The organism is Pseudonocardia thermophila (genome assembly GCF_900142365.1).
GTDB classification, from domain to species: Bacteria; Actinomycetota; Actinomycetes; order Mycobacteriales; family Pseudonocardiaceae; genus Pseudonocardia; species Pseudonocardia thermophila.
In genome coordinates this window covers 279,669-336,214 of the sequence record NZ_FRAP01000002.1, presented here as the reverse complement: position 1 = coordinate 336,214, position 56,546 = coordinate 279,669, and the positions used below count along the sequence as shown (strand labels likewise).

Annotated in this window: 50 protein-coding genes, 2 pseudogenes and 2 riboswitches (2 of these 54 cut by a window edge); of the genes and pseudogenes, 21 read left to right on the top strand and 31 right to left on the bottom strand. The window is 73.4% G+C overall.

The annotated features are described in order from the left end of the window. Positions 1-2,682, top strand: the 3' portion of a protein-coding gene (locus BUE41_RS03930) for an ATP-binding protein (RefSeq protein WP_073455444.1). 393 nt of this gene lie to the left of the window's left edge; the window shows 2,682 of its 3,075 coding nt (coding positions 394-3,075); the start codon falls outside the window, past its left edge; its stop codon occupies positions 2,680-2,682. Between the two features lie 6 nt (positions 2,683-2,688). Here BUE41_RS03930 and BUE41_RS03925 read toward each other — a convergent pair whose 3' ends face one another. Then, positions 2,689-3,696: a hypothetical protein gene (locus BUE41_RS03925; protein ID WP_073455443.1), complete on the bottom strand. Its 1,008-nt coding sequence runs from the start codon at positions 3,694-3,696 to the stop codon at positions 2,689-2,691. Between the two features lie 110 nt (positions 3,697-3,806). Between BUE41_RS03925 and BUE41_RS03920 the strand changes: the two genes are divergently transcribed. Continuing rightward, positions 3,807-4,898 (top strand): class I SAM-dependent methyltransferase, encoded by a 1,092-nt coding sequence (locus tag BUE41_RS03920; RefSeq protein WP_073455442.1) that lies wholly within the window; start codon positions 3,807-3,809, stop codon positions 4,896-4,898. Positions 4,899-4,904: 6 nt separating this feature from the next. Here BUE41_RS03920 and BUE41_RS03915 read toward each other — a convergent pair whose 3' ends face one another. Then, positions 4,905-5,672, bottom strand: a complete 768-nt coding sequence (locus BUE41_RS03915; RefSeq protein WP_073455557.1) for an SDR family NAD(P)-dependent oxidoreductase — start codon at positions 5,670-5,672, stop codon at positions 4,905-4,907. A 127-nt stretch (positions 5,673-5,799) separates the two neighbouring features. On the opposite strand from BUE41_RS03915, the gene BUE41_RS03910 reads away from it, so the two are divergent. Continuing rightward, the gene (locus BUE41_RS03910) at positions 5,800-6,537 is read left to right on the top strand and encodes an IclR family transcriptional regulator (RefSeq protein WP_073455441.1); all 738 of its coding nucleotides are present in this window, start codon (positions 5,800-5,802) and stop codon (positions 6,535-6,537) included. Positions 6,538-6,542: 5 nt separating this feature from the next. On the opposite strand, the gene BUE41_RS03905 is transcribed toward BUE41_RS03910, so the two are convergent. The 7 genes and pseudogenes from BUE41_RS03905 to BUE41_RS03875 all read right to left on the bottom strand — a co-directional run bounded on the left by BUE41_RS03905 (position 6,543) and on the right by BUE41_RS03875 (position 14,618). Then, positions 6,543-7,655 (bottom strand): ABC transporter ATP-binding protein, encoded by a 1,113-nt coding sequence (locus BUE41_RS03905; RefSeq protein WP_073455440.1) that lies wholly within the window; start codon positions 7,653-7,655, stop codon positions 6,543-6,545. Continuing rightward, positions 7,652-9,412, bottom strand: a complete 1,761-nt coding sequence (locus tag BUE41_RS31665; protein ID WP_073455439.1) for an ABC transporter permease subunit — start codon at positions 9,410-9,412, stop codon at positions 7,652-7,654. Before BUE41_RS31665 ends, BUE41_RS03905 begins: the two co-directional genes overlap by 4 nt. A gap of 2 nt (positions 9,413-9,414) precedes the next feature. Continuing rightward, positions 9,415-10,473: an extracellular solute-binding protein gene (locus BUE41_RS03895; RefSeq protein ID WP_084754332.1), complete on the bottom strand. Its 1,059-nt coding sequence runs from the start codon at positions 10,471-10,473 to the stop codon at positions 9,415-9,417. A 673-nt stretch (positions 10,474-11,146) separates the two neighbouring features. After that, positions 11,147-11,428 (bottom strand): hypothetical protein, encoded by a 282-nt coding sequence (locus BUE41_RS30005; protein ID WP_143171958.1) that lies wholly within the window; start codon positions 11,426-11,428, stop codon positions 11,147-11,149. Between the two features lie 442 nt (positions 11,429-11,870). Further along, positions 11,871-12,428: pseudogene (locus BUE41_RS03885) on the bottom strand (MerR family transcriptional regulator); the annotation flags it as partial. Positions 12,429-12,571: 143 nt separating this feature from the next. Beyond that, positions 12,572-13,816, bottom strand: a complete 1,245-nt coding sequence (gene cobA, locus BUE41_RS03880; RefSeq protein ID WP_073455435.1) for a uroporphyrinogen-III C-methyltransferase — start codon at positions 13,814-13,816, stop codon at positions 12,572-12,574. Between the two features lie 33 nt (positions 13,817-13,849). Continuing rightward, positions 13,850-13,983, bottom strand: a riboswitch (cobalamin riboswitch). 62 nt (positions 13,984-14,045) lie between these two features. Next, on the bottom strand, positions 14,046-14,618 hold the full coding sequence (locus tag BUE41_RS03875) for a histidine phosphatase family protein (RefSeq protein ID WP_073455434.1): 573 nt from the start codon (positions 14,616-14,618) through the stop codon (positions 14,046-14,048). A 353-nt stretch (positions 14,619-14,971) separates the two neighbouring features. On the opposite strand from BUE41_RS03875, the gene BUE41_RS03870 reads away from it, so the two are divergent. Next, the gene (locus tag BUE41_RS03870) at positions 14,972-16,045 is read left to right on the top strand and encodes a cobalt-precorrin-5B (C(1))-methyltransferase (RefSeq protein WP_073455433.1); all 1,074 of its coding nucleotides are present in this window, start codon (positions 14,972-14,974) and stop codon (positions 16,043-16,045) included. Here BUE41_RS03870 and BUE41_RS03865 read toward each other — a convergent pair whose 3' ends face one another. The 7 genes and pseudogenes from BUE41_RS03865 to cobO form a co-directional block, all read right to left on the bottom strand. After that, entirely contained in the window at positions 16,046-16,780 is a 735-nt protein-coding gene (locus BUE41_RS03865; protein ID WP_073455556.1) for a cobalt-precorrin-6A reductase, read from the bottom strand. It abuts the gene before it with no gap. Continuing rightward, positions 16,780-17,339 (bottom strand): annotated as a pseudogene (locus BUE41_RS03860) (SAM-dependent methyltransferase). The gene BUE41_RS03865 and the pseudogene BUE41_RS03860 overlap by 1 nt, the downstream one beginning before the upstream one ends. 29 nt (positions 17,340-17,368) lie before the next feature. Beyond that, entirely contained in the window at positions 17,369-19,129 is a 1,761-nt protein-coding gene (cobT, locus tag BUE41_RS03855; RefSeq protein ID WP_234996940.1) for a nicotinate-nucleotide--dimethylbenzimidazole phosphoribosyltransferase, read from the bottom strand. Then, on the bottom strand, positions 19,126-19,884 hold the full coding sequence (locus BUE41_RS31140; RefSeq protein WP_200803748.1) for a precorrin-2 C(20)-methyltransferase: 759 nt from the start codon (positions 19,882-19,884) through the stop codon (positions 19,126-19,128). The genes cobT and BUE41_RS31140 overlap by 4 nt, the downstream gene beginning before the upstream one ends. Positions 19,885-19,936: 52 nt before the next feature. Continuing rightward, positions 19,937-20,007: riboswitch (cobalamin riboswitch) on the bottom strand. Positions 20,008-20,031: 24 nt separating this feature from the next. Then, the gene (locus BUE41_RS03845; protein ID WP_143171956.1) at positions 20,032-20,271 is read right to left on the bottom strand and encodes a hypothetical protein; all 240 of its coding nucleotides are present in this window, start codon (positions 20,269-20,271) and stop codon (positions 20,032-20,034) included. Positions 20,272-20,359: 88 nt separating this feature from the next. Continuing rightward, positions 20,360-21,706: a cobyrinic acid a,c-diamide synthase CobB gene (locus BUE41_RS03840; RefSeq protein ID WP_073455431.1), complete on the bottom strand. Its 1,347-nt coding sequence runs from the start codon at positions 21,704-21,706 to the stop codon at positions 20,360-20,362. Beyond that, positions 21,700-22,314 carry a cob(I)yrinic acid a,c-diamide adenosyltransferase gene (gene cobO / locus BUE41_RS03835; protein WP_073455430.1) on the bottom strand — a complete coding sequence of 205 codons (615 nt, stop codon included), beginning with the start codon at positions 22,312-22,314 and terminating at the stop codon, positions 21,700-21,702. Before cobO ends, BUE41_RS03840 begins: the two co-directional genes overlap by 7 nt. A gap of 399 nt (positions 22,315-22,713) precedes the next feature. Here cobO and BUE41_RS03830 point away from each other — a divergent pair, with 399 nt between their 5' ends. Together BUE41_RS03830 and BUE41_RS03825 are read left to right on the top strand one after the other, a co-directional pair. Beyond that, on the top strand, positions 22,714-23,097 hold the full coding sequence (locus BUE41_RS03830) for an HPP family protein (RefSeq protein WP_084754326.1): 384 nt from the start codon (positions 22,714-22,716) through the stop codon (positions 23,095-23,097). Between the two features lie 62 nt (positions 23,098-23,159). Further along, positions 23,160-23,957, top strand: coding sequence for a DUF1707 domain-containing protein (locus BUE41_RS03825; RefSeq protein ID WP_073455428.1), 798 nt, complete (start codon positions 23,160-23,162; stop codon positions 23,955-23,957). Positions 23,958-24,284: 327 nt separating this feature from the next. Here the strand turns inward: BUE41_RS03825 and BUE41_RS03820 are convergent, their stop codons facing one another. Beyond that, the gene (locus BUE41_RS03820; protein WP_143171955.1) at positions 24,285-24,638 is read right to left on the bottom strand and encodes a hypothetical protein; all 354 of its coding nucleotides are present in this window, start codon (positions 24,636-24,638) and stop codon (positions 24,285-24,287) included. Between the two features lie 115 nt (positions 24,639-24,753). On the opposite strand from BUE41_RS03820, the gene BUE41_RS03815 reads away from it, so the two are divergent. Genes BUE41_RS03815 through BUE41_RS03805 form a run of 3 tightly spaced genes read left to right on the top strand, consistent with a single transcriptional unit; the run spans position 24,754 to position 27,612 of the window. Next, positions 24,754-25,806 (top strand): alpha/beta fold hydrolase, encoded by a 1,053-nt coding sequence (locus tag BUE41_RS03815; RefSeq protein ID WP_200803747.1) that lies wholly within the window; start codon positions 24,754-24,756, stop codon positions 25,804-25,806. A 40-nt stretch (positions 25,807-25,846) separates the two neighbouring features. Next, the gene (locus tag BUE41_RS03810; protein ID WP_073455426.1) at positions 25,847-26,374 is read left to right on the top strand and encodes an RNA polymerase sigma factor; all 528 of its coding nucleotides are present in this window, start codon (positions 25,847-25,849) and stop codon (positions 26,372-26,374) included. Further along, positions 26,371-27,612: a VOC family protein gene (locus tag BUE41_RS03805; protein ID WP_073455425.1), complete on the top strand. Its 1,242-nt coding sequence runs from the start codon at positions 26,371-26,373 to the stop codon at positions 27,610-27,612. Before BUE41_RS03810 ends, BUE41_RS03805 begins: the two co-directional genes overlap by 4 nt. A 256-nt stretch (positions 27,613-27,868) precedes the next feature. On the opposite strand, the gene BUE41_RS03800 is transcribed toward BUE41_RS03805, so the two are convergent. The 5 genes from BUE41_RS03800 to BUE41_RS03780 form a co-directional block, all read right to left on the bottom strand. Further along, entirely contained in the window at positions 27,869-28,627 is a 759-nt protein-coding gene (locus BUE41_RS03800; protein WP_073455424.1) for an SDR family NAD(P)-dependent oxidoreductase, read from the bottom strand. Beyond that, complete coding sequence (locus BUE41_RS03795) at positions 28,627-29,628, bottom strand: acetamidase/formamidase family protein (RefSeq protein WP_073455423.1); 1,002 nt, start codon at positions 29,626-29,628, stop codon at positions 28,627-28,629. Before BUE41_RS03795 ends, BUE41_RS03800 begins: the two co-directional genes overlap by 1 nt. A gap of 43 nt (positions 29,629-29,671) precedes the next feature. Then, positions 29,672-29,878, bottom strand: a complete 207-nt coding sequence (locus BUE41_RS03790; RefSeq protein WP_143171954.1) for a hypothetical protein — start codon at positions 29,876-29,878, stop codon at positions 29,672-29,674. A 160-nt stretch (positions 29,879-30,038) separates the two neighbouring features. Beyond that, positions 30,039-31,682: a flavin-containing monooxygenase gene (locus tag BUE41_RS03785; RefSeq protein ID WP_073455421.1), complete on the bottom strand. Its 1,644-nt coding sequence runs from the start codon at positions 31,680-31,682 to the stop codon at positions 30,039-30,041. Positions 31,683-31,812: 130 nt separating this feature from the next. Beyond that, a complete protein-coding gene (locus tag BUE41_RS03780) occupies positions 31,813-33,576 on the bottom strand; it encodes a sigma-54-dependent Fis family transcriptional regulator (protein WP_073455420.1) in 1,764 nt (587 codons plus the stop codon). Positions 33,577-33,744: 168 nt separating this feature from the next. Between BUE41_RS03780 and BUE41_RS03775 the strand changes: the two genes are divergently transcribed. Further along, positions 33,745-34,806: an alpha/beta fold hydrolase gene (locus BUE41_RS03775; RefSeq protein ID WP_073455419.1), complete on the top strand. Its 1,062-nt coding sequence runs from the start codon at positions 33,745-33,747 to the stop codon at positions 34,804-34,806. A 63-nt stretch (positions 34,807-34,869) separates the two neighbouring features. Here the strand turns inward: BUE41_RS03775 and BUE41_RS03770 are convergent, their stop codons facing one another. From BUE41_RS03770 to glnT, 5 genes are all read right to left on the bottom strand, one after another. Further along, positions 34,870-36,045: an NAD(P)/FAD-dependent oxidoreductase gene (locus BUE41_RS03770; RefSeq protein WP_073455418.1), complete on the bottom strand. Its 1,176-nt coding sequence runs from the start codon at positions 36,043-36,045 to the stop codon at positions 34,870-34,872. After that, positions 36,038-37,354 carry an FMN-binding glutamate synthase family protein gene (locus tag BUE41_RS03765; protein WP_073455417.1) on the bottom strand — a complete coding sequence of 439 codons (1,317 nt, stop codon included), beginning with the start codon at positions 37,352-37,354 and terminating at the stop codon, positions 36,038-36,040. The genes BUE41_RS03770 and BUE41_RS03765 overlap by 8 nt, the downstream gene beginning before the upstream one ends. After that, positions 37,354-38,058, bottom strand: coding sequence for a GltB/FmdC/FwdC-like GXGXG domain-containing protein (locus BUE41_RS03760; protein WP_073455416.1), 705 nt, complete (start codon positions 38,056-38,058; stop codon positions 37,354-37,356). The genes BUE41_RS03765 and BUE41_RS03760 overlap by 1 nt, the downstream gene beginning before the upstream one ends. Continuing rightward, the gene (locus BUE41_RS03755; RefSeq protein WP_073455415.1) at positions 38,055-38,972 is read right to left on the bottom strand and encodes a glutamine amidotransferase; all 918 of its coding nucleotides are present in this window, start codon (positions 38,970-38,972) and stop codon (positions 38,055-38,057) included. Before BUE41_RS03755 ends, BUE41_RS03760 begins: the two co-directional genes overlap by 4 nt. Positions 38,973-39,038: 66 nt before the next feature. Next, complete coding sequence (glnT, locus tag BUE41_RS03750) at positions 39,039-40,403, bottom strand: type III glutamate--ammonia ligase (RefSeq protein ID WP_084754321.1); 1,365 nt, start codon at positions 40,401-40,403, stop codon at positions 39,039-39,041. Positions 40,404-40,594: 191 nt separating this feature from the next. Between glnT and BUE41_RS03745 the strand changes: the two genes are divergently transcribed. Next, complete coding sequence (locus BUE41_RS03745) at positions 40,595-41,242, top strand: helix-turn-helix domain-containing protein (protein ID WP_073455413.1); 648 nt, start codon at positions 40,595-40,597, stop codon at positions 41,240-41,242. On the opposite strand, the gene BUE41_RS03740 is transcribed toward BUE41_RS03745, so the two are convergent. Then, positions 41,221-42,375 (bottom strand): ROK family transcriptional regulator, encoded by a 1,155-nt coding sequence (locus tag BUE41_RS03740; protein ID WP_159444850.1) that lies wholly within the window; start codon positions 42,373-42,375, stop codon positions 41,221-41,223. The two genes, BUE41_RS03745 and BUE41_RS03740, sit on opposite strands and share 22 nt — an antisense overlap. A 70-nt stretch (positions 42,376-42,445) precedes the next feature. On the opposite strand from BUE41_RS03740, the gene BUE41_RS03735 reads away from it, so the two are divergent. The 6 genes from BUE41_RS03735 to BUE41_RS03710 all read left to right on the top strand — a co-directional run bounded on the left by BUE41_RS03735 (position 42,446) and on the right by BUE41_RS03710 (position 48,969). Next, positions 42,446-43,750, top strand: coding sequence for an extracellular solute-binding protein (locus BUE41_RS03735; protein WP_073455411.1), 1,305 nt, complete (start codon positions 42,446-42,448; stop codon positions 43,748-43,750). Next, entirely contained in the window at positions 43,750-44,619 is an 870-nt protein-coding gene (locus tag BUE41_RS03730) for a carbohydrate ABC transporter permease (protein ID WP_073455410.1), read from the top strand. The genes BUE41_RS03735 and BUE41_RS03730 overlap by 1 nt, the downstream gene beginning before the upstream one ends. Further along, positions 44,616-45,509, top strand: a complete 894-nt coding sequence (locus BUE41_RS03725) for a carbohydrate ABC transporter permease (protein ID WP_073455409.1) — start codon at positions 44,616-44,618, stop codon at positions 45,507-45,509. Before BUE41_RS03730 ends, BUE41_RS03725 begins: the two co-directional genes overlap by 4 nt. Before the next feature lie 6 nt (positions 45,510-45,515). After that, positions 45,516-46,607 carry an ABC transporter ATP-binding protein gene (locus tag BUE41_RS03720; RefSeq protein ID WP_073455408.1) on the top strand — a complete coding sequence of 364 codons (1,092 nt, stop codon included), beginning with the start codon at positions 45,516-45,518 and terminating at the stop codon, positions 46,605-46,607. Next, positions 46,604-47,947, top strand: coding sequence for a glucosylglycerate hydrolase (gene ggh, locus BUE41_RS03715; RefSeq protein WP_073455407.1), 1,344 nt, complete (start codon positions 46,604-46,606; stop codon positions 47,945-47,947). Before BUE41_RS03720 ends, ggh begins: the two co-directional genes overlap by 4 nt. Before the next feature lie 317 nt (positions 47,948-48,264). Beyond that, entirely contained in the window at positions 48,265-48,969 is a 705-nt protein-coding gene (locus BUE41_RS03710) for a spermine/spermidine synthase domain-containing protein (RefSeq protein WP_073455406.1), read from the top strand. Here BUE41_RS03710 and BUE41_RS03705 read toward each other — a convergent pair. Next, complete coding sequence (locus BUE41_RS03705; protein WP_143171953.1) at positions 48,966-49,247, bottom strand: hypothetical protein; 282 nt, start codon at positions 49,245-49,247, stop codon at positions 48,966-48,968. The two genes, BUE41_RS03710 and BUE41_RS03705, sit on opposite strands and share 4 nt — an antisense overlap. Positions 49,248-49,519: 272 nt before the next feature. Between BUE41_RS03705 and ppdK the strand changes: the two genes are divergently transcribed. The 4 genes from ppdK to BUE41_RS03685 all read left to right on the top strand — a co-directional run bounded on the left by ppdK (position 49,520) and on the right by BUE41_RS03685 (position 55,193). Next, positions 49,520-52,228 carry a pyruvate, phosphate dikinase gene (gene ppdK / locus BUE41_RS03700; RefSeq protein ID WP_073455404.1) on the top strand — a complete coding sequence of 903 codons (2,709 nt, stop codon included), beginning with the start codon at positions 49,520-49,522 and terminating at the stop codon, positions 52,226-52,228. Between the two features lie 132 nt (positions 52,229-52,360). Continuing rightward, positions 52,361-52,678 (top strand): DUF3040 domain-containing protein, encoded by a 318-nt coding sequence (locus BUE41_RS03695; protein ID WP_073455403.1) that lies wholly within the window; start codon positions 52,361-52,363, stop codon positions 52,676-52,678. A gap of 53 nt (positions 52,679-52,731) precedes the next feature. After that, on the top strand, positions 52,732-54,072 hold the full coding sequence (locus BUE41_RS03690; protein WP_073455402.1) for an NAD(P)/FAD-dependent oxidoreductase: 1,341 nt from the start codon (positions 52,732-52,734) through the stop codon (positions 54,070-54,072). A gap of 50 nt (positions 54,073-54,122) precedes the next feature. Beyond that, entirely contained in the window at positions 54,123-55,193 is a 1,071-nt protein-coding gene (locus tag BUE41_RS03685; RefSeq protein WP_073455401.1) for a ricin-type beta-trefoil lectin domain protein, read from the top strand. Positions 55,194-55,195: 2 nt separating this feature from the next. On the opposite strand, the gene BUE41_RS03680 is transcribed toward BUE41_RS03685, so the two are convergent. Both BUE41_RS03680 and BUE41_RS03675 read right to left on the bottom strand, forming a co-directional pair. Beyond that, positions 55,196-55,690, bottom strand: a complete 495-nt coding sequence (locus BUE41_RS03680) for a pyridoxamine 5'-phosphate oxidase family protein (RefSeq protein WP_073455400.1) — start codon at positions 55,688-55,690, stop codon at positions 55,196-55,198. A 49-nt stretch (positions 55,691-55,739) separates the two neighbouring features. Further along, positions 55,740-56,546, bottom strand: the 3' portion of a protein-coding gene (locus BUE41_RS03675; RefSeq protein WP_073455399.1) for an alpha/beta fold hydrolase. The gene runs 369 nt beyond the window's last position; only the last 807 of its 1,176 coding nucleotides appear in the window; its start codon lies off the right edge, out of view — the gene reads right to left on this strand; its stop codon occupies positions 55,740-55,742.

Here is a 56,546-nt window from a genome sequence, read left to right as displayed (position 1 = left end):
CTGGAGCTGGTGCGCGGCCCGCTGCTCGCCGACGAGCCGGACGCCGAGTGGGCGAGTGAGGCACGCGCGGCCGTCGCCGCCGCGATCTCCGGGATCCGGCGGGTCGCCGCCACCACCGCCCTGGCGATGGGGCAGCCGGGCGCAGCAGCTGCGCACGCCGCCGAGGTGCTGCGCGCTGACCCCTACGCCGAGGACGCGCTGCGCACCCTCATGCGCGCGCACGCCGCGGCGGGGCGGCCGGGTTCGGCGCTGGCCGAGTTCGCCCGCCTGCGGGAGCGTCTCGCCGACGAGCTGGGCGTCGATCCCGCGCCGGCGACGCTCGCGGTGCACGCGCAGATCCTCACCGGGCGAGTCGCCGCGATCCCGGCGCGGACCCTGGCACCGGACCCGTCGGCCCTGGTCGGGCGAGCCGCCGAACTGCGGACGCTCGACGCCGAGCTGCAGGCCGCGGCGACGGGGACCCGGCTGGTGCTCGTGACCGGCGAGCCCGGGATCGGCAAGACGACGCTGCTCGACCGGTGGGCTGCGGCCGCGGTCGGGCGCGGCGTGGTGGTGCTGCGCGGTCGGACCGCAGAGGACGAGCTGGCCCTGCAGCCCGTGCTCGACGCGCTCGCCTCCCGGCTGGCCGGTCCGGCCCTCGACGACGATGCGGCGGCCGGGCTGCCCGGTCCCCGCGCCACGGCGGACGCGCTGAACCTGCGCGTCTTCGCCCAGCTCGACGCCGCGGTCGCAGCGGTGTGCGGGTCCGCCGGCACGGCGCTGGTGATCGACGACGGTGACCTGGCCGATCCTGTCACCTGGGCCTGGCTGGCGCACGCCCGCCGGCGGCACCGGTTGCCGCTGCTCATCGTGGTCGCGGTGCGCGACCCGCGGACCGCCACCGCGGACCCGGACGCGCTGCTGCGGCTCGCCCCGCTCACGGTCGCGGAGGCCGGCCTGCTGGTCGGCGCCCGCCGGGCCGCCGAGCTGGTGGCGCGCAGCGGCGGCAACCCGCTGCTGCTCGTCGAGCTGGCCCGCGCCGACGGGCCGCCCGACGAGGTTCCCGGCTCGCTGCGGGACGCCGTGCTGGCGCGGTTGCGGCGCACCGGGGCCGCGGAGGCGACGCTGCAGGCGGCTGCGGTGCTCGGCGCCCGGGTCGATCTGGATCTGCTCGCGTCGGTGCTGCGTTCGTCGCCGGTGCGGGTGCTGGAGCACCTCGATCTCGGGGTGCGGCAGTCGTTCCTCACCGAGCACGAGGGTGGGATCGCGTTCCGGCACGACCTGGTCCGACGGGCCGTCGCGGCCGGGGTGGGGCCCGTGCGGCGGGCGTGGCTGCACCGCAGCGCGGCGCAGGTGCTGCGGACCCGGCCGGACGCGAACCCGCTGGACCTGGCCCGGCACGCCCGCGAGGGCGGGAACGGAGCGCTGGCCGCCGACGCGTTCGCGGCCGCCGCCGACCGGGCCCGGGCCCGCCTCGACCTGCCCGGTGCAGAACGGTTGCTCGACGCCGCGATCGACCAGCGGGACTGCGCGGCGCTGCGGCTGCGCCGCAGCCACGTGCGCATGTCCCGGGCGGACCTGACCGGGGCCGAGGCCGACGCCGAGGCGGCGCTCGCGGCGGGCGACGCCACGGGCGAGGCGCTGGAGCTGCGCGCGTGGGTGGCCCGCAACCGGCACGACCTCGCCGGCGCGGTCCGGCTCGGCCGGGCCGCCGTCGCCGCCGCGACCGACCCGGTGGTGCGCGGCAGTGCCCTCATCGCGGTCGCGTTCGGCCATCGCGGCATGGGGGACCTGCGCACGGCGGACGCGGTGCTCGCTGAGGCCGCCGGCGCGCCCGCAGAGCTGGGGCTGTCGGCGTGGATCGGGGTGCTGCGCGTCCACCAGGGCCGCCCGAGCGACGCGCTCGCCGCACTCGAACCGATGCTCGGCGCCGACGCCCGCCGGGGTGTCCAGGGCTTCTGGGTGGAGCACACCCTGCAGATGACGGCGCACGCCTACGGGCTGCTCGGCCGCAGCGCCGACGCCCTGCGCGTGCTGGACCGGCTGGAGGCGGAGCTGGACCGCCGCGGCACGGCCGTCCGCTACGCCGGGGTTCAGCACACCTACCGCAGCTGGATCCTGCGCAACCTCGGTGCCCCGGACGCCGCCGAGTCCGCGCTGGCCGGGCTGGCCGGGGCGGGCAACCAGGAGATCCGCGCCCAGTGCCACCTCGACGTGGCCGACTGCCTGCTGCGGTCCGGCGATCTCGACGGCAGCGCCGCGCGGCTCGCCGTGGCCGAGGTCGAGTCGGGGACCCGGTGGTTCCACAACAAGTGGCGGTTCGACCAGCGCCGGTCGCTGCTGCAGGCCCGGCTGCACCTGGCCGGCGGGGACGCCACGGGCGCGCGGGAGGCCGTCGAACCGCTGGTGGCTGCGGCGGAGGGCCGCGGCGACGCCCGCTACGCGGTGCTGGCCCGGCTCGTGCGAGCGGCGGCCGACGCCCGGCTCGGCCGGCCCGCCGACGCGGCCCGGCTCGCCGCCGATCTGGACCGGCTCGGCGAGGTCGGCGCGCTGGAGGGCTGGTGGCTGGCCGCGGACGTGGCGGACGCGACCGGGTCCGGGCACGCCCGCGCGGTCGCCGAGCGCCTCGCCGGACACGTGGCTGCGGAGGCCGCCGAGCGTGCCGACCGGTTCTGCGCGGTCGCGGCCGCGCGGCTGCGCTGAGCGCGTTCACCACCGGCGGGCACCGGCGAGCGCGGCCTCCTCCCACCACTCCAGCTCGGCTGCGTCCCCGACCGCCTTCTCCCAGCCGAAGGTGGCCATCGCGGCGACGAGGCACAAGCCGAGCTGGCGCTCCCACCAGCCCGCGGTGTCCACGCCGTGCGCCTCCAGCCGCCTGCGGTGCCGAGTGATCGTCGCCTCCTTGCTCTCCGGTAGCCGCGCTCGGTTGAGCGCCACGTACCAGACGAGGTCCCAGGCCGGCGGTGCTTCGCCCGGCAGCCAGTCCAGCAGCACGGTCCGCCCGTCGGGGCGGCGCCCGATGTTGCCCAGCTTCCAGTCGCCCGCGACGAACGTGCCTGGGGTGGTGCGCAGCGCTTCGGCGAGCGCATCGGCGTCCCGGTGGACCGCGCTGACCAGGCCGTGCAGCCGCGGCGCCCGCTCCGCGAGCACCCCCCAGCCGCGGTGGGCGACGGCGACCGGGCCGGGCACGTCGGGCGCCGCCAGCTCGGGTGCGATCGTGGCCGGGGCGAAGAACCGGAACCGGCGGGCCAGCGGCAGCAGGCCGAGGGTGTCGCGCCAGCCGAGGAAGTGGGCGTGCCCGGCGGCCATGTGGTCGATCCAGTCCGCGTGGTGGTCGGCCGGGACGACGTCGTCGCCGGGCGGCACCAGGTCGGCGGTGCGATCGGTCATGAGGATCGCCAGCTGCGGCCCGTCGGCGGTGTCCTCCAGCGCCATCCCGACGACGGCGTGGTCGACGACGCCGGGCATCGCGGCGTAGAGCCCGCCCTGCCAGGCCCGGACCTCGAACGAGCCGTCGTCGCCGCACACCCGCATGATCCAGTCCGCGGCCGGCGAGACGATCTTGAGGAAGTGCGGGTCGCCCCCGATCCGCAGCCGCTCGAACCGCGCTCCCGAACGGGCGTCCGGGGTCCGCACCTCGACCCGGTCGGTGGCGCCGGCCAGCAGCTCGGCGAGGGATGCGACGACCGGCGGCGTGGCGGAACGGCACGAGGACATGCCGGCACCGTGCCCGACGTCGCCTGCAGTCCGCCTGCAACCGCCGCGCAGGCCCGTTGCAACCGCTCCCCGCGAACCTCCCGGCATCCACCACCGAGCAGGAGGTACCCATGACCGTCGCGCCCAGCCGGCCCGTCGACCCCGACGCGCTGCAGACCCTCGTCGAGCGGGCCCTCGGCGACTTCGGCGCCGTCCTCGCCGCCGCGCTCGTCACCATCGGCGACCGGCTCGGCCTCTACCGCGCGCTCGCCGAACGCGGGCCCAGCACCGCGGCCGAGCTCGCCGGCGCCACCGGCACGACCGAGCGGAACATCCGCGAGTGGCTGGCCGCGCAGGCCGCGGCGGGCTACGTCACCTACGACGGCCCCGACGCATCCGGCGCCGACCGGTTCTCGCTCACCCCCGAACAGGCGGCGGCGCTCGCCGACGAGACGAGCCCGGCGTTCGTCGTCGGTGGGTTCCAGGTGGTGACCGCGGCGGTCAAGGCCGACGAGCTCGTCACCGCGGCGTTCCGCAGCGGCACCGGCGTCGGCTGGCACGAGCACCACCACGACCTGTTCGCCGGCACCGAGCGGTTCTTCCGGCCGGGCTACGCCGTCAACCTCGTCGGCGCCTGGCTGCCCGCGCTCGACGGGGTGGCCGACCGGATGCGCGCCGGTGCCCGCGTCGCCGACGTCGGCTGCGGCCACGGTGCGTCGACGATCCTGATGGCGCAGGCGTTCCCGGCGTCGACGTTCGCCGGGTTCGACTACCACGCCCCGTCGATCGCGGCAGCCGACCGCGCGGCGAGCGACGCGGGCGTGCCCAACGCCGAGTTCGGGGTGGCCGCGGCCGACGGGTACGCCGGCGGCCCGTACGACCTGATCTGCTTCTTCGACAGCCTGCACGACATGGGCGACCCGGTCGGGGCGCTGCGGCACGCCCGGGCCGCGCTGTCCGCGGACGGGACGGTCATGCTCGTCGAACCGCAGGCCGGCGACACCCTGACCGAGAACCTGAACCCGGTCGGCCGGGTCTTCTACGCCGCGTCGACACTGGTCTGCACGCCGGTGGCGCAGTCGCAGAACCACGGCCGCGGCACAGCGCTCGGCGCACAGGCCGGGGAGGCCCGGCTCGCCGCCACCGCGCGCGAGGCGGGCTTCACCCGGGTGCGGCGCGCGGCCGAGACACCGTTCAACCTGGTGCTGGAGCTGCGCCCCTGAGCCGGGCTACTTGGTCCCGAAGTTGACCAGCTCGGTGATTCCGCCGTCGTAGCGCAGCCCGGTCCCGGTGAGCGAGCGGTTCGCAGGATCGGCGAGGTAGAGGATCGCGCGGGCGATCTCGTCGGCCTCGATGAGGTACCCGAGCGGGGCCCGTTCGGTCAGTCGCCGCACGGCCGCGCCCGGGTCCTCCTCGTGCTCGCCCCGGATCGGGGTGTGGACGGCGCCGGGGAAGATCGCGTTGACCCGGATCGGCACGTCGACCAGATCGGCCGCGAGCGCCCTGGTCAGCGCGGCGACCGCGCCCTTGGACGCGCTGTAGACCGCGCGCAGCGGCGTCCCCACCAGTGCGGCGCCGGACGAGACGTTCACGATCACCGCGGACTCGCCCAGGCGCAGCAGCGGCAGCGCGTGCCGGGTGACCCGGGCGACGCCGAAGACGTTGACGTCGAACACCGCCTGCCAGTCGGCGTCCGTCGCCTCCTCGATGGTGCCCTTCGCGGGGATGCCGGCGTTGTTGACCAGGACGTCGAGCTTGCCGTGGGTCTCGCGGATGCGGGCGAACGCGGCGGCGACGGCGGCGTCGTCGGTGACGTCGCAGCGGATCCAGTCCATGCCCGGCTCCGGCGACTCGTCGCGCACGTCGAGGCCGATCACGGTGGTCCCGGCCGCGAGGAAGGCGCGCGCCGTCGCGAGCCCGATGCCCGAGCCGGCGCCGGTCACGACGGCCACCCGGCCGCTCGACGCGCCGCCGGACTCTGCGAGGTCTGTAGTCATGATCCACATCATGTACGCCGATCCGGTGGGTGGGAAGCAGCCGGACCGGTGCCGGATGTGCGCCAGGCAGGGGTATCGTGCACCATCCGGGACGGATGTCCCGGGATACGCGACACAGGGAGGTCCGATGCCCCGCTCCGCAGCGCGTGAGCGGCCCACGACCGAGCCGCCCGGCGGCGACATCCAGGTCATCGCGCGGGTGGTCGCGCTGCTGGACTGCCTCGACCCGGACCACACGACGCTGGACACCGCGACCACGGCCCGCGTCCTCGGAGTCGGCCGCTCGACCGCGCACCGTTACCTCGCCTCGCTGGAGAAGGGCGGGCTGCTGCGGCGCACCGACCCCACGACGTACGAACTGGGTCCGGTGCTGGCCCGGCTCGGCACGCTCGCGCTGTCGCGGCTGGGGGTGCTGGAGGCGGCCCGGCCGATCATGCGGGAGCTGGTCGCCGAGATCCGCAACACCGTGGTGCTGTCGGTGTGGGGCGGGCGGGCCCCGGTGATCGCCGCGGTCGTACCGGACACCAGCCGGATCACCACGATCTCGGTGGAGATCGGCCGCAGCCTGCCCCCGGACGCCGCGCAGAGCCGCGTGTTCGCCGCCTACCTGCCCACGGGCCGGCGCGTCACCCGCCGCCGCACCGCCGATCCGGCGGTGCAGGAGGTCGACGGGCTGCTCACCGCCCGGCACACCTACGAGGGCGGCGGGTTCAAGACCGTCGCCGTGCCGGTGCTGACCGCCGACGGGGAGATCGTCGCCGCACTCGCCGCCGTGGGGCTGAGCTTCTACATGCCCGACGAGCAGGACGACGCACTCGCCGCCCGGCTGGTGGCAGCGTCGCGGCGGATCACCGTCGAGCACTGACCGGGCTACCCGGCGACCACCACCTGGTCCTCGACGCGCCAGTGGGCCACGACCGGGGCACCCGGGGCGATCGCCGGCGGCACCCCGTCCACCGGCAGCACCGCGCACCCCGTCGAGTCGTCGGCGAAGGCCAGCTCGACGCGGTGGTAGGTGCCGTAGAACGACACGTCGGTGACGATCGCGGGGGCGGCGTTGCTGCCGGGCGGCACGGCCGACTCGTCCGGCGCGACCCGCATCCGCTCCGGGCGCACGACCACGGCGTGATCGTCCCCGGCCGGCACCGCGTCGCCGGTCGCCCAGCGGTGCCCCGCCCACGCGAAGACCCCGTCGGCCAGGCGGCCCTCGAACACGGTCGACTCGCCGAGGAAGCGGGCGACGAACCGGTTCGGCGGCCGCCGGTACAGCTCGCCGGGCGTGCCCACGGCGACGATCCGACCCCGGTCGAAGATCGCTATCCGGTCGGAGAGCGTCATCGCCTCGTCCTGGTCGTGGGTGACGAAGACGAACGTGAGGCCCAGCTCCCGGTGCAGCCGCTTGATCTCCCGCTGCAGGGTCTGGCGCAGCTTGCGGTCCAGCGCGCTGAGCGGCTCGTCGAGCAGCAGCACCGTCGGGGAGAACACCACGGCGCGGGCCAGCGCGACCCGCTGCTGCTGCCCGCCGGACAGCTCGTGCGGCCGCCGCTCCCCCATGCCGGCCAGGTCGACCAGCTCCAGCGCCCCCCGCACCAGCCGCTCGGTCTCGGCGGCGGGCACCTTGCGCTCGCGCAGCGGGAACGCGACGTTCTGCGCCACCGTGAGGTGCGGGAACAGCGCGTAGTTCTGGAAGACCATGCCGAAGTTGCGCTTGTGGGGCGGGGTGCGGGAGATGTCGCGCCCGCCCAGCCGCAGGCTGCCCGAGGTCGGGCGGGTGAAGCCGACGATCATGTTGAGCGTCGTCGTCTTCCCGGAGCCGCTCGGCCCGAGCAGGGTGAGGAACTCCCCCGGCTCGATGTCCAGGTCGACGGCGTCCACCGCGGGCGCCTCGCCGCCGTACCGCTTGGTGAGCCCGCGCAGCTCCAACCGGCCGGCAGCCGCCTTCTTCGCGGACGGGCGCGGGGCCAGGGTCGTCGGAACGCTCATCGGGTGCCCTTCCTCCCACGGCGCGCGCCGACGATCTGGGCGACCAGGATCGGCACGCTGACCAGCACGACCATCAGGCTCGACGCGGCGGAGATCGTCGGGTCGATCTGGACGGTGACGCTGTTGAACATCTGCACCGGCAGCGTGATCGCCCCGGGCGCCTGCAGGAACAGGGCGATCACGACTTCGTCGAGCGAGGAGACGAACGCCAGCACGGCCCCGGACAGCACCCCGGGCAGCACCAGCGGCAGCGTCACGCGCCGGAACGCCGAGACGGGATCGGCGCCGAGGCTGACCGCCACCAGCGGCAGCCGCGCGTCCATGCCCTGCAGCCGCGCGCTCACCGCGATCACGACGAACGGCAGCGCGAGCGCGGTGTGCGCCAGGATGATCCCGAACAGCGTGCCGTTGAGCCCGATCCGCAGGAACGCGGCGAAGACGACGAGCGCGACCAGGATGTGCGGGACGATCATCGGCGAGAGCAGGAACCCGTTGATCGGCCCGCGCCAGCGCCTGCCCAACCGGGTCAGGCCGAACGCCGCCGCGGTGCCGAGCACGGTGGCGAAGAGCGCCGTGAAGATCCCCGCCTGCAGCGAGTTGATCAGTGCCGCGACCCACTCGGGCGAGCTGAACAGCTTCGCGTACCAGCGCAGGGACCACTCGTCCGGTGGGAACCGGAACGTCTGCGCCGCGGAGAAGCTCATCGGGAGCACGACGAGGGTGGGTGCGACGAGCAGGATCGCGGTGATCGCGGTGTGCACCCGCAGCCACGGCCGCATCCGAGAACCCTGAGCGCCGGTGGGCCGGGCGCCACCAGCGGCGGCGCCGACCGGGACCGCCGCAGCACCCGCACCGGCCAGCCGCCGCGACAGCCCCAGCACGACGAGCGCGACGACGAGCAGGAAGATGCCCATCGCCCCGGCGCCGCCGAAGTCGAGCAGCTCCTTCGCCCGGATGTTGATGACCTGGGCGATCATCGCGGTGCGCGCCGACCCGAGCAGCGCGGGCGTGACGTAGAAGCCCAGGGCCAGCACGAACACCAGCGACATCCCGGCCACCACACCCGGCGCGGACAGCGGCAGGTAGATCCGCCGGAACGCGCGGGCCCGGGGCGCGCCGAGGCTCTGCCCGGCCACGACGAGCCGGCCGTCGATCTGCTGCATCGCGCTGTACAGCGGCAGCACGAGGAACGGCAGCATCACCTGCGTCATCGAGATCCCCACCGCGAGCGTCGTGCCGAGGAGGGTGACCTCGCCGAACCCGAGCCACGCCAGCGCGGAGGTGATCACGCCCCCGTCCTGCATCAGCACCAGCCACGCGAAGTTCCGCGCCAGCATGCTGGTCCAGAACGGCACCAGCACGACCGTGACCAGCACCGCCCGCATCGTCGGCCCGGCCAGCGTCATCGCGTACGCGTACGGGTAGGCGAACAGCACCCCGACCACGGCGACCGCGGCCGAGACGAGCAGCGTGCGGCCGAGCACCAGCAGGGTGTAGCCGTCGGTGAACAGCGCGGCGTAGTTGCCCAGCCCCGGCGCGGGCTCGGTGACGCTGTCGACGATCACCGTCACCAGCGGGACCACGAACAGCACGACCAGCGCCGCCAGCGCCGGGATCAGCAGGAGCCATCCGGCGGCGTGGGCGCGGGTGAGCCACGCCGGGACCGCGCGCCCGGAAGCGGGCGCGCGGTCGAGGGCCGCCGGGGAGGGGTCGGGAACCGCTGGTTCGACGGTCGTCGCAGGGGCCGGACCGGCCACGCTCAGCCGACCTTCCAGCTCGTGTAGCGGGCCGTCAGGGCGTCGGTGTTCTCGATCCACCACTGCTTGTCCTGCTCGAGGGTGACGCCCCGGTTCGGCAGGAACGCGTTGAACCTCTTCTGCTCCTCGGTGTAGCCGACCGTCTCGAGATCGACGTCGGGCCGAGACGGCGCGGTGCCGGTCAGGCGCGCGTAGGCGATGGCCTGCTCGGGCTCGGTGACGAACGCGAGCATCTCCTGGGCGAGGTCCTTGTTCGGCGTCCCCTTCGGGATCACGAGCGCGCCGATGTCGGTGGTGGTGAAGTCCCACACCGGCACGAGGTTCGCGCCGCTCTGCGCCGAGACGATCGTGCGCGCGGTGACCGTGAGGACCATGCTCGCCTGCTTGTCCACGAGCATCTGCTGGATCGCGCCGTAGCTCGGGGCGAACACCAGCGAGCCCTTGATCGTGTCGATCTTGCGGAAGGCCCGGTCGACGTCGAGCGGGTAGACCTGCTCCGGCGGCACCCCGTCGGCGACCAGCGCCGCCTCCAGCAGCCCGTTCTTCGGGTAGTCGAAGACGACCCGCTTGCCGGGGAAGCGCTCGACGTCGAAGAAGTCCTTGATCGACGACGGCTTCTCGCCGGGGTACATATCGGCGTTGTAGCTGAAGATGTTCGCGTAGCGGTACGTCGGGACGAAGCAGTCGCTGGTGGTGCCGGGCGGGAACTTGCTGCGGTCCAGCGCCGGGTGGTCGAGCTCCTCGAACAACTCGCCGCAGTACGCGCCGGCGTAGATCCAGCTCATGTTGGCCAGGTCCCAGATCGTCTTGCCGGACGTCACCATCGCCCGGACCTGGGCCTGCTCGGCAGGGCTGACGTTGATGAACTGGACGCCGGTCTTCTGCGTGAACGGGATCTGCAGGGCGTTCTTCTCGTCCTCCTGGAACTGGCCGCCGGTGCTGGCCCAGGTCAGGGTCCGTTGCCCGGACTCGGCGCCGGGGGCGGGACCACCGCCCACGCCGCACGCCGCGACGAGCAGGGAACCGATGGTGATCACGAGCAACCGCGTTGTCCGCTTCATGTCGCCTCATCTCCTCGGGCGCCGATGCCCTCCGCGAGCACGGGACGACGGCTCCCCGCAGCTCGTCCCGTATGGCGGTGCGTCCATCCGTCGTGCGGCGGAATTCTTGCACGAGGCTCGCATCTTGAACAGGCTGTTCGCCATACGAGTCGTTGGCATAGCTCGAACGGAGTAATCGCTGCGAATGCGCCACCCGTCTGGCGGCTTGTTCACCGTTGGGCCCAGATGCTGCGAGGTCGCCAGCCCTTGGGGGCCGAGCCAACCTCGTGGGCGACCGACCAAGCAGGCGCAGCCGCGGACGAGCGTGCCGCGAGCCCCGCGTTTTCTCTCCCGGCGAGTTGCGCGAACCGGCCGGCGAGTCTCGCGTTTCGCCCGGCGAGTCCCGCATCGCGTTCGGCGAGTCAGGCATCTCATCTCGCGTTCCGCACGCGAGCTGAGACCGCGGTTGCTCTCCGCAGCGCGCACCCGTTGGGCGGGTGGATCGGACGAAGAGTGCGGCCACCTCGACAACCCTCGACGGGGGACTCCAGCTGACACCTCCACCGGCGGTCGACTCCCGGGTCATCGGCCTGCGGTCTGTCCGCTTGCCTCGAAAATCGAATAGAACACTCGTTCGAAACGTAGTGGATCGGTAGACTCGAGACATTCCCTCCGCGCGCTCGCCGCGCTCGCCTCACACGCGCGGCAGCGCATGCGCGAGTAGAACAGCGCGGCCGAGCGGGAGGCTGCCGCGATCCTCGAACTCGCGCGGGAACTCGCCACCGTCACCGTCACCGCCGGGATCACCGAACCGCGTCAGATCGAGGAGCTCATCGCCCACGACGTCGGAGTGGTCTTCGCCTACCAGGGCGGGATACGGATGCGGATCGCCCGCGATGCACAACGGACACGACCGCGTCCGAGACATGTTCGCGGCGGGCTCGCTGAACGAGCAGAAGATCGGCGCCATCACCACCGCCGGGGCGTACCTCAACTCCGACGAACGCTCCGAGCTGGATCGGCGGATCGTCGCGCACCCGCTTCCCGAGATGGGCGTGAAGCGGATCGAAGGCAACAGCCCGAACCAGGACCGGTCCACACGACCCGCCGGTTCAGCCCCAGAACCTGGTTGATCTTCACAGGAAAGCCGCTTTCCGCTGTACGCCGGGATGAAGGAAGCTCCTGTGGATGCGATCCCCCCTCAACAGCCCCCGGCCTCGAACCCACCGTGCCGGACGAGCACCTCCGTAATGCGACCCCCGCGCTCGCGCGCGTCGTCGACCCAGGCGCGCGCGAGCCGCGATCCGGTGACCGAGGAGCCGGGTGCGATCAACGCCGTGACTTCCCTGCCGCCCCATGCTCGGGCAGGCCGAATCAGTCTGCCCAACTCTGCGAGTCCGCCCTGGGCCAGAGGATCTTCACCGCCATGAGCGGAACCGTTTCGGCACTGGGTCCGGGTTGAGCGCGGCGGAGAGCTCAGTCGTCGAACGTGCGGACGGCAGGGTCGAGGACCGGCCGGGCGCCCCGCGCAGGGCCGATCCTCCGCTCTCCAGCTCGTCATCGGGACGGTCGGGGTCCCACGTGAGGCTGAGGATGAACGCCGAGTTGAGCTCGCGCTCGCCCGGGCAGTCGCGAGGGTTCGGTTTGTTCGGGCAGGTCCAGCAGCCGCGGACGAGCCGCTCGATCTTCTCCAGGTCGCCGAGCACGTAGCGCAGCCGGGCCAGGCGCTCACGGAAGGTGCTGCTCATTCCGGCGAACACCTCGACCAACGCACGGCTGGTCGCCTCACCGGTGGCCGCTTCCTTGCGGATCTGGGCCAGGCGGGCGATCGTCCGGATGGGCACGCCCAGCTCGGCGAGCCGTACGCACACCTCGAGCCGGCGCACGTCGAAGTCCGAGCAGAACCGGGTTCCCTCGTCGGTGCGCTCGGGCGTGACCAGGCCCTGCTCCTCGTAGTAGTGGACGGTCCGAGGGTCACCCCCAGCAGCTCGGCCACCTCACCCGAGGACTGCCACCCGCCGCCGCGCCTCACGCACGTCCACGTCGAGCTCAGCACTCTCTCCCGGCGGCCGCGCGACCGCTGCGGCTGAGCGTATTCGGCGAACGGGTGCCGGCGCGGTCACCGGACTGCCGCGGCGGCGGCCGCCCAGCTCGCGGAGTCCGCGGTGAGACCGGCGACCGGCCCGATCACCACGACCGCCGGCGGACGGACCTCTTCCTCACGCGCACGTTCACCGATGTCGGCCAGCGTGCCGCGGACAGTGCGCTGGATGCGGGTGGTCGCGTCCTGCACGATCGCCACCGGGGTCTCGGGCGGGCGGCCGTGGCGCATCAGCTCCGCTGCGAACACCGCGATCCGTTCGACGGCCATGAGCAGCACGATCGTGCCGCGCATCCGCCCCAGAGCGACCCAGTCGACGAGGCTGCGCGGATCGCCGGGCGCGGCGTGCCCGCTCACCACGACGATCTCGTGGGCGACCGACCGGTGCGACACCGGGATCCCGGCCGCAGCCGGCGCGGCGAACGCGCTGGTCACCCCGGGTACGACCGTGACCGGCACCCCGGCCTCCGTGCACGCGATGACCTCCTCGTACCCGCGACCGTAGACGAACGGGTCGCCGCCCTTCAGCCGCACGACGAACCGCCCGGCCTGCGCGTGCTCGATCAGCAGTTCGTTGATCCGCTGCTGCGCCATCGCCCGCCCGTACGGGATCTTGGAGGCGTCGATGACCTCGACGTCGGGACCCAGCTCGTCCAAGAGGTCGCGCGGCGCGAGGCGGTCGGTGACCACGACGTCGGCGAGGGCGAGCAGCCGCCGCCCCCGCACGGTGATCAGGTCGCGATCGCCCGGCCCGCCGCCGACCAGGGCGACTCCTGCCGGCGGCCGGTCCGGTGCCTGCTCCGCCACCGCCCCCGACCGCAGCGCGTCGACCAGCGCGCCGCACAACTGCGTCGCCCGCCGCTGCTCGTCCGCGACCACGCCGACGACGGCCCCGTCGTGCGCCCCGGTGGCCGGAGCCTGCGCCGATCCGCCGGTCGTCGCCGCGCAGAACACCCGCCGCGCCTCCGCGTCGGCCACCACCTGCGCGTCCACCCCGGGATCGCCGGTGCACGCGAAGGCCAGCCACGCATCGTCGAGATCGGCCGCGCGGTACTCCCGGGGTGCCCACACCACCTCCCCCGCGCTCACCATCCCCTCGACGGCCGGCGTCAGATCGGGTGCCACAACCAGGACGTCCGCACCGGCGGCGATCAGCCCGGGCAGCCGCCGCTGGGCTCGCGTCCCTCCCCCGACGACCACGACCCGGCGCCCGGCGAGATCGAGGCTCAGCAGGAAGGGATCGGTGAGGCGGTCGGCGGCCATGTCGTGCGTCCTTCCCCGGGTTGTCCACGCCCGGTTGCCGGTGGGAACACGGCCGCGGGGTCTGACTCGCCGGACCTGGCGTCCGGTCACAGTGGCGGGACCGTCCCGGATTCGCACCGGGTTCCCGCGGTCCGCCGGTGGATCGTATCCCGTAGCAACCTTCTGTACGGGTGAGGTCTTCCGCTCCCGTGGCCGTCATGCCGTCGCCGCGGACCCGCGAGACTCGCCGTCACACCCCGAGCTGTGCCTCCTCCACAGCCGACCGCGCCACGACCGGCACGACCTCACCCCCGCGCACGATGGTTCGCGCCATCCCCTCGGCGGGCACCCCCGTCGCCGCAGCCATGAGCGCCCGGATGGTCTCCCCGTGACTGACGACGACGACGACCGCGTCCTCGTCGATCGGCGGCAACTCCGCCAAGAACCGGGCAGCCCGCGCGTACACCTCCCGCGCCGACTCCCCACCCGGCGGCGCCCAATCCGGCCCGGCAGCCAGGATCTCCGGCTCGTAGCGGGAGAACGGCCCGCCTTCCCACGAGCCGTGGCACTGCTCCCGCAGCAAGGCCGACGTCCTCACCGGCAACCGATGTCGAGCCGCGATCGGCTCCGCCGTCTGCAGACACCGCAACAGATCACTCGACCAGACGGCGGCGACCCGCTCCCCGGCCAGCCGGCCCGCAGCTGCCCGGGCCTGGCGGTGCCCGCGCCGGGTGAGCGGAACGTCGGCAGTCGCCCCCTGCAACCGCCCCGCCGCGTTCCACGTGCTCTCCCCGTGCCGGACGAGCAGCAGGTTGGTCGCCACCCGGTTCTCCTCCCGAGACCTTCTGCGTGGACGTGAGACGTGCGATCGAGTCGATCGACCCGCCCAGTATCGAGGGCCGCCCGGCCCGGCTCCCACCGCCCGCAGCAGGCGGCGTTGATCTGCGGCCCCGGCCCGAGCAGGTCGGCGGCGACCCCGGCACCTTCGTCATCCCCGACGTGCGTCGTCCTCGGCCACGACGTGGGCACCCCCGAGCAGCGCACCACGGTCACTAGGCTGGCCGGGATGAACCCGGAGCAGGTGGACATGCGCACGCTGGTGATCATCGGCTCGTCGACCACGCGCGTCGTGCGCCGCGGCGACGGGACGGCGGTGCTCACCCTGCGCCACCACGGATGAGCGAGCGGAAGCTGCGGCACGGCTGGACGACCGGTGCCTGCGCCACGGCCGCGACGAAGGCTGCCTACACCGCACTGCTGACCGGTGCGTTCCCCGACCCGGTCGGCATCACCCTGCCTCGCGGGCAGACCCCGACCTTCGCGCTCACCGACTCCCGCCTGGGCGAGCAGGAGGCCATGGCGGCGATCACCAAGGACGCCGGAGACGATCCCGACGTCACCCACGGCGCGGTCGTGCGCGCCACCGTCCGACCCGCAGCACCCGGCAGCGGCGTCTCGTTCCGGGCCGGCCCCGGCGTCGGCACCATCACCAAGCCCGGGCTGCCGCTGCCCGTCGGCGAGCCCGCGATCAACCCGGTGCCGCGGCAGATGATGCGCGAGGTCGTCGCGGAGGTCGCTGCCGCGCACGACGGCACCGGCGACGTGGAGGTCGAGGTCTCCGTCGACGGCGGTGCGGAGATCGCGGAGAAGACGTGGAACCCGCGGCTGGGCATCGTCGGTGGGCTGTCGATCCTCGGCACCACGGGCATCGTGATCCCGTACTCGTGCTCGGCGTGGATCGACAGCATCCGCCGCGGCGTCGACGTCGCCCGCGCGCTCGGTTACCGGCACGTCGGCGCGGCCACGGGCAGCACCTCCGAGCAGACCGTGATGCGGCTGCACGGCCTGCCCGAGGACGCCATGCTCGACATGGGCGACTTCGCCGGCGCCGTGCTCACCTACCTGCGCCGCCACCCCATCCCCCGACTCACCCTCGGCGGCGGCATCGCCAAGTTCGTCAAGCTCGGCTTCGGCCACCTCGACCTGCACTCCAAGCGCTCCCAGGTCGACCTCCCCGCGCTCGCCGACGTCGCCGCGCAGGAGGGCGCCCCGGCCTCGCTCGTCGAGGAGATCCGCACCGCGAACACCGCCCTCGACGCCCTGCAGCGCAGCCAGGCGGCCGGCTTCGACCTGGGCGGTCTCGTCGCCCACCGCGCCCGCGCCGCCGCGCTGGACGTGCTGCGCGGCGCCCCGGTCGAGGTGGACGTCGTGGTGATCGACCGGGCAGGCACGATCGTGGGCCGCGCCTGATCAGCGCTGCTGGAGCACCCACTCCACCGCGTCGGCGACGGTCCCGACCGTGGTCACCCCCTCCGGCAGCGGCGGGCGCCGCTGGATCACCACCGGGATGCCCAGCGTGCGAGTCGCGGTCAGCTTCGCGACCGCGAGCGCTCCCCCGCTGTCCTTCGTGACGAGCACGTCGATGCGGTGGCGGCGCATCAGCGAGAGCTCGTCGTCGACGAGGAAGGGGCCGCGGTCGAGCACGATCTCCCGCTGCCGCGGCATCGGCTCCTCCGGCGGCTCGACGGACCGCACCAGGAACCACAGGTCGTCCAGGTCCGCGAACGGAGCCGGCTCGGTGCGGCCGGTCGTGAGGAACACCCGCTTGCCCAGCTCGGGCAGCAGCGCCGCGGCCTCGGTGAGCGAGTCGACCCAGCGCCACTGCGGAGTGGCCAGCGGCGCCCAGCTGGGCCGGTGCAGCACGAGCAGCGGCAGCGCGGTCGCAGCGGTGGCCTCGGCCGCGGACGCGGTGATCCGCGCCGCGAACGGGTGGGTCGCGTCGACGACGGCGGTGATCCCGTGCGCGCGCAGCCAGGCCTCCAGGCCGTCCACTCCGCCGAAGCCGCCGATCCGCACCTGCCCCGCGATCGCGGCCGGGCAGCGCACCCGACCGGCGAGCGAGGTGATCACGTGGACGCCGGCGTCGGTGAGGGCGGTGGCCAGCCCGCGCGCCTCGGCGGTCCCGCCCAGCAGGAGCACGCGCATCACGCCCGGCACCTCGTCGCCGAGTACAGGTGGCTGTCCGGGAACTGCTCGGCGGCCGGCGCCGGACCGGCGATCACACCGGCAGTGCGCACGATCCCGGCCTGCCGCACCGCCGCCGCGATGCCGTCGAGACGCCCCCGCAGCACGATCTCGTGCTCCCGGCTCGCGTACGCCACGACGGCGGCCGGGAAGTCCGGCCCGTAGCTGCCGACCAGCTCCCGCCGCAGCGCCGCGGCGAACGCGGGCACCCCGGGGCACACGTCGTGGGGCACGCCGGCGGCGTCGAGCCGGCGCGTCTGCTCGACCATCGCGGAGAACACCGACGGGTCGCCGGACGCCGGCCGCGCCACGTCCAGACCACCAGCTCGTCGACGATCTCGTCGAGCGTCATCAGCGCGGCGTCGACCAGCCGGGTGCCCGGCCCGCAGAGCGCCGGCGTCTCCGGTGGCACCAGACTGCCCGCGCACAGGCACACCGGACTCACCGCCACCAGGTCGCGGGCGCGCAGCGTGAGCAGGTCGGGGGCACCGGATCCGGCCCCGATGACGTGGACGGTCACCGTGCCCCCCGCCGGCGCCCCGCGGCAGCTCACCCATCGCCGTCGGGTGACTTCTCGGTGACGCCCGCCGAGTCGAACGTCGCCACGTCCTGCAGCGCCCGCGCGGCGCCCTGCACGATCGGCAGGGCCAGCACCGCGCCGGTGCCCTCCCCGAGCCGCATGTCCAGCTCCAGCAGCGGATCCATGCCGAGGTGGGCGAGCGCGAGCCGGTGCCCGGGCTCGGCCGAGCGGTGGCCGGGCACGCAGAAGTCGCGCACGGCCGGGCAGAACGCGATCGCCGCGAGCGCCGCTGCCCCGGCGTTGACCCCGTCGAGGACGACCGGCACCCGCTGCGCCGCCGCGCCGAGCAGGAACCCGGTGATCCCGGCGTGCTCCAGCCCACCGACGGCCGCGAGCACCCCGAGCGGATCGGCCGGATCGGGCTCGTGCAGCTCGATCGCCGAGCGCACGACCTCGGTCTTCACCGCGAGCGTGACGTCGTCGACGCCGGTGCCCCGCCCAGTCGCCAGCACCGGGTCCACGCCGGTGAACGCGCAGATCAGCGCGGCGGCCGCGGTCGTGTTGGCGATGCCCATGTCCCCGGTGATCAGGCACCGGTTCCCGGCGGTGACGAGGTCGCGGGCGGTCTCGATGCCCGCCTCCACCGCGGCCTTCGCCTGCTCGCGGGTCATCGCCGGGCCGGACAGCATGTCCGCGGTGCCGTTCGCGACCCGACGCGGGACGAGCCCGGGCACCGGGTCCAGCGGGGCCGCCACCCCGACGTCGACGACGCACACCTCGGCCCCGGCCTGCGCGGCGAACGCGTTCACCACCGCCCCACCGGCCAGGAAGTTCGCCACCATCTGCGCAGTGACCTCCTGCGGCCAGGGCGTCACCCCGCGGGCGTGCACGCCGTGGTCACCGGCGAACACGGCCACCGCCGCGGGCTCCGGGATCGGCGCCGGGCAGGCGCCGGCGATCGCGGCCAGCTGCACGGCGAGCTCCTCGACCCGCCCCAGCGACCCGCGCGGCTTGGTCATGCGGTCCAGCCGCTCACGCGCGGCGGCCGCCGCCTCCTGCGATCCGGGCGTGATCGCGTCCAGGGTCTCGGCCAGCAGATCCATCGGTTCCTCCCCGGGCAGGGCGCGACGCCCGTACCGCTCCTGGTGGACCGCCCACGCCAGTGGACGGCGGCGGGCCCAGCCCGCGGTGGCGAGCTCCGGCTCGTCCGCGAACTCCCGGACGTGCCCGATGCACAGGTAGGCGACGACCTCGAGGTGCGCCGGGAGCCCGAGCAGCTCACCCAGCTCGGCGAGCCCGGCGTCGTCGAGGAAGCTGACCCAGCCGACGCCGAGGCCCTCGGCACGCGCGGCCAGCCACAGGTTCTGCACCGCCAGCGCCGCGGAGTACGGCGCCATCTGCGGCAGTGTGTAGCGGCCCAGCACGTGCCGCCCGCCGCGGGTGCGGTCGCACGTCACGACGATGTTCAGCGGGGTGTCGAGGATCGCGGCGACCTTCAGCGACGCGAACGCCTCCGCCCGGCCCCGCGGCAGCGACGCGGCGTACGCGGCGCGCTGGCGCTCGACGATGCGGTGCACCGCCTCCCGGGTCGCCCGGTCGCGCACCAGCACGAAGTCCCACGGCTGGGAGAACCCGACGCTGGGTGCCGCGTGCGCGGCCGCCAGCACCCTGTTCAAGACCTCGTCGTCGATCGGCTCGTCGGGTAGGAAACCCGTGCGCACGTCGCGGCGGGCCCGCACGATGCGGTGGAACGCGGCGCGGTCCGCGGCGCTCACCTCCGGCCCGCTCACCGGGTCGCTTCCGTGCGGCGGCGCGCAGGGACGACCAGCGTGGACAGGTAGGGCAGGCGAGCGTCGGCGGGCAGCGACGCGGCGTCGTGCAGCTGCGGGCCCCGCGGACCCCCGACCGCGCCGACGACGGCCCCGTCGAGCCGGTCGGCGGTCGCCAGCTCGGCGAGCGCAGCGGGCAGCTTCGGGCCGACCCGCTCGGCGACCACCCGGTCGAACGTGGCCAGCGACTCGCGCAGCCGCTCCTCGTCCGGCGGTCCGGCGAGCACGGCCAGCGACTCGCCGGGCTCGACGATCGGCTCGCCGCGGCGGGCGGCGATGGCCTGCATCGGCGTGATCCCGGGGACGAACGTGATCTCCAGGCCGGGCACCGATTCCGCCACCGCGCGGGCGAACGCGGGGAACGCCGAGTGCATGCCGGGATCGCCGGTGGTCGCGTAGGCAGCGACCGCGCCGGGGTGGGCGAGCAGCCAGTCGGCGACGTGCGCGACCGCCGCGTCCCACGCCGCCGGGCCGTCGCCGGCGTCGTGCGGGAACACCACCTGGTCGACGCGCCAGGCCTCCACGAAGCCGAGGACGACCTGTTCGGCCCGCCCGGTCTCCTCCGGGGAGACGACCGGCACGAACACCACGTCGGCCTTCGTCAGGGTGTCGACGGCCTGGAAGGTCACCAGGTCGGGATCGCCGGGCCCGACGCCCACGCCGATGAGCGTGGCGAACGGGACCGGATCAGGCAGGTCTGCCTCGTTGCCGTACATGTCTCGCCTCCGCGAAGGTCCGCGCCTTCCAACTCGACCGTCGGCGGCGGGCGCTCTGGCTCCCGGGCCCCGTCCGGGCGCCCGGTCACAGTGGCGGGACCGCGCCGGATTCGCACCGGCTTCCCCCGTCCGTCGACGTACTGCCCGTCAGATCCTCCCCGCACCTCCCGGCCGATCGAGGGCTGTCGTGATCGAACGCACCACCCCGAAGGATCCGGCCACCCCGATCGGTCCCGGCCCGAAGGCGGCGGCGCGGGCCAGCGCCCGCATCCGGTCCAGGGCCCGCGCGCCGCGGTGGCCGGTGGGCGGGGTGGCGCCGAGCCCTCCGAGGCGCTCGACGTCGGCCGTGCCGGTGAACCGGTGCCGCACGGGCTGGGACGTGGTCATCATCGGCCACCGCCTCGGGGATCGAACGTGGACGTCAGATCCTCTGGTGCAAGAGCGGGTGGAGCGCCAGAGGCCGTTGCCGCGGTCGTCACGCGGCGACCGACGCGGCGCTCGCGACGAACCGGGCGATCGCCTCCGGCACACCCGCCGGGTGCAGGTGCAGGAACGAGGCGTGCACCCCGCCCTGGACGAACCCCTCCGGCTCCGCGCCGGGCCACGACCACGCCGGCGCGTCGCCCGCGCGGCGGTCCAGCCCGCAGCGGTGGAACTCGTGCCCGCTGACGAGCTGGCCCCGGCGGAACGCGGCGGAGTCGGTGGCCGCGGTCGCCTCCCGGTAGCCGAGGGTGAGCCGCGGGGCCATCGCCGCCGATGCGGGCAGCACCCCGCACATCGGGGCGCCGCCGAGGTCGCGGCAGAGGTAGAGCAGGCCGGCGCACTCGGCGTGCACCGGCGCCCCGGACGCAGCCAGCTCCCGCACCGCAGCCCGCAGCGGCGCGTTCTCGGCGAGCCGGTCCGCGTGCTCCTCGGGGAACCCACCGGGCAGGACCAGTGCCGTCGTGCCCACGGGCAGGGCCTCGTCGTGCAGCGGGTCGACGGTCGCCACGGCCGCGCCCGCTGCGGTCAGCAGCTCGACGTGCTCGGCGTAGCCGAACGTGAACGCGGGCCCGCCCGCGACCGCGATCACCGGCTCGCCCGCCACGGGTGCGCCGACCTCGGCCGCGGGGTCCCACACCGGCCCGGCCGGCAGCGGCTCGGCCAGGCGCACCACCGCGTCGAGATCGACGTGCCGCGCCACCAGCTCGGTCATCGCACGCACCGCCGCGACGGCGGCGCTGCCGTGCTCGACGGCGGTGACCAGGCCGAGGTGGCGGGACGGGACGGCGAGCTCGGCCGCGCGCGGCAGCACTCCGAGGACCGGCACGCCGACCGCGGCGGCCGCCTCGCGCAGCACGGCCTCGTGCCGCGGGCTGCCGACCCTGTTGAGCACCACCCCGCCGATGCGCACGCGGGGATCGTGGTCGCGGAAACCGCGCAGCAGCGCGGCGAGGCTCTGCGACTGCCCCCGGCAGTCGACGACGAGCAGCACCGGCGCACCGAGAACGGCGGCGATCTGGGCGGACGAGCCGAATCCGTCGGACAGCCGGCCGTCGAACAGCCCCATGACGCCCTCGACGACGGCGATCTCCGCGCCCCGCGCGCCGTACCGGACCAGCGGGCCGATGCGCTCCTCGCCGACGAGCACCGGGTCGAGGTTGCGGCCGGGCCGGCCGGCGGCGAGCGCGTGGTAGCCGGGATCGATGTAGTCGGGGCCGACCTTGAACGGAGCCACCGCGGTGCCGCGGGCGTGCAGCGCGCCGATCAGGCCGGTGGCGACGGTCGTCTTCCCGCTCCCCGACGCCGGGGCGGCCACGACCAGCGCGCGCGGCTTCACCACTCGATCCCTCGCTGCCCCTTCTGCCCGGCGTCCATCGGGTGCTTGATCTTGCGCGTCTCCATCACCAGGTCCGCCGCCTCGATCAGCTCCGGTGCCGCCTCCCGCCCGGTGATGATCACATGCTGGCGGCCGGGACGGCTGGTGAGGACCGACACCACCTCGGCCACGTCCACCCAGCCCCACTTCATCGGGTAGGTGAACTCGTCGAGGACGTACAGGTCGTGCGCCTCGGCGGCGAGCCGGCGGCGGATCTCCGCCCACCCCTCGGCCGCGGCGGCCGCGTGGTCCTCCTCGGTGCCCTTCTTACGGGCCCACGACCAGCCCTCGCCCATCTTGTGCCACTCCACCGGGCCGCCGGCGCCGGTCTCCACGTGCACCCGGTGCAGCGCCTTGAACGCCTCCTCCTCGCCGACCTTCCACTTCGCGGACTTGACGAACTGGAAGACCCCGATCGACCAGCCCTGGTTCCACGCGCGCAGCGCGGTGCCGAACGCCGCGGTCGACTTGCCCTTCATCTCCCCCGTGTGCACGACGAGCAGCGGGCGGTTGCGCCGCTGGCGCGTCGACAACCCGTCGTCCGGCACCGTGAGGACCCGTCCTTGGGGCATGGCGTCTTCCTCTCCCTCGTCCGTCCGGCAATCATGCGCTACCCGGCCGGGCCACGGACACCGCGATCGACACATGGACAAGATCTCTGCTCGACGTGAGATCTGCACGACTCCGTCGTCGCCAGTGAGGGACCCCGATGCCCGGGATCCCCGATCGCCGCGGTGGCGCTCCCGGGTTCCTCGAGCGGATGCGCAGCGGTGGCCCGTGCCCGCCGCGGCGCGGGCTGCGTGACCTCGTCGACCCGTGCCCGGCGAGCCTCGTCGGCGTGTCGCTCGCAGCGCTGCCCGCGGCGGTGCCGCTACGGATGGACGCCACCCCGGTGATCGGGCTGATCGGCGCGTTCGGCGGCTCGGCGGTGCTGCTCCACGGGCTGCCGCGGGCCGAGGCGGCGCAGCGTCCTGCTCGGACACACGTCGGGGGTGACCGCGGGCGTCGTCGCGGCCGCGGTCGCGGCGGGCGAGCTCGCCGCGGCCGGGGTGTGCGCGGTGGCCCTCGCGGTGGCCGCCACCTACCTGGCGCGAGCCCTGCATCCGCCCGCGGTGGGGACGGCGCTGGTGGCGGTGACCGGTGGGCCGACCGTGCACCCGCTCGGCCTGGTCGTCGTAGCCGCGCCGGCGTTCACCGGCGCCGTGGTGATGCTCGGCGTCGCGCTCGTCGCGAACGACCTGACCCACGACGAGCAGCGCAATTGCCCCGTCACTGGTGTGAGCCACCGCGCGCCGGCCGACGAGAACCAGGTGAGCGGGGTGGTGCCGCCGATCGACGGCGGGATGTCCCCCTGATCGGGTGACCGGTACGGTAGCGCCGCCCGACTCGTCCACTCCAGACATGAGGTGCCACGGCGATGATGGCCGGGTTCCCCGGGCGCCCGGTGCGCGCCCGCGACGCCGACCGCGCGGCGACGTGCGCCCGGCTCGACACCGCGTTCGTCGACGGCCAGCTCGACGCCGTCGAGCACCGCGAACGGGTCGCGGCCGCGATGACCGCGCGGACCCTCGCCGAGCTGGCCCAGCTCACGGCGGACCTGCAGCCCGACCCGGACGCCGCACCGCCGCCCGCCCCGGTGCCGATGGCCAAGCCGCACCGGATCTGGCGGGCCTACGCCGTGGGCCTGGTCGTCCTGTGCCTCCTCGGGATCGTCGGGTACTCGTGCGCCGAGAGCGGCCCGCGCAGCGCCGTCGGCGGCCCTGCGGCTGCCGCGAACGGCTCGCTGTTCACCGAGGAGGGCTGGCAGGACTTCCTCACGTGGCTGCGGGAGGAGCACGGCGGCACCGCGGTCGTCGACGCCTCCGTCTACCCCGACTACGCCCGCGTCGAGGTGCTCGAACCCGACGATCCGCGGCACACCCGCGCCACCCTCTACCCGGAGCGGAACTTCGGCGATCTCACCGGCAACCGCAAGCTCGACGATCCGCTCGTCGATCTCGCAGCAGTCGATCACGCGGCTCTGCGCGCCCTGCTCGACGAGGCGCCGCGGCGGCTGAAGGTCCGCGACGCGACCTCGCGGTACGTCGTGTTCGGGTTCCCGACGGTCGGGCCGGACGTGATGATCGTGTACGCGAGCAACGACTACAAGCAGTCGGGGCACCTGTTCGCGGACCTGAGCGGGCGGGTCCTGCAGGAGTGGCCGGTCCAGGGCTGAGCCGCGTCGGGGCACGACCCAGGGCGTGGCGATCGCGGCCGAGCGGAACCGGACCGGAGCGGCGGGCAGGCCCGCCACCGCGAACCAGCCCTCCACGTCCACGGGCACCGTGATCGGGTCAGCGCTCCCGCGTTCGACCGTGATCGCGGACGGCCGCGGGGCCGCCTCGATCAGGCCGCGCAGCTCGGGCACCCGACGCGGCTGGCGCCGATGCTGCCCACCGGCATGTCCAGCGCCGCCGACACAGTTGCGTAGCGCGGCGGGGGCGTCGACATCAGCACCCGCAGCTGCTGCCGGCAGCGCTCCCCCGAGGGAACCCAGGGCCCATCACAGCGCGGCGTCGCGTTGTCGCGCCATCAGCGCCGACGGGAGGTCGGCGGCGCGGTCGTACGCCCAGTCCTCCTCCACCGGGGTCTCGCGGCCCGCGCGGCGCAGGGCGCGCAGGCACTCGCGGCGCGGCGCACGGTGGTGGCGCGCCAGCCGGGCAGCCGCCGCCGATCCTCGATGCGGGCGAGTTCGCCACCAGGAGCAGCCAGGTCGTCCGGACCGCGTCGGACGCGTCGAGCCGGAAGCTGCGCGCGATCCCCAGCGCATGCCCGTGAACGTCTCCACGAGGGCGTTCCAGGACGCCTCCCCCGCTGCGGCCCGCACGAGCCGTGCCGCCGCACCGTCGTCACCCATGCGCGCCCTTCGCATCGATACCCGGGCACCGCACTGCGGAAGAGCGCCGGTGGTCCAGCCTCGATCCACTGATTCACCCGGACGGACGCGCCCTCGCGGCCATAGGGTGCGGCGCATGGAGCTGTTGCCGGGGATCCGCGCCCAGATGGTCGACACGGACCGCATCCGGATGCACGTGCTCGAGTCGGGCCCGGACGACGGCGCGCCGATCGTGCTCGTGCACGGCAACCTGTCGACGGCGCGGTTCTTCGAGCGCGTGATGGCCGGGCTGCCCAGGACGTACCGGGTGATCGCGCCGGACATGCGCGGATTCGGCGACAGCGAGCACGCGCCGCTGGACGCTACCCGGGGCCTGGCCGACTGGGCCGACGACGTGCACGCACTGCTGACCGCCCTCGGCGTGACCGCGCCGCCGCACCTGGTCGGCTGGTCGACCGGCGGGGCCGCGATCGTCGACTACGCGGCGGAGCACCCGGTGGCGTCGCTGACGCTGCTCGACCCGGTGTCCCCGTACGGCTACGGCGGGGTGCACGCCGACGGCACGCCGGTGTACGACGACTGCGCAGGGTCCGGCGGCGGCACCGCCAACCCGGAGGTGGTGTCCCGGCTGGCCGCGGGCGACGACTCGGCCGACAGCCCGTTCTCGATCCGCAACGTGATCAACGCCTTCTACTTCGCACCCGGCCACCGCGAACCGCAGGAGCGGGAGGACCTGCTGGTCCGCGAGGTGCTCAAGACGATGATCGGGCCGGGCGGCTACCCCGGCGACAGCGTTCCGTCGCCGAACTGGCCGGGCAGCGCACCCGGCAAGACGGGTGTGCTCAACGCGCTCTCGCCCAAGTACTGCTCGTGGACGCGCATCGTCGATCTGGACCCGAAGCCGCCCGTGCTGTGGACGCACGGCAGCGCGGACATCGTCGTCGCTGACGGATCGCCGCTGGAGATCGGGGCCATCGGGGCGTCCGGGGCGATCGACGGGTGGCCCGGACCCGAGGTGTTCCCGCCGCAGCCGATGGTCACGCAGATCCGCGAGGTGCTCGACCGCTACGCCGCGGCCGGCGGCACCGTCCGGACCGCGATCATCGAGGGCGCCGGGCACAGCCCGCACATCGAGAAGCGCGACGAGTGGCTCTCGGTCTTCACCGACTTCCTCGCGACGATCGGGTGAACCCGCGACGGAGCCGGTCCGGCCCGCGCGATGAAGGGCTGTGAGCGGCGGGGAGAACGTCCGACCCGTACGGGCCGAGCTGGCACTGCTCGACCTGTACGACGAGGCGCTGCCGCAGGTCTACGGCTACCTGCTGGCCCGGTGCGGGCGGGTGTCCCTCGCGGAGGAGTTGACGGCGGAGACGCTCCTCGCCGCCGTCACCGCCTGCCGCCGGGTCCCCCCGCCCGTGCCGAGCACGGCGTGGCTGGTCGGGATCGCCCGGCACAAGCTCGTCGACCACTGGCGGGCCGCGGAGCGCGAGCACCGGGGGCTGGCGGCGGTCGCGCAGGAGCCGGGCGCCGACGACGACCCGTGGGAGAACCGCATCGACGCGCTCGTCGCCCGCGACGTGCTCGCCCAGCTCGACAGCCTGCACCGGGCCGCGCTGACCCTGCGCTACCTCGACGGTCTCGGCGTCGGGGAGGTGGCGCGGCTGCTGCGTCGGACGGTGCCGGCGACCGAGTCGCTGCTCGCCCGCTCCCGCGCGGCGTTCCGCCGGGAGTACCGCCGGATCGGAGGGCTCGCATGACCAGCCCGTTCGACGAGCTGCGCGCACCGATCGTGCCCGTCGACCCCGATCCGGCGTTCGCCGCCGCGCTGCGCGCCCGGCTGGAGCGCGCGGTGCTCGAACCCGGATCGGAGACCGCCATGACCACAGCCGTGCCGACGAGGGCCGTCCCGGACGTCCTGCCCAGCTCGACCGTGCGGCCGCGCACGCTGACGCCGTACCTGCGGGTCCGCGACTCGCGGGCCGCCGTCGCGTTCTACGTCGCGGCGTTCAGGGCGGTGCCGCAGGGGCCGGAGCACCTGCGCGAGGACGGGCGGATCGCCCACGTCGAGGTGGTGATCGGCGACAGTGTGCTGATGATCGCCGATTCGAACCCCGAGATCGACCTCCTGTCGCCTGCCGAACGCGGCGGGCCGACCGGCTCGGTGCGGATCGAGGTGCCCGACGCCGACGCCGCGTTCTCCCGTGCGCTCGCCGCCGGTGCGACGGTCGAGCGGCCCGTCGGTCCCGAGCCGTACGGGCGCGGCGGGGTCGTGCTGGACGACTCCGGCAACCGCATCATGATCGTGCAGGCGGAACCGGTGCTCGAGGCGGGCGATCTCACCCACGCGTCGCTGCGGGTGCCCGACGCCGAGCGCGCCGCCCGGTTCTTCGGGGCCGTGCTGGGCTGGGCGACGCAGCGCGATCACGACGGGGCCGGTATCCGGGTCGCCAACCTGCCGTCGCACCTGGGGATCTGGTCGGCCGCGGGCAGGCCGACGCTGTTCTGCTGCTACGCCGTGCCCGACGTGGCGACCGCGGTCGCGGCGGTGCGGGCCGCGGGCGGGACGGCGCAGGAGCCGGCCCGGACCCCGTACGGGCTGCTCGCGGACTGCGTGGACGACCAGGGCGTCCCGTTCGCGGTGAACGAGGCGGTGGGCGACCCGGCCGCGGGGCCGGCACCGGGCGCGATCACGTCCGTCGAGCTGCGGGCGCCCGATCCGATCAGGGCGCGCGCGTTCTACTCCGCGGCGCTGGGCGTGCACCACCGCCCGGGGTCCGGTGGGTGGCGGGCCCACCGCGGCGACGCCCCGCTGCGGCCCGCGAGCGCGATCACCGAGGGCCCGGTGGCGACGGTGGTGCCGCGGTTCCTCGTCGTCGACCTGGAGGCGGCCACGGCCGCGGTCGTGGCAGCGGGTGGCCAGGTGGAGGCGCTGCGGGAGACCGGCGCGGAGTGCGTCGACGACCAGGGCCTCGCCTTCGGCCTCACCACGGCCTGAGCCATGAGCGAGTCCCGCGCCTCGCCCACGAGTCTCGCGTTCGGCCCAGCGAGTCCAGCGGTTCGTCCCGGCGAATCGCGCGTTCGAGACCGGGTTCAGCCATGGCGCCCTGGCCTCGAACGCAGGCTCACCGTCCCGTTCAGCCGGCTCCGATCGGGGTTGAGCGCCCGGCCCGAACAGACGACTCGCCGTCAGGATCTCCCCGGCTCGCCGTCACGACGACCACGACTCGCCGCCAACCCCGCGCCGGCCCGGGCTACAGCTGCACGCCCTTGGTCAGCGCCCCGTCGACGACGAGGTTGGTCCCGCTGATCCGGGACGCCCGTGGGCTGGCGAGCATGACCACGGCGTAGGCCGTCTCCTCCGGAGTGCCCATGCGGCCGGTGGGGTTGAGGCCCATCGCGGTGGCGAACAGCTCGGGGTTGTTCTGCTCGATGTTCTGCCACACCCCGCCGTCGAAGTACGTGTTCCCCGGCGAGACGACGTTGGCCCGGATCCCCTTCGGGGCGAGGTCGTAGGCGAGGCCGGAGATGTAGTGGATGATCGCCGCCTTCATCACCCCGTACGAGCCGTCGGCGAAGTCGATCTCCCGCCCGGAGACGCTCGACACGGCGATGATCGACGGGGACGAGCTGCGCTCCAGGTGCGGCATCGCCGCCTCGACCAGCCGCACCGTGTGCATGAGGTCGACTTCGAAGCTGGCCTTCCAGTTCTGTTCGCCGGGGCCGATGGCGAGCGCGCTGACGTTGGCGACGACGACGTCGATCCCGCCGAACCGCTCGGCCGACGCCGCCACCCAGTTCGCCAGCGCGGCGCCGTCGCCCACGTCGAGCGCGGTGCCGGCCACCTCACCGCTCGCGGACAGCTCCTGCTCGGCCTTCTCCACGTCGGCCGCGGTCCGCGCGCAGAACGCCACCCGGGCGCCCTCCGCGAGCAGCCCCTCGACGATCGCCCGCCCGATGCCCTTCGTGCCGCCGGTGACGAGCGCGACCTTGCCGGTGAGTCCCAGGTCCATCAGGAAAGTCCCTTCGCGATCGAGCGCAGGTGCGCGTGCATCCCGTCGTAGGCCGACGCCGCCGGCAGCAGTGACTTCTCCAGCAGGGTCAGCGCGCTGTAGTTGACGTCGACGACGTTGGCGAGCGGCGCCTTGCTCGCCTGCGTGAGCAGCTGGTAGGCGTCGAGCTCGGCCAGCCCGTACAGCTCCCCCAGCCAGCCGATCATGCCGACCTGGCTGGCCCGCCACGCGTCCTCCAGCGGACGCGCCGAGCCGACGACGGCGTAGTGGTCGTCGTGCTCCAGCCGTGGCCACGGCGGCGCTCCGCCCTTGATCAGCTCGACGATCAGGGTGACGTCCATGGCGCCCTCGACGGCGGTCCCGCAGCTCTCCCCCTCACCCTGCCGGTAGTGCCCGTCGCCGACGGAGAACAGCGCACCCTCGACGTTGACGCCCAGGTAGCAGGTCGTCCCGGGCTTCATCTCGGGGGTGTCCATGTTGCCGCCGAACGTGTCCGGCACGAGGCTCGTGCGCACCTCCCGCCCGGGCGGGGCGACCCCGACGGTGCCGAGCATCGGTGCGAGCGGCAGATCGATCACCAGCGAGCCGCGCTGCGCCTCGAACCGGACGGTGCCGGCCGCCCGGTCGACCTGGTAGATCCAGGTCTGCTCGGGCAGCGGCTCGTTGAGCAGCGCGGTGCGGTCGGTGCCGGTGAGCCCGCCGAAGAACGGGATCGTGGTGGACGCACCCCAGTCCCGCGCTGGGGTGAGGTCCACGATGTGCAGCGCGAGGGTGTCGCCGGGTTCGGCGCCCTCGACGTAGAACGGCCCGGTCTGCGGGTTGACCTCGGCCATGTTGAGAACGGCGCTGGGCCGGTCCGTGGTGCTGGTGATGCGGCCGGAGAACGCGTCCTCCGTCCACAGCTTCAGGACCGTGCCGGGCTTGATCCGGTGGGTCGGGGCGACCCCACCGAACGTCCACGCGTACTGCTCGGGGGTTGGGCGGAACTCGACGACGTCCACCGGCGTGATCGTCGCGTGCTCACCCCCGTGTGGCAAGCCTCACTCAGGAGGAACCTGCAGGTGCGCGCCGTCTGCGGCGCTTGCGGTGCGCCCGCACGTGCTCCAGGGTGAGCTGCCGCGGGATCCGCTCGTCGAGCGGCGGCAGCAGCGCCGGCAGCAGCGCCAGTTGCCCGTCCACCGCGCGGTTGGGTGCACGGATGTGCGCCTTGACCCATCCCGTGGCCCGGGCGTGTCCGCGGACGAACGCCATGTCGACCACCTCCTGCCGACGAGGGAAGCACGGGACACCGACGATTCTGCCCACTCGCTCGAGTGACCGTTCGGCGACCCGGCGTACACGAGGGCCCCGCCGGGACGGCGTTCAGCCACCCCGACGGGGCCAATGGTGTCTACTCCAGGCGATCAGTCGATCAGCTCATCGCGAACTTCGGGTATCCTGCCGCGGCCTCCTCGTCGCACTTCTGCCGGTACTGCCCGACCCCGCCGATGTACGACAGGAGCCGCCGCGGCTTGCCCGGCACGTTCGAGCCCATGTACCAGGAGTGCGTCTTGGGCACGAGGGTCGCCGAGGCGATCTCCTCGTGGTGGTCCACCCACTCCTGTTCGCCCTCGGCCGTGGGCTCGACGACCGTCTTGCCGTTGGCCCGCATGTACCGGATCAGGTCGGTGATCCACTCGGTCTGCTGCTGCAGGCAGGTCGTCATGTTGCACAGCGCCGCGGACGGGGCCAGCGGAACGGCCGTGGTGAGCATGTTCGGGTAACCGTGCACCGCGAGGCCCATGGTCGTGCGGATGTCGCGACCCCAGTCCTCGGCGAGCGAGCGCCCACCGCGACCCCGGATGTCGATGCGGGTGAGCGCGCCGGTGCCGGCGTCGAAACCGGTGGCCAGGATGATCACGTCCAGCTCGTGGACGGTGCCGTCGGCCAGCTCGATGCCCTCCGGCCGGATCCGCGCGATCGGGTTGTTCCGCACGCTGACCAGCTCGACGTTCTCGCGGTGGTAGACCTCCAGGTAGCCGCGCTCCAGCGGGACCCGGTGGGTGCCGAACCCGTAGTCGGTCGGGACGAGCACGTCGATCAGGTACGGGTCCTTGAGCCGCTTGCGCATCTTGTCGCGGACGAACTCCGAAACCGCCTCGCTGACCTCCTCGTCGAAGAACATCTCCCCGAACCCGGCCAGCCACAGCTTCAGCGAGCCGTCCTCGTAGATCTCCTCGAGGATCTCCTGCCGCTGCGCGGGCGTGCACTCCGCCCAGGCGTGCTCGAAGTCGTACTCGAAGCCGGTGAACGTGTGCGGCAGGGTCTGCCGCAGCTCCTCGAAGCGGCTCTTGTACCAGGCCTGCTCGGCCGGGCCGTACTTCGGGTTCTTCATCGGCAGCACGTACTGCGGGGTGCGGGCGAACACGGTCAGGTGCCCGACCTCCTCGGCGATCGTCTGGATCACCTGGATGCCGGTCGCCCCGATGCCGACGACGCCGACGCGGCGGCCGGCCAGCTCGACGCCCTCCTTCGGCCAGCGCGAGGTGTGCACGAGCGTGCCGCGGAACGTCTCCTGCCCCTCGAACGTGCGCTCCAGCGGCGCGGACAGCATGCCGCCGCAGGTGATGAAGAACTGCGTGTCGATCGTCTGGCCGGTGTTCGTGCGGATCGTCCAGCGGTTGCGATCCTCGTCGAAGTGCGCGCTCTCGATCCGCGTGGAGAACTGGATGTCCTTGCGGAGATCGAGCTTGTCGGCGACGTAGTGCAGCCACTGCTCGATCTCCGGCTGGCCCGGGAACTTCTCGCTCCAGCTCCAGCCTTTGTAGAGCTCCTCGGAGAACAGGTACTGGTAGATGTAGGCCTCCGAGTCGAAGCGGGCGCCGGGGTAGCGGTTCCAGTACCAGGTCCCGCCCACGTCGGAGCCCGCTTCGAAGGCGCGCACGCGCAGACCTTCCTCACGCAGCTGGTACAGCTGGTAGAGCCCGGCCACCCCGGCCCCGAGCACGACGGCGTCGAGCACGAGGTCCGGTTCGGGACGGGCGCTGGCAGCTGCGGTATCGGTCGCTGACGTCATCGGGTTCGCCTTTCGTGTCCTGCGTCACGAACGACGACATCGTGTGCGGTGTCTCACAGGGAGAACGTGTCCCAATCCCGGACACGGAAAGCGCACAGGAGAGATGCGATGAGAAAGATGATCAGTTCCGTCAGTCGGTGATCCCGTATTGGCGGATCTTGCGGTAGAGCGTCGAGCGGGCGAGCCCGAGCGCCTTCGCCGCCGCCTTCCGGTTGCCGCCCGCCCGCCGCAGTGCCTCGACGATGACGTCGCGCTCCACCTGGTCGACCTGCCGCAGCGCGCTGCGCGGCACGCTCTGGCAGTACGCGGGCAGGTCCTCCGCGGTGATCACCCCGACCGGACGGCGCGCCACCGCGGTGGCCAGTACCTCGTGCAGCTCGCGGATGTTGCCCGGCCAGCGGTAGCGGCCCAGCACGCGCGAGGCATCGGTGGACAGCCGCAGCTCGCGGTGCGGCGCCAGCTCGGCGAGGATCGAGCGGACCAGCACCGGCAGGTCGGCGGTGCGGTGGCGCAGCGGCGGCACCGTCACCGACTGGCGGAACAGCGTCAGCAACCGCTGCCGGTCGCCGCCGCCTGCGGCGCTCGTCGTCCCGCCGAGCAGCCCTGGCACACCGTCCTGCACGCTCACCGCGTCCACGAGTGCCTGCGCGGCCCGGTCCCCGATCTCGTCGATGTCGCACAGCACGTGCACGGTGTCCCGGGCGGGTGCGACGAGCCTGCGGGCCACCTCGCGCGGCTCGATCTGCACGGTCCGGGCCTCGATCCGGGTCACGGTCAGCCCCGGCCGCCGGTCGGTCGCGAGATCGGCCAGCAGGCTGCACCGGCCGCTGCCGGGCTCGCCGATGACCAGGACCGGTTCCCCCGCCTCGAGCGCCCGTGCCGCCGTCGCCTGCGCCGAGCGCACCGCGGGCGAGCTGCTCTCCGCTCGTTCCCGGCGCGGCGGATCCGGCAGCGGCAGCGCGGGTGCGGCCTCCTGGTCGGACAGCAGCGTGACCACGCCGATCATCCCGGCGACGTCGTGCCCGCACGCGACCGTCGACCCGCGCAGCCGGATCCGTGCCCCGGACGGCAGCTCCACCGCGTCGTCGACGGTGCTGTGCCGCTGGGTGGCGAACCGGATGTGGTCGTGCAGCGCCTCCTGGTCACCCGGCACGAGCAGGGTCTGCATCGCGTTGTTGGCGATCACGACCCGCGGCCCGACCGCGACGACGGCCTCCCGGGTGCGCGACTCCACCCGCGCGTAGGCGTCGAACAGCGCCTGCTGGGCCTGGCTGCGGTCGTGCAGCAGGTTGCGCTCGATGCTCTGCGCGGCGGTGCGCACCAACGAGTGCATGAGCGGCGTGGAGTGGTCGCGCAGGCAGCTGATGTCGAGCACGCCCTGGATCCGGCCGGTGATCGGGTCGCGCACCGGCGCGCCGGCGCAGGCGAACGTCTGCAGGTTGTCCACGAAGTGCTCGGCCCCGACGATCTGCACCGACTCACCGAACTCCAGCACGGTGCCGACGCCGTTGGTGCCGACGGTGTCCTCGGCGTAGCCGAAGCCCTCGGCGAAGTACACGCGGTCGAAGACCCGGCTGATCCAGCGGCTGCTCTCGCGACGGACGAGGATCCGGGCGCGATCGTCGGTGAGCACGACGCACGCCGGGACGTCGGCGATCTGCTCGACGAGCTGCTCCACGACGGGCTTGGCGCACCGGACGAGGCGGCACTCGACGTCGAGATCGGGGTGGTAGGTGCTCTTCAGCTCGTTCGGTGAGACGCCACGCGACACGCTGCGCCGCCAGGACGCGACGACGAGATCGGGAACCCCGGGACAGTCGATGCGGGTGGCGCCCTCCAGCAGCTGCGCACGGGCGGAAGCGAGCATCAGCTGCCGGTCCGGGAGCTCGGCCATCGGGCAACACCTCCTCGTGTTTCCCACGTCATCGTCAGTCACGGGCCGGTCACGCAGTGTGTCCCAAAAGAGGACACGTCGCCGAGGTGGGACACCCCCGACAGTGACGAGCGTCGCACGAAGCGCCGGCTTTCAACACCCGAACCATCCCGACGACGAGGAGCGCACATGATCGACAACCCGTACTACTCGCACGAGTTCCACGGCGAGTACGACCTGGTGTCCATCGGGCGCCTCGACCTGGAGGAAGGGGGGTCGATCCCGGACTGCGAGCTCGCCGTCGCCACCTTCGGCACGCTCAACGAGGCCAAGGACAACGCGATCCTCATCCCCACCTGGTACTCCGGAACCCACCAGGTCTGGCGGGAGAACTACATCGGTCCCGACCACGCGCTGAACCCGGACAAGTACTTCATCGTCGTCGTCGACCAGATCGGGTCCGGCCTGTCCACCTCGCCGCACAACGCCACCGGCCCCAACGCCGGGATCGCGATGTCGCGGTTCCCGCACGTGCGCATCGGTGACGACGTCGTGGCGCAGGAGCGGCTGCTGCGCGAGCACTTCGGGATCGAGAAGCTGCACGCCGTCGTCGGCGGGTCGATGGGCGCCCAGCAGACCTACGAGTGGGCCGTGCGCTTCCCGGAGAAGGTGGAACGGGCGGCCCCGATCGCCGGCACCGCGCAGAACACCCCGCACGACTTCCTGTTCACCGAAGTGCTCGTCGAGGCCATCACCTCCGATCCCGGGTTCGCAGGCGGCGAGTACACCTCCAACGCCGACGTCGTCGAGGGCCTCAAGCGCCACGCGCGCATCTGGGCGATCATGGGCTTCTCCACGGAGTTCTGGAAGCAGGAGGTGTGGCGGGCACTGGAGTTCACCTCGAAGGAGGCGTTCCTGGAGGGCTTCCTGGAGCCGTACTTCACCGCCATGGACCCCAACGACCTGCTGTGCATGGCGTGGAAGTGGCAGCGCGGCGACGTCGCGCGGCACACCGGCGGGGACCTCGACGCCGCGCTCGGCCGCATCACCGCGAAGACGTTCGTGATGCCGATCAGCGAGGACATGTTCTTCCCCGTCCGCGACTGCGCCGCCGAGGCGGCGAAGATCAAGAACGCCGAGCTGCGGGTGATCGACGACGTCCTCGGCCACCTGGGCCTGTTCGCCGTCTCCCCCACCTACATGCCGCAGATCGACCAGCACCTGACCGAGCTGTTCGAGAGCCCGGTCTGATCGACTCCCGCCACGAGAACGGGCCCGCCGCACCTCCGCGGCGGGCCCGCGCCGTGATCAGCCTCAGCGCATCTGCCCGGCCCCCGCGTACGGATGCGGGCTGAGTAGCAGGTCTCCTTCCGCGAACCGGCTCAGGCGGAAGTCCGACTCCGGCACGTGCGGCAAGCTGCTGCGCCCGTCGACCACGAGATCGGCGACCAGCTCCCCCACCGACGGGGAGATCTTGAAGCCGTGGCCGCTGAACCCGGCCGCGACGACCAGCGACCCGATCTGGGTCCGGGAGATGACCGGGTTGAAATCGGGCGTGACGTCGTAGCAGCCGGCGTACGTGGAGGTGATCGAGGCGTTCGACCAGCCGGGGAAGCGCGCGGCGACCTTCTCGACGGCCAGCTCGATGAAATCCGGCTCGGCCTGGTCGGAGTAGTCGTCGGGATCTGCCTCGTGCAGCTGCGACAGGTCGGAGTTGCCGAACAGCAGCTGCCCGCCGCTCTCCGGGCGGACGTACTGCAGCGACACGAGATCGGAGAGCACCGGCGCGTCGCCGAGGTCCTCGCCGGGGTCGATGAGCACGATCTGCTCGCGGTGCACGGTGATCGGCAGATCGATGCCGTGCGGGGCGAGGAGACCCACCGACCACGGCCCAGCGGCGACCACCACGGTGCCGGCCGAGATCGTGGAGCCGTCGGCCAGCTGCACCCCGATCGCGCGGCCGCTGTCGACGAGGACCTCGGCGACCGGCGTGCTCTGCCGGATGCGCGCACCGCCCGCGCGGGCGAGGGCGGCGAACTTCTGCGCGGTCTGGTAGGCGTCGCCGTAGCCGCCGCGCTCCTCCCACGCGAACGCCGCGAACGGCGACAGGTCGGCGGCCGGCAGCATCTCCGCGACCTCGGCGCGGTCGATGTCCTCCGTGCGCACCCCGACGGCGCGCTGGGCCGCCATCGACTTGCGCAGGGCCTCGACGTTCTCCGGCCCGACCCCGACGACGTAGCCGGCCTGCCGGAAGCCGATCTCCGCGCCGTGCTCCTCGAAGAACTCCAGCGCCTGGGTGGCCATCGCGGCCAACGAGGCCACCCCGTAGTGGCAGCGCACGATGCCCGACGACTTGCCGGTGCCGCCGGACCCCACGGTGCGGCGCTCCAGCACGGTCACGTCGGTGACGCCGCGGCGGGTGAGCGCCCAGGCGGTGGCGCAGCCCTCGAGACCACCGCCCACGATCACCACGTCGGTCGTCTCAGGCACCGGTCACCCCCGGGATCCACGAGGTGCCGGCGAGCGGCACGCGGGCCATCGCGGCGGCCTCGATGGTCACGGCGACCAGGTCCTCCGGTTCGAGGTGCTGCACGTGCGCCTTGCCGCAGGCGCGGGCGATCGTCTGCGCCTCCATCGTCAGGACGCGCAGGTAGTTCGCGAGCCGCCGGCCGCCCTCGACGGGATCGAGCCGGGCAGCGAGCTCCGGGTCCTGCGTGGTGATGCCGGCCGGATCGCGTCCGTCCTGGAAATCGTCGTAGAACCCGGCGGCCGAGCCGAGCTCGCGGTACTGCTCGTCGTAGCGGGGATCGTTGTCGCCGAGCGCGATGAGCGCAGCGGTGCCGATCGCGACGGCGTCCGCGCCGAGGGCCAGCGCCTTGGCGACGTCGGCGCCGGTGCGGATACCGCCCGAGACGATCAGCTGCACCTCGCGGTGCACGCCCATCTCCTGCAGCGCCTGGACGGCCTGCGGGATCGCGGCGAGCGTCGGGATGCCGACGTGCTCGATGAACACCTCCTGGGTGGCGGCCGTACCGCCCTGCATCCCGTCGACGACCACCACGTCCGCGCCGGCGGCGACGGCGAGCTTCACGTCGTAGTAGGTGCGCGAGGCGCCGACCTTGACGTAGATCGGCTTCTCCCAGTCGGTGATCTCGCGCAGCTCCAGGATCTTGATCGCGAGGTCGTCCGGCCCGGTCCAGTCGGGGTGCCGGCAGGCGGAGCGCTGGTCGATTCCCGGCGGCAGCGTGCGCATCTCGGCGACCCGCTCGGAGATCTTCTGCCCGAGCAGCATCCCGCCGCCGCCGGGCTTGGCGCCCTGGCCGAGCACGACCTCGATCGCGTCGGCCTTGCGCAGGTCGGTCGGGTTCATCCCGTACCGCGACGGCAGGTACTGGTAGACGAGGTACTTCGACTGGCCGCGCTCCTCGGGCGTCATGCCGCCGTCGCCGGTGGTGGTGGAGGTGCCGACCTCCGACGCACCGCGCCCGAGCGCCTCCTTGGCCTGCGCGGACAGCGCCCCGAACGACATACCGGCGATCGTCACGGGGATGTCCAGGTGCAGCGGGTACTTCGCGTACCGGGTGCCGAGGACCACGTCGGTGTCGCAGCGCTCCCGGTAGCCCTCCAGCGGGTAGCGGGACATCGAGGCGCCCAGGAAGAGCAGGTCGTCGAAGTGCGGGAGCGGGCGCTTGGCGCCCCAGCCGCGGATGTCGTACACGCCCGTCTCGGCGGCGCGCTGGATGGCCGCGATCGTCGGACGGTCGAACGTGGCCGATTCCCGAAGAGCCGGATCGATCATCAGTACTCGTTCCCCGCCGTGAAGTGGTAGAGGCGCCGCGCCGAGCCGTAGCGGCGGAAATCGGCCGGATCGGCCACCATGTCCGCCGCCGCCAGCAGCTCGGCCAGTTCCGCGGCGTGTTCGGGCCGCATCTCCTTCTCGATGCAGTCGGCACCGAGGGACTCGACCTTGCCGCGGACGTAGATGCGGGCCTCGTAGATGGAGTCGCCGAGGCTCGCGCCGGCGTCGCCGAGGACGACGAGCCGGCCGGCTTGCGCCATGAACGCCGACATCGGGCCGATGTCGCCGCCGACGACGATGTCCACGCCTTTCATCGAGATGCCGCAGCGCATCGACGCGGAGCCCTCGATCACCAGCAGCCCGCCGTGCGCGGTCGCGCCGGCCGACTGCGACGCGTCCCCGGTCACCCGGACGAGGCCGGCCATCATGTTCTCCGCGACGCCGGTGCCGGCGTTGCCGTGGATGGTGATCCGGCCGCCGTCGTTCATGCCGGCCGCGTAGTAGCCGACGTGGCCGTGGACGTCGATCGTCAAGTCGGTGGCCACCCCGGCCGCGACGGCGTGCGCGCCCTGCGGGTTGAGCACGGTGTAGCGGCGCGCGGTCGGCTCGTGCAGCTCCGCGTTCAGCGCGCGCACGGTCTGCTTCGCCAGGTCGAACACCGTGGCCGTGTCCGGCGCCGTGCCCGGGTCGACGGTGGCGGTCACAGGCGGCCTCCTTCCCGGGTCCACACGTAGACCCGCTCGGGCTCCGGCTCGAACAGCCGGGCGTCCTCGATGCCGGGCAGCTCGGCCAGCGCCCGGAACTCCGACGCCATCGCGACCCAGCGGTCGGTCTCGGCGATGATCGCGGGCTTGCAGGCGATGGCGTCGCGCACGACGGCGAACCCGTCGGCGCTCGTCACGAGCAGCGTGTAGAACCCGTCGAAGCGTTCGCACAGCAGGCGCAGCGCCTTCTCCAGGTCCTCGCCCTGCATCAGGCGGTCGGCGACGAACCGGGCACCGACCTCGGTGTCGTTCTCCGAGTCGAACACGTGGCCCGCGGCCTGCAGCTCGCGGCGGATCGTGGCGTGGTTGGCGAACGACCCGTTGTGCACCAAGCACTGGTCCGGCCCGACGGAGAACGGGTGGCAGCCCTCCGGGTTGACCGCCGACTCGGTGGCCATCCGGGTGTGGCCGAGGCCCTGCCAGCCCTGGGCGTTCGCCAGGTCGTAGACGCCGGCGAGGGTCTTCGGGTGGCCGATGCCCTTGTAGACGGCCAGATCGTCGCCGAAGCCGATCACCCGCGCCGTCGGGAGCGCCGTCCGCGCGGCCGTGACGAGCGCGTCACGATCGACGGGGGCGGCGACCACGGTGGTGACTCCGGCCTCGGTGACGACCAGCTCGGGCTCACCGGGGAGCACGGCCCGCAGTGCGGCGGCCAGCTCGTCGACCGGGGTGTCGCCGGGCAGCAGGGAGACCGCTGAGTGGCCGGGCGGCACCCGGCGGTGGTCCCCGTAGACCGCGACCCCCGCCGAATCGGGGCCGCGGTCGCCCATCTGGCACAACATGGTCTCCAGCAGCGCACCGAGCCGTGGGTACAGCTCGGGATCACGCAGGTGGAGCCCGACGATCCCGCACACGGGCCGTTCTCCTCTCGGTGACGAAGACGGGACGGAGGACGAGGTAGGGTCCGCCTCGGAAGAGCCTCAGAAGGCGGTGAGGTAGCGGTCGTGCTCCCACGGGCCGACCGTGCTGTGCCACTCCAGGAACTCCTCGCGCTTGAGCGCGGCGAAGTACTCCGCCACTCCCGGGCCCGCTGCGTCGAGCGCCCCGGTGACGACCGGGTCGGCGACGAACGCGTCGATGGCGTGCAGCAGGGTGGGCGGCAGGTCGGGGCGGCGGACGGCGTCCGCGCCGTTGCCGGGCGCGCCCGGGTCGATGCCGCGGGCGATCCCGTCGAGGCCCGCGGTGAGCGTCGCGGCGAGCGCGAGGTACGGGTTGGCGGACCCGTCGCCGCCGCGCAGCTCGATCCGGTTGTGGTCGGGGATGCGCACGAAGTGGGTGCGGTCGTTGCCGCCGTAGGTGGCCCGGTGCGGCGACCAGGTCGCGCCGGAGCGGGTCGAGGTGGCGCCCGTGCGCTTGTAGGAGTTGACGGTCGGAGCCAGCACCGCCTGCAGGCCGGGCGCGTGGTCGAGCACGCCGCCGAGGAACTCGTAGGCCAGCCGGGACAGCCCGAAGCCCCAGTCGTCCGGGCCGTCGCCGTTCGCGGGGAAGCGGGCGGCGCCGTCGCTCCACAGCGACAGGTGCAGGTGCATGCCGGAGCCGGTGCGGTCGGCGAACGGCTTCGGCATGAAGGTCGCGATCATGCCGCGCTGCTCGGCCAGCACCGAGATCAGGTAGCGGGCGGTGATCACGCGATCGGCCGTGGTCAGTGCGTCGGCGAAGGTGAAGTTCTGCTCGAACTGGCCGTTGGCGTCCTCGTGGTCGTTGGCGTAGTTGCCCCAGCCCAGCGCGTTCATCGCCGCGGAGACGCCCGTCAGGTGGTCGTACATGCGGGTCAGGCCACGGGCGTCGTAGCAGGGGCGGGGCTCGACGTCGCGGGCGTCGGCCGGGGTGAGCGTGCCGTCGGGGGCGCGGGAGACCAGGAAGTACTCGACCTCGGCGCCCGCGAACAGCTCCAATCCCTGCTCGGCCGCCTTCTCGATCGCGGCCTTGAGGATCACGCGCGGTGCGAACGGCCACGGTCTGCCGTCGACGTGCGGATCGCAGTGCACCAGCGCGAGATCGGGCCGGACCCAGGGCAGCGGGGTGTAGCTGTCGGGATCGGGGATGGCGATCAGGTCGGGATCGCTGGGCTGCTGGCCGATCGCACCGACCGCGTACCCGGCGAACCCGACACCCTCGTGCTGCAGCTCAGCCGCGGCTTCGACGGGCACGAGCTTCGCGCACGGCTTGCCGTTGAGGTCGACGAACAAGGCGAGGAGGAAGCGGACGCCGTCCTCCTGGGCGCGGGCCTTGAGGTCGGCCGGACGCGAAGCGGCGACGGGGCTGGGCGACAAGTCGAGGGACATACCTGCTGGCTCCTTGCGTGTGGCGCATGAGCGCATCCAGTCGAACCATGCGTGTCTCGACAGGAAACGGTATCTCCCTGGACGATACTTCAGTGTGAGAAGTGCGTGAAGCTCTGTTACGGATGGGTTGCCTGACGCGCGGCTCGTCCCGGTGCGAGATCCAGCCTCGGCAGCCGATCTACCCTGGGAGGATGTCCGCCGTGAACGACTCGCCCGCCGACCACGGCCCCGCCGCGCGCGAGGTCGCCAACGCGGCGCCCACGGCGGGCCGGCTGGAGCGGGCGATCGGCGCGCAGGTCCGCAGGCTCCGCCTGGCGGCCGGGATGTCACTGGCCGATCTCGCGATGCTCACCGGCATCTCCAAGCCGATGCTCTCGAAGATCGAGAACGCGCAGACGTCCTGCAGCCTGACGACGCTGGCCACCCTCGCCGACTGCCTCGACGTGCCGGTCACCTCGCTCTTCCGCGACGCCGACATCCCCCGCGAAGCCGTGTTCACCCCGGCTGGGCAGGGCGCGCGCATCGTCGCCAGGGGCACCCGGGTCGGCCACGACTACACGCTGCTCGGCGCGCTCCGCGGCCCCCACAAGCGCATGGAGGCCCACCTCGTCACGCTGAGCGAGCGCAGCGAGGAGTTCCCGCTCTTCCAGCACCCGGGGACCGAGCTGCTCTACATGCTGGAGGGCGAGATGGTCTACGGCCACGGCGACTCCAGCTACCGCATGCGCCCGGGGGACGCGCTGCAGCTCGACGGGGAAGGCCCGCACGGACCGCGGGAGCTGGTGGAGCTGCCGATCCGGTTCTTGTCGGTCGTGGCCTACGGGGAGTTCCGCGAGTAGTCCTTCGCGGCCTCCGCCACCGTCGCGTCCACCGCCTCCGGCGCGTACACGGCCGCGACGACGAGCCGGGCCAGCCCGGTCACCGTCGCCACCGGGCCCAGCACCCCGCCCGTCACCTGCGGCCGGGCGCGCTCAGCGACCGTGTCGTGGATACGGGCGCGCACCCGGTCCACCACGAGCGGGAGCGGCCCGAGCGCGCCGCCGAGGACGAGCCGGTGCGGGTTGACCGTCGTGACGGTCGCGGCGAGGGCGGCACCCAGCACGTCGGCGGCCTCGGCCAGCGCCGCGGCGACCTCCCGGTCGCCGCGGTGAGCCGCGGTCACCAGGTCGGTGAGCGTGCCGCCGAGCCGCTGAAGCAGCGCCCGGCCCGACGAGTAGGCGGCCAGGCAGCCGCGCCGGCCGCAGCGGCACTGCGGTCCGGAGCGGGGGCCGGACTGCGGCCCGACGCGCACGTGCCCGATGTCGCCGGCGAGACCGGCCGCACCGCGCAGCACCTCGCCGCCGACGACGATGCCGCAGCCGATGCCCATCGACAGCTTGACGTAGACGAGCGTCTCGCCGGGTCCGGCGCTCTCCCCCACCGCGCCGGCCCGGGCGTCGTTCTCCACGACGACCGGCACCGCCCAGCGGCGGCGCACGGCGACCAGGACCGCGTCGGGCGGCCAGCCGGGGATCGTCGTGGGGTGCACGACCCGGCCGGTCACGGGATCGACGGCCGACGGCACACCGACCCCGACACCGACGAGCCGTTCCCCCCGACCGGCGGCCAGCAGCTCCGCACCGGTGTCGAGGACGGCGTCGAGCACTCCGGGATCGGCGATGCGGATCTCGGCGGAGCGGCTGCGCAGTTCGTTGCCCGCGAGGTCGAGCACGGCGACGCGGGCGTGCGTCTGCCCGAGATCGGCGGCGAGCACCACGCGGCCGCGGTCGTCGAACCGCACCCGCCGCGCGGGCCGCCCGCCGGTCGGGGCGAGCGCCTCGGCCTCGTAGACGTAGCCGAGCCGGGTCAGCGCCTCCAGCCGGGAGACGAGCGTGCCGCGGGACATACCGGTCATCTCGAGCATCTGCTGGCGCGAGAGCCCGCCGTGCTCGCGCACCAACGCGAGCAAGCCGCCGTGGCTCGTCACCCGCACGTGGTTGACGGTAACCCCTTTTGTCTTCATAGTGAACAGAAGGGTCCATCGGACGACATCGCGAGGAAACATGCGCGTAACACAGCCCACACGGCGCGCGTTCCTCGGCGGTCTGCTCACCACCCCACTGCTGGCGGCGTGCGCCGGCTTCGACACCAGCGGCGCGGCCTCCCCCGGCACCGTCGGCTTCCTCTCCACGCAGTTCGCGCCGGTCGAAGAGCGTCAGCGCTACGAGCAGGTGCTCAGCCGGCTGCCGGTCCCGGTGGCCTACAACCCGGTCGACGCCGGGGTCTTCCGCACCACGATCGACAGCCAGACCGCGGCCGGGCAGGTGCAGGTCGGCATGGTCGGCGGGCTGCACGGCGACCTGGCCCCGATCGCCGAGCACCTGGCGGACGTCGAGAGCCTGCTGGCCGATCTGGCCCCCGCCGGGTTCGCCCCGGAGCTCGTGCAGCTGGCCCGGTTCGGCGGCGGCGCGGCCAAGTACGTGCCGTGGATGCAGGCCACCTACGTGCTCGCCGTCCACCAGCGGGCGCTGGAGTGGCTGCCGCCGGGCGTCGATCCCGAGGCACTCGACTACGACGGGTTCCTGCGCTGGATGCAGGCAGGCGCCGCCGGGAACGGCGCACCGATCTTCGGCCTGCCCGCTGGGCCCCGCGGGCTGCACCACCGCTTCCACCAGGGCTACCTGCTGCCCAGCTTCACCGGCGGCCAGATCACCGCGTTCACCTCCGCCGACGCGGTCGGCGCGTGGGAGTACCTGCGCGAGCTGTGGCAGGTGACCGCCCCGGCGTCCACCAACTACGCGTTCATGCAGGAACCACTGGCCCGCGGCGAGGTGCTGGTCGCGTGGGACCACGTGGCCCGGCTGATCGGCGCCGTCGGCGACCGGCCCGCCGACTGGCTGATGGTGCCGGCGCCGCGCGGACCGAAGGGGCTGGGCTACATGCTGATCGTGGCCGGCGTGGGGCTGCCGGTCGGTGGGCCGGAGCGGGAGAAGGCCGAGATCGCGGTCCGCGGCATGGCCAGCGCCCCGATGCAGATCGAGACCCTGCGCAACAACGCGTTCTTCCCGGTCACCTCGATCGAGCTGCCCGCCGACCTGCCCGCCGGCGTCGCGCTGGAGGCGCGAGCGGTCAAGGCGCAGAACAGCGCCGACGACGCCGTGCTGGCGCTGCCGCCGGTCGGGGTCGGCGCCCACGACGGGCAGGTCTCGCAGGTGTTCAAGGACTGCTTCACCCAGATCTGCCTCGACGGCCGGCCGGCGCGCCAGGTCGTCGACGCCCAGGCGCGGGTGCTGTCCGGGCTGCTGGCCGAGTTGAACGTTCCGTGCTGGGCACCCGATCCCCCGAACGCGGTCTGCGAGGTGGGCTGATGCCCGGGCCGACGGCAGGGCGGGCGACGGGGTCGGCCCCGTCCCGGATCCCGTCAGTGGTGTGGCTGGTCGGGCCGTCGGTGCTGCTCATGGCGCTGCTGTTCGGCTGGCCGATGATCGCGGGCATCGTGCAGGCCTTCGCCGGGCCGGAGGGGTTCACCCTCGCCCACGTCGAGCGCATGGTCGCCGACCCGTACTTCTGGCCGTCGGTCCGCAACACCCTGCTGCTGATCGTGGTGCTGATCCCCCTGCAGTTCGCGCTGGCGCTCGCGATGGCGCTGCTGCTGCGGACGAACCCGCGGTTCGGCGGCCTCTACTTCTACGTGTGGGCGATCCCGCTCGCCGTCTCCGACCTGGCGGCCGGGCTGGTGTGGCTCGCGGTGCTCACCGACCGCGGCTACCTCAACTCCGTGCTGGCCGGGCTGGGCCTGACCCCCGTCCCGTGGCTGGCGTTCGACAACCCGGTGTCGCTGTTCGTCGCGGTGCTGGTCGCCGAGCTGTGGCGGGCCACGGCACTGGTGCTCGTGATCGTCGTGGCTGGACTGCAGGGCATCCCGAAGGACTACGAGGAGGCGGCCGCGGTGTTCGGAGCCGGCCCGTGGCAGCGGCTGCGGCACGTCCTGCTGCCGCTGCTGCGGCCGAGCCTGCAGGTGGCGCTGATCCTGCGCACGATCCTGGCGTTCCAGACCTTCGCGGTGGCCCAGGCGCTCACCGGGCAGAACTTCCCGCTGCTGGTCGGGGAGACCTACCGCTGGTACACGATCCTGCAGAACGAGAACGTCGCCGCCGCGCTGGCGCTCGTCGTGCTCCTGCTGTCGATGCTCACCTCGGTGATCTACCTGCGCACCCTCCGACAGGCGCAGACATGACGAAGTCCCTCGACACCGGCGTCCCGGCCGGCACCGAGCCCACCGCGAGCGGCCCGGCCGACGTCGACCGCGCCCCGCTGCGCCGCCACCGGCGCAACCGCGCGCTGATCCAGCTCGGCTGCATCGCCGTCACGCTGTTCATGGCCCTGCCGCTCTACCTGGTGGCGCTGGCCGCGTTCACGTCGCGTTCGGCGCTCGACCGGTTCCCGCTGTCGCTCCTGCCCACCGATCTGTCCACCGAGACGATCGGCCGGTTCCTCGCCTCCACCGGGATCCTCGCGTCGCTGGGCAACTCGCTCATCGTCGGGTTCGGGGCGCTGGTGCTCTCCACCGTCGTCGGCGTGCCCGCCGCGTACGCGCTGGCCCGCTACGCGTTCCGCGGCAAGGACTCCTACCAGCTGTTCCTGCTGTTCACCCGGGCTCTGCCGATCGTCGTGCTGTCGGTGCCGCTGGCGCAGCTGTTCCTGTCCGCCGGGATCTACGACACCACCTACGCGGTGATCCTGCTGCACGGTGCGCTCGCGCTGCCCACCACGATCCTCATCACCGCGAGCGTGTTCGTGTCGGTGCCGGTCGACGTGGAGGAGGCCGCGCGGGTGTTCGGTTGCACGCCGGCGCAGGCGTTCCGGCACGTCGTCGCACCGATGGCGCTGCCCGGCATCGCCGCCGCGTCGATCTTCACGTTCGTGCTGAGCTGGAACGAGGTGCTGGGCGCCTCGATCCTCACGCTCAACCGCCGCACGCTGCCCGCCCAGGTGCTCACGTCGCTGAACGAGTCGCCGCTGGCCTACCGGTTCGCCGGCGGGTTCGCGCTGGTGGTGCCGGCGCTGCTGTTCATCGCGGTGATGCGCCGCTGGCTGACCAACATGTGGGGGACGACGATCAGGTGATGGGGCATGGCTGAGATCCGCATGGAGGGCCTGGTCAAGACGTACCCGGGCGGCACCGAACGGGCCACCGACGACGTGTCCCTCGACGTGGCCGACGGCGAGTTCGTGGTACTGCTCGGCCCGTCCGGCTGCGGCAAGACCACGCTGCTGCGCATGCTGGCCGGGCTGGAGTTCCCGGACGCCGGGAAGATCACCATCGGCGGCGAGGACGTCACCTACCGGGCACCGCAGGACCGGAACCTGTCGATGGTGTTCCAGTCGTACGCGGTGTTCCCGCACCGCACGGTGCGCGCCAACATCGGCTTCGGCCTGGCCATGCGCAAGGTCCCGGCCGCCCAGATCGCGCAGAAGGTCGCGTGGGCGGCGGAGCTGCTGCAGCTCACCCCGTACCTGGACCGCTACCCGGCCAAGCTCTCCGGCGGCCAGCGCCAGCGCGTGGCGGTCGCGCGCGCCATCGTCATGGACGCCGACGTGCTGCTCATGGACGAGCCGCTGTCCAACCTCGACGCGCTGCTGCGGCTGTCGTTCCGCGCCGAGCTGAAGAAGATCGTGCAGGACCTGGGCACCACCACCGTCTACGTCACGCACGACCAGGGCGAGGCGCTCTCCCTCGGCGACCGGGTGGCGGTGATGCGCACGGGGCGGATCGTGCAGCTCGGCGATCCGCTCGAGGTCTACGACCGGCCGGCCGACACGTTTGTCGGCGGCTTCCTCGGCTCGCCCCCGATGAACTTCCTGCCCGCCACCGTGCACGACGGGCAGCTGTCGGTCGCCGGCCACGCCCGGCCCGCACCCGCCCACCTGCAGGGCCACTCCGGCGACCTGGTGGTGGGCGTGCGCGCCGAGCACATCGGCATCAGCGGCATCAACGACACCGACGGCACCAACGGGATCGAGGCCCGCGTCGACGTCGTCGAACCCACCGGGTCCGCGGTCCTGCTGACCACCAGCGTCGGCGCCGGCCCCGGCCCGGCCGTCCTCAAGGTCTCGGCCCCACCCACGTTCCGGGCCCGCCCCGGTGACACCGTCCGGCTCGACCTGGCGCCGGACGCGCTCCGCTACTACGACGCAGAAACGCAGTTGGCACTCGAACCATGAGCTCCGCACCGTCCGCCCCGGCCACCGTCACCGACGCCCAGATCCGCAGCGCTGCCATCGACGTCCTGCGCCGCAACGACCTCGGCGGGATGACCGCCGCCGCCCCCGATCTCTACCCGCACCAGTGGAGCTGGGACGCTGCGTTCGTCGCGATCGGGCTCGCCCGCATCGACGTGCCCCGCGCGGTGACCGAACTGGACACCCTCCTCGGGGCCCAGTGGCGCACCGGGATGATCCCGCACATCCGCTTCGCCGCGCAGGGCGGCGACTACTTCCCCGGGCCGCAGCGCTGGGGCCGTGCCCCCGCGATGCCCGACGGCGTGTGGACCAGCGGCATCACGCAGCCGCCGGTGCACGCGATCGCGCTGCGGCACATCCTCGACCGGGGCCGGGAGAACGGCGGGCACGACCAGCAGATCGCCGAGGAGTTCGCGGCGGCGACGTTCGACCGGTGGCTCGCCTGGCACCGCTGGCTGGCTACGGCGCGCGATCCCGAGGGGGTCGGGCTGGTCGAGATCCACCACGGCTGGGAGTCGGGATTCGACAACTCCCCGCGCTGGGACGGCCCGTACTCACGGGTCGTGCCCGGGCCGGTGCCGCCGTTCGAGCGCCGCGACACCGCGCACGTCGCCGATCTGGCCGAGCGGCCCAGCGACGACGAGTACCGGCGCTACCTGTGGCTGCTGGAGCAGAAGCGCTCCGTCGGCTACGACGACGCCGCGATCCTGCCGATCGCCGCGTTCCGCGTCCGTGACGTGTTCTTCTCCGCGATCCTCGCGGCCGCGAGCGATGTGCTCGCCGGAATCGGTGAGGAGCTGGGCCGGCTGCCCGAGGCCGCGGAGCTGCGCGCGCTGGCCCGCCGGTTCCGCGCCGGCGTCACCTCGACGATCGACCCGATCACCGGGCTCGCCCGCGACCAGGACGTGCTGACCGGCAAGTGGATCGCCAAGGAGACGATCGCCGGGTTCGCCCCGCTCATCAGCGGCGGGTTCCCGGACCTGCTCGCCCGGCAGAGCCGGATCATCCGCGGCCGCCGCTGGATGGGCCACCCCGGCCTCGCTCACCCGCTGCCGTCGTCGACGTCCCCGGCCAGCCCCGACTTCCGCCCGTGCACGTACTGGCGCGGCCCGGTGTGGCCGTTCCTCATGGTGCTGTTCGCCTGGGCGGCCACCCGCGACGGTGATCTCGTGCTCGCCAAGGAGCTGCGCGGGGCGTCGCTGGACCAGCTGTCCGATCTGACCTTCGCCGAGTACTACGAGCCGTTCACCGGTGCCCCGCTGGGCAGCCGCGCCCAGTCGTGGACGGCTGCTGCGGCGCTGGAATGGCTCGGTTCCGCCTGACGGCGGTACACATCGTGGAACTTCGTGGAACTTCGGACGGGACACGCAATCCGCACGTAACGCCGAGGCGGTGCACGGGGAGTGAGCAGGAGCGCGGTACACCCTCCCGTACCGCGTAGCGGCAGCGCCCGCCCGTGCCCTGGCCGGGCGCTGCCGTGCCCACCCCGGCGTCCTCCCGACACCGGTACAGGTGACATCGACGATTACCGGGGTGTTGTTAGCACGCGGCGTGATCCACCCAGGCTCTGCAGGAAGACGCCGCCGCTGCCGCTGCACGACGGGAAACCCGCTTCCCGGCAGCTCCCCACGGGCGCAGGATGAGCGCGGTGCAGCCCTTCGACGCAACCACCGCGCTCGGTGACGAAGCAGCCGGGCCCGATGAACTCGAGCGAGTTCCCGGTGCCAACGGCGAGCTCGTCCTCCGCCGCCGCGGTCCGCACCACGAGATCATCGCGAACGGGGTGTTCCTCATGGACACCTCCGACGGCCGGTCCGAGCGCCTGCTCGTCACCGCCGCGGCCGCGCGGATGCCGGAGCGCGGGCGGTTGCTGCTCGGCGGGCTCGGCGTGGGGTTCTCGCTGACCGCTGCTCTGGCCGAGCCGCGGGTGCGGGAGGTGCACGTCGTCGAGGTGGAGCCGGCTGTGGTGCGCTGGAACCGGGGCCCGCTGGCCGTCCACCACGGCGACGCGCTCGCGGATCCGCGGGTGACCGTCCACGTCGCCGACGTCGCGGACGTGCTGGCCGAAGCGGAGCCGGGCGAGTTCGACGCGGTCTGCCTCGACGTCGACAACGGCCCGGACTGGGTCGTCGTACCGGCGAACGCCCGGCTCTACGACCCGCCGGGGGTCGCGGCGGCGCTGCGTGTCCTCGCTCCCGGCGGGGTGCTGGCGTTCTGGAGCGCGCACCGGGCCGACGGGTTGGTGGGGCTGCTGGGCGAACAGCTCGTGGACGTCGAGGTGCGTGAGGTGCCGGTGCCGCGCGGCGAGCCGGATGTGGTCGTGCTCGGCAGCGTGCCTGCCTAGGCGACGGCCACCCGGCGGCGCGCCGGCCGCGGCCGGGGTGTGCACTCCTTGGTCACCTGGGCGAGGTGCTGGTGGACCAGCACGCGACGGCATCGGAGATGCCCGGCGTCGGTGGCCGGGAACAGCGGTCCGCGCCAGCCGCACGAACACGCCGGTGCGTAGGCGGTGAAGGTGCGCTCCGCACAGCGCAGCACGTCCGTGTAGCGGTCACTGAACGCACCGTTGCGGTAACGCCCTGCGACAAAGCCCAGGTGAGAGCTGCCTGCCCTGAACAGCATCTGCTCATGATGCACATCGCGGGCGATCGCGCAACGATCTCCGCCGCCCGGCGCGTCGATCGCTGCACAGCGTTCACACAAGCGTTCACACACACGTTCGCAGAACGGTCCGCGCAACGGTTCGCAAGAGGTTCCCGCAACGGCCCCGATCCGTGTGACGTGGCCGGTACTCCCACGTTCTCGGGATCGATAAGGACCGTCCGGCTGGTCCCGGCGCGGCGAAGATGCCCTTACCGTCCAGCATCTCTACCGGTCAGACCCAGGAGGTCCGGTTGGCCACCCCCCGTCCCGCCCAGCTGGTGTACGACTTCGCCGACGGCAGTCGCGACATGGTGGATCTGCTCGGCGGAAAGGGCGCGAACCTCGCCGAGATGACCCGCCTCGGCCTGCCCGTCCCACCCGGTTTCACGATCACCACCGAGGCCTGCCGCCACTACCTCGCGCAGGGCGAGGAGCCCCAGTCGCTGCGCGTGCAGGTCACGATGGCGCTGCGGCGCCTGGAGGACAAGCTCGGCCGCCGCCTCGGCGACGTGCAGGACCCGCTGCTGGTCTCGGTGCGTTCCGGGGCGAAGTTCTCGATGCCCGGGATGATGGAGACCGTCCTGAACGTCGGGCTCAACGACTACTCCGTGAAGGGCCTCGCGGAGGCCGCGAACGACGAGCGCTTCGCCTGGGACTCCTACCGGCGGCTGGTGCAGATGTTCGGCAAGACCGTGCTGGGCATCCCCGGCGAGCGGTTCGAGGACGAGCTGGAGGCGACCAAGCAGCGCGCCGGCGCGGCGTCCGACGTCGAGCTGCCCGTGGACGCGCTGCGCGAGCTGGTGGAGACGTTCAAGGCGATCGTCGCCGAGCACACCGGCCGGGAGTTCCCGCAGGACCCGCGCGAGCAGCTGGACATGGCGATGCGGGCGGTGTTCGACTCGTGGAACACCGAGCGCGCCCGGCTCTACCGGCGCCGCGAGCGCATCCCGCACGACCTGGGCACCGCGGTCAACGTGTGCGCGATGGTGTTCGGCAACATGGGCGAGACCTCCGGCACCGGGGTCTGCTTCACCCGCGACCCCGCCACCGGCAAGCCCGGCGCGTACGGTGACTACCTGGTCAACGCCCAGGGTGAGGACGTCGTGGCGGGCATCCGCAACACCCTGTCGCTGGAGGACTTCGCCCGGCTGGACCCGGCCTCGCACGCCGAGCTGGTGCAGATCATGCGCCGGCTGGAGACGCACTACCGCGACCTGTGCGACATCGAGTTCACCGTCGAGCGCGGCAAGCTGTGGATGCTGCAGACCCGCGTGGGCAAGCGCACGGCCGCGGCCGCGTTCCGCATCGCCACCCAGCTCATGGACGAGCGGGTGATCACCCCCGACGAGGCGCTGTCCCGCGTCACCGGCGCTCAGCTGGGTCAGCTGCTGTTCCCGCAGTTCGATCCGACCGCCGAGCGCGAGCTGCTGACGAAGGGCATGGCCGCGTCGCCGGGCGCGGCGTCCGGGAAGCTGGTGTTCTCCTCCCCCACCGCGGTGGAGTGGGCCGCCCGCGGTGAGCAGGTCATCCTCTGCCGCCGCGAGACCACCCCCGACGACCTGCCGGGCATGGTCGCGGCCACCGGAGTGCTCACCAGCCGGGGCGGCAAGACCAGCCACGCCGCCGTCGTCGCCCGCGGTATGGGCCGCACCTGCGTCTGCGGCGCCGAGGAGCTCGACGTCGACGTGGCCGCGAGGACCGTCACCGTGCGCGGGCGGGTCCTGCGCGAGGGTGACGTGATCTCCATCGACGGCGCCACCGGCGAGGTGTTCGCCGGGCAGCTGCCGGTCGTGGCGTCCCCGGTCGTGAACTACCTGGAGAACGGGCTGGAAGCCGCGCTCGCCGAGGCCGACGAGGAGACCGCCGAGCTGGTGCGCTCGGTGGACCGCGTGCTGCGGCACGCCGACCGCACCCGCAGGCTGCGGGTGCGCGCCAACGCGGACACCGCCGAGGACGCCGCCCGCGCCCGCCGCATGGGTGCGGAGGGCATCGGCCTGTGCCGCACCGAGCACATGTTCCTGGGCGATCGCCGGGTGCTCATCGAGCGCCTGGTCCTGGCCGAGACCGCCGATGAGCAGGAGCAGGTGCTGGCCGAGCTGCTGCCGCTGCAGCGCGCCGACTTCGTCGAGCTGCTCGAGGCGATGGACGGGCTGCCGGTGACGATCCGGCTGCTGGACCCGCCGCTGCACGAGTTCCTGCCCGACCGCACCGCGCTCGCCGTCAAGATCGCCCGCGGCGAGGGCGAGGAAGGCGACGAGCGACTGCTCGCGGCCGTCGAACGGCTGCACGAGGCCAACCCGATGCTCGGCCTGCGCGGGGTGCGGCTGGGGCTGCTCGTGCCCGGGCTGTACGCGATGCAGGTCCGCGCGATCGCCGAGGCGGCCGCCGAGCGCAGGACCGCGGGCGGGGATCCGCGCGTGGAGATCATGGTGCCGCTGGTGGGCTCGGTGATGGAGCTGCACCTCATCCGCGACGAGATCGACGGGATCATCGCCGGCATCGAGGAGGCCGCCGGCGTGCAGCTGGCCATCCCGATCGGCACGATGATCGAGCTGCCGAGGGCGGCGCTCACCGCGCGCCGGATCGCCGAGGCCGCCGAGTTCTTCTCCTTCGGCACCAACGACCTCACCCAGACCACGTGGGGCTTCTCCCGCGACGACGTAGAGGCGTCGATCTTCGCCGCGTACCTGGAGAAGGGAGTGTTCACGGTGTCGCCGTTCGAGTCGCTCGACCGCGACGGCGTCGGCGCGCTGATCCGCACCGCGGTCGCAGCGGGTCGGGAGACGCGTACGGACCTCAAGCTCGGCGTGTGCGGTGAGCACGGCGGCGACCCGGACTCGGTGCACTTCTTCCACGACGCGGGGCTCGACTACGTCTCCTGCTCGCCGTTCCGGGTGCCGGTGGCGCGGCTGGAGGCGGGCCGGGCGGCCGTGCACACGGAAGCGGGGGGTCACCTGTAGCCCTGCGGGCCGGGAGGCGCGAAGATGCACGTGCGCGCCCGGACCGCCCCGTCACCCGCCGGGGCGGTTGAGCCCCCGCCGCAGCGGGCACTCCCGGGGCAGATCGGGGGACGGCACCAGGGGAGGACCACGATGCTGAGCGAGCGTGAGCGGCGCGCGCTGGAGGAGATCGCCGCGCACATGGAGCACGAGGACCCCGAGTTCTGCCGGAAGCTCGCCGAGCCGCTGGAGGACGCCGCCCGGGCCCGCAGGCGGAGGTGGACGGTCCTCGCCGGCGCCGGGATCGGAGTCGGGTTCCTCGCGGCCGTGGTGGGGGTGCTGGCGATGAACCTCCTGCTGGTCTTCGTCGGCTGCCTGGTGGCGGCGACGAGCTGGGGCGCCATCGCGGTGCTGCACCACGCGCTTCCAGCGGACGACGGCGTACCCCCGACCGGCTGGACATGGGCCTGACCCGGCTGGCGGTCCCAGGCGTGGGAGGGCCGGCCGCCGGGTAGGCAGCCTGGATGACGAGCACCGACACCGCGCCCTTCCCCCACGTCGTCGTCGTGGGCGGCGGTTTCGCCGGCTTCCACGCTGCCCGCGCCGCGCGCCGGCGACTCGGCCGGAACGGCCGGGTCACGATCGTCAACCCCACGAACTACTTCCTCTACCTGCCGCTGCTGCCCGAGGTCGCGGTCGGCATCCTCGATCCACGGCGGATCGCGGTACCGCTGCCGGCCGCGCTGCGCGGCGTCGAGCTGGTGCTGGGCACGGTCGACGCGATCGACGTCGCCGAACGCCGGATCGGCTACGTCGATCCCGAGGGGTGCCGCGGCGAGCTGGACTACGACCGGCTCGTGCTCGCGGCGGGCAGCGTCAACAAGCTCCTGCCCGTGCCGGGCGTGACCGAGCACGCCCACGGGTTCCGCGGCCTGCCCGAGGCGCTGTACCTGCGCGATCACATCACGCGGCAGGTCGAGCTGGCCGCCACCGCGACCGACCCGCAGGAGCGGGCGGCCCGCTGCACGTTCGTCGTCGTCGGCGCGGGCTACACCGGCACCGAGGTCGCCGCGCAGGGTCCGGCGTTCACCGCCGCGCTGGCCCGCGGCCTGCCACAGCTGCGCGACCAGCGGTTGCGCTGGATCCTGCTCGACGTCGCCCCGCGGGTGCTGCCCGGTCTCGACGAACGGCTCGCCCGGACCGCCGACACCGTGCTGCGCGAGCGCGGCGTCGAGGTCTGCATGGGCCGGTCGGTGCAGGAGGCAACGCACGACGGCGTCGAGCTGACCGACGGCGGAGGGCACGTCCCGACCCGGTCGCTGATCTGGTGCGTCGGTGTCCGGCCCGACCCACTGATCGAGAGCCTCGGCCTGGAGACCGCGAAGGGCAGGCTCGTCGTCGATCCGGATCTGTCCGTGCCCGGGCACCCGGACGTGTTCGCTGCGGGCGACGCCGCCGCCGTGCCGGACCTGACCCGGCCCGGCGAAGTGACCGCGATGACCGCGCAGCACGCCCAGCGGCAGGGCATGCTCGCCGGCCGGAACGTCGTCGCGTCGCTCGGCCGCGACCGCCTGCGCCGGTACAAGCACCACGACCTGGGGTTCGTCGTCGACCTCGGCGGAGCGGATGCGGCCGCGAACCCGCTGCGGATCCCGCTGTCCGGGCTGCCGGCGAAGATCGTGACCCGCGGCTACCACCTGCTCTCCATGCCCGGCAACCGGCTGCGCACCGCCGCCGACTGGGTCCTCGACGCGGTGCTGCGCCGCCAGGCGGTGCACCTGGACCTGGTGCGCGCGGCATCCGTCCCGCTCGACACGGCCTCGCCGGAGCTGCCCCGGACGGCCGGTGCTGCGCGGGACTGCTGAGTTCTCCGGAACGTCCACGGCGAACCCGGCAGGCGTGCCACGCTGCGCCGGTGACCGTCCCCGATCACCCGGCCCGCCGCAGCCGGATCGTCATCAGCGCGGACGCCAGGGTCACGCTGGACGGCGTCGAGCTGGACGTGGACGGCGGCTGGCAGGCCGCCGTCGACGTCGGCTTCGGCGAGGTCGGCCGCGCCGCGCAGCGGCTCGGCGCACCGATCGGGATCGATCTGATCGACACGGCGTCGCGCTGGTCCGCGCGGTACATCGCCCGGCCGGACCGGTCGGTCGTCGAGGACCTCACGCCGCCCCCGGCGGCGCGCCGCCGGCGCGGCCCGCTCCTGGCCCTGCTCGCCGCGGCCGTGGTGCTGGCCGCCGGCTCGGCGCTGGTGATCGGTACGCAGCCGCGGGCCGCCGAGCAGCCGCTCGCGACCGCGCCGCCCGGCCGGGGACCGACACCGCTGCCGGTCGGCCCGCGCACGACCAGCGCCGTCCCGCCGTCGCCGACACCGCTGCCGGGGCCGACGGAGGCCCCCTCCGCGGAGCCGCTCGTCCCGCAGCCGTCGCCTTCCCCCTCCTCGGCGCCCCGGCCCGCACCCGAACCGGCCCCTGAAGCGGTACCGAGAGCGGCACCGAGGAATTCAGCACCGAGGAATTCAGCACCGAGGAATTCAGCACCGAAGCATTCGAGACCGCAGCAACCGGCACCGCAGCCCGTGCCGGGACCGGGCCCGGAGCCGACGCCCGCGCCTGCGCAACCGCGAGGCGTCCGCGGCCGCGTCATCGACGGCTTCGGCACGTGCCTGAGCGCCACGGGTCCGGCGCTGGATTCGGGTTCGTGCCTGCGGGACCGCCCCGAGCAGATCTGGACCCGCACCGACGCCGGGCAGCTGGTCCGCGACGGTGCCTGCCTCACCGCGCTCGCCGGGCAAGGACTGGCGGTGCAGCCCTGCCGGTCCGGCGACGCGGCGCAGCGCTGGCGGACCACCGGCCGGATGATCGCCAGCGAGAGCACGGGCGAGTGCGCGCTCGTGCGCCCGCCCGGTGGACGCCGCCCGGTGGCGCAGACGGTGCGCTGCGGCACCGGGGCGGAACCGGTCGCGCAGTTCGTCGGGACGAGTTGATCTCAGCTCCTGCGCACCACCCGCTCCGGCTCGCCCGGCTTCCAGATCGTGATCTCCAGGTGCTTGCCGTCGATCAGCTCGATCGACGACGCCGAGGTGATGTCGGCGGCGTAGAACGGGTCGAAGCGCTCGTTGCGCAGGTCGAGCCCGCTCTCCTCGAACAGGTCCTGTGCGAAGCGGGCCTGCAGGTCCGGATCGTCGACGTGGTGAACGGTCCCCCACAGCTTCGCGTCGCCGTCGCCGAGCTGGGTGTCGACGGTGGCGGTGTGCAGGCAGAACCGCGGATCACGGGCGAGGTCGGCGAACTTGGTCGTGTCCGGCATGCCGACGAGCCACAGCTGACCTTCGAACATCCGCGGTTCCATCGGGCTGATCCGCGGTGAGCCGTCGGCGCGCAGGGTGGCGAGCATGCAGAGGTTGCCCGTGGCCTTGTGCCGCCGGGTGAAGATCGTCGCGATGCGGGGTGCGGCCTCGGTGAACTCCTGCCAGGTAGCCATGGCGGCGACGGTAGACCGAAACCCTGTCAGGTCGTGTCCGTGAAGCGCATCAGATCGACCGAGCGCGGACCTGTGCGCCCAGCTCCGGCCACGCAGTGGCGAGCGCGTCGTGACCCATGAACAGCCCGAGGTGTCCGCCGGGGGTGGTGCGCTGAACGACGTCCGCGGCCGGGGTGGCCACGGCGTCGGCGAACGCGAACACCTGCGGGGCCGGGGTGATGTGGTCGGTCTCCCCCGCCAGCAGGAACAGCGGGCAGTCGATCGCGCCCGGATCGACCGGGCGGCCGTCGACGACCAGCTCGCCGCGGATCAGCTCGTTGCGGGCGAACAGGTGCTCGACCAGCCACAGGTAGAACGCGCCCGGCATGTCCTGGGTGTGGGTGAACCAGTCGTGGAACGCCCGGAAGCGCGCGAGGTGGCCCGGGTCGTCGAGGTGACGCAGCAGCTCCAGCTGGCGGCCGACCTCGGCCTGCGGCGCGATCCCGACGAACGACGCGAGCAGCGCGCCGCCGGGCACTGTGCCGCCGCCCGCCGCGACCAGTGCCCGGTAGGGCGCCATCCCGTACGCGCCGTGCAGGGCCCGCGTGGCGTGGGCGATGACAGCGTCGCCCGCGTGGAAGTCGAGCGGGGCGCCGGCCAGGGTGAGGGTGTGCACCTTGTCCGGGTGCAGCGCGGCGTAGATCGCGGCGAGCCAGCCGCCCTGGCAGTCGCCGACGAGGTTGGCCCGCCCGCCCAGCTCCGTCACCGCCCGGTCGACGACGGCCAGGTAGTCACCGATCGAGGCGCTGCGGGTGGCTGCGGTGGCGGGCAGCCACTCCAGAGCCGCCAGCCGCACGAGCCCTGCGGTGCGCAGGGT

Bases quoted from the DNA above. Each gene is read 5' to 3' on its own strand.
- BUE41_RS03925 (WP_073455443.1), bottom strand. From the start codon at position 3,696: ATGTCCTCGTGCCGTTCCGCCACGCCGCCGGTCGTCGCATCCCTCGCC.
- BUE41_RS03920 (WP_073455442.1), top strand. From the start codon at position 3,807: ATGACCGTCGCGCCCAGCCGGCCCGTCGACCCCGACGCGCTGCAGACC.
- BUE41_RS03915 (WP_073455557.1), bottom strand. From the start codon at position 5,672: ATGACTACAGACCTCGCAGAGTCCGGCGGCGCGTCGAGCGGCCGGGTG.
- BUE41_RS03910 (WP_073455441.1), top strand. From the start codon at position 5,800: ATGCCCCGCTCCGCAGCGCGTGAGCGGCCCACGACCGAGCCGCCCGGC.
- BUE41_RS03905 (WP_073455440.1), bottom strand. From the start codon at position 7,655: ATGAGCGTTCCGACGACCCTGGCCCCGCGCCCGTCCGCGAAGAAGGCG.
- BUE41_RS03895 (WP_084754332.1), bottom strand. From the start codon at position 10,473: ATGAAGCGGACAACGCGGTTGCTCGTGATCACCATCGGTTCCCTGCTC.
- cobA (WP_073455435.1), bottom strand. From the start codon at position 13,816: ATGGCCGCCGACCGCCTCACCGATCCCTTCCTGCTGAGCCTCGATCTC.
- BUE41_RS03870 (WP_073455433.1), top strand. From the start codon at position 14,972: ATGAGCGAGCGGAAGCTGCGGCACGGCTGGACGACCGGTGCCTGCGCC.
- BUE41_RS03865 (WP_073455556.1), bottom strand. From the start codon at position 16,780: ATGCGCGTGCTCCTGCTGGGCGGGACCGCCGAGGCGCGCGGGCTGGCC.
- BUE41_RS31140 (WP_200803748.1), bottom strand. From the start codon at position 19,884: ATGTACGGCAACGAGGCAGACCTGCCTGATCCGGTCCCGTTCGCCACG.
- BUE41_RS03845 (WP_143171956.1), bottom strand. From the start codon at position 20,271: ATGACCACGTCCCAGCCCGTGCGGCACCGGTTCACCGGCACGGCCGAC.
- cobO (WP_073455430.1), bottom strand. From the start codon at position 22,314: ATGCCCCAAGGACGGGTCCTCACGGTGCCGGACGACGGGTTGTCGACG.
- BUE41_RS03825 (WP_073455428.1), top strand. From the start codon at position 23,160: ATGATGGCCGGGTTCCCCGGGCGCCCGGTGCGCGCCCGCGACGCCGAC.
- BUE41_RS03820 (WP_143171955.1), bottom strand. From the start codon at position 24,638: ATGGGTGACGACGGTGCGGCGGCACGGCTCGTGCGGGCCGCAGCGGGG.
- BUE41_RS03815 (WP_200803747.1), top strand. From the start codon at position 24,754: ATGGAGCTGTTGCCGGGGATCCGCGCCCAGATGGTCGACACGGACCGC.
- BUE41_RS03805 (WP_073455425.1), top strand. From the start codon at position 26,371: ATGACCAGCCCGTTCGACGAGCTGCGCGCACCGATCGTGCCCGTCGAC.
- BUE41_RS03800 (WP_073455424.1), bottom strand. From the start codon at position 28,627: ATGGACCTGGGACTCACCGGCAAGGTCGCGCTCGTCACCGGCGGCACG.
- BUE41_RS03790 (WP_143171954.1), bottom strand. From the start codon at position 29,878: ATGGCGTTCGTCCGCGGACACGCCCGGGCCACGGGATGGGTCAAGGCG.
- BUE41_RS03785 (WP_073455421.1), bottom strand. From the start codon at position 31,682: ATGACGTCAGCGACCGATACCGCAGCTGCCAGCGCCCGTCCCGAACCG.
- BUE41_RS03780 (WP_073455420.1), bottom strand. From the start codon at position 33,576: ATGGCCGAGCTCCCGGACCGGCAGCTGATGCTCGCTTCCGCCCGTGCG.
- BUE41_RS03775 (WP_073455419.1), top strand. From the start codon at position 33,745: ATGATCGACAACCCGTACTACTCGCACGAGTTCCACGGCGAGTACGAC.
- BUE41_RS03765 (WP_073455417.1), bottom strand. From the start codon at position 37,354: ATGATCGATCCGGCTCTTCGGGAATCGGCCACGTTCGACCGTCCGACG.
- glnT (WP_084754321.1), bottom strand. From the start codon at position 40,403: ATGTCCCTCGACTTGTCGCCCAGCCCCGTCGCCGCTTCGCGTCCGGCC.
- BUE41_RS03745 (WP_073455413.1), top strand. From the start codon at position 40,595: ATGTCCGCCGTGAACGACTCGCCCGCCGACCACGGCCCCGCCGCGCGC.
- BUE41_RS03735 (WP_073455411.1), top strand. From the start codon at position 42,446: ATGCGCGTAACACAGCCCACACGGCGCGCGTTCCTCGGCGGTCTGCTC.
- BUE41_RS03730 (WP_073455410.1), top strand. From the start codon at position 43,750: ATGCCCGGGCCGACGGCAGGGCGGGCGACGGGGTCGGCCCCGTCCCGG.
- BUE41_RS03725 (WP_073455409.1), top strand. From the start codon at position 44,616: ATGACGAAGTCCCTCGACACCGGCGTCCCGGCCGGCACCGAGCCCACC.
- BUE41_RS03720 (WP_073455408.1), top strand. From the start codon at position 45,516: ATGGCTGAGATCCGCATGGAGGGCCTGGTCAAGACGTACCCGGGCGGC.
- ggh (WP_073455407.1), top strand. From the start codon at position 46,604: ATGAGCTCCGCACCGTCCGCCCCGGCCACCGTCACCGACGCCCAGATC.
- BUE41_RS03710 (WP_073455406.1), top strand. From the start codon at position 48,265: ATGAGCGCGGTGCAGCCCTTCGACGCAACCACCGCGCTCGGTGACGAA.
- BUE41_RS03705 (WP_143171953.1), bottom strand. From the start codon at position 49,247: ATGCTGTTCAGGGCAGGCAGCTCTCACCTGGGCTTTGTCGCAGGGCGT.
- BUE41_RS03695 (WP_073455403.1), top strand. From the start codon at position 52,361: ATGCTGAGCGAGCGTGAGCGGCGCGCGCTGGAGGAGATCGCCGCGCAC.
- BUE41_RS03690 (WP_073455402.1), top strand. From the start codon at position 52,732: ATGACGAGCACCGACACCGCGCCCTTCCCCCACGTCGTCGTCGTGGGC.
- BUE41_RS03680 (WP_073455400.1), bottom strand. From the start codon at position 55,690: ATGGCTACCTGGCAGGAGTTCACCGAGGCCGCACCCCGCATCGCGACG.